This is a genomic window from Bacillus sp. EB106-08-02-XG196 (assembly GCF_013396335.1).
Lineage (GTDB): Bacteria > Bacillota > Bacilli > Bacillales > Cytobacillaceae > Neobacillus.
Map to the genome: position 1 here is coordinate 57,672 of NZ_JABWSY010000014.1, position 55,875 is coordinate 113,546.

Genomic DNA, 55,875 nt, shown 5'->3' on the forward strand with positions numbered 1-55,875 from the left:
ATTTAAAAGTGAATACGCTTTCAGTCAATATGGAATTATCGGAATTGTTTTTGCTATTCATGGACTTGTCGGAAAAGATGAAACCATTCATTATGTACCACGCTTACGCTGGAAGAATATTAGCCTTAAAACTGACTTAGAAAAACAAATCGACATCAGTGTTTACCTAGAAAACAATGCGAATCTAAGTGCTTTCGCGGAGAGAGTATTTGTGAACCACGAAACAGATAATTTGTTAGCTGCCACTCTTTATTCTGGTATTGGCCTTGGGATGATGATGAACAATGAGTTTTTCCGAGGACATGATGGCTTCGCTGGTGAGATTGGCCACATGATTGTTGTACCAAATGGAATCCAATGCAATTGTGGAAATAAAGGCTGCTGGGAAAGATATGCTTCTGAGAATGTTATTTTCAATACTTTATCAGAGAAACGTAATATCAAACCTATTACCTATGAGCATATTCAACAATGGCTTGACGAAGGCGATGAAGAAGTAGTTCAATTGATGGAACAATTTATCTATTACCTTTCAATTGGCTTAAATAATATGATCAACATGTATAACCCTGATGTACTTGTGCTTGATAGTGAGCTCTTGCGTTTATATCCGAATTCACTCGATAAAATTAGTGGAAATTTGAATTCTTCCATCAGCCATTACCGCGCACTTCAGATTTCTACAATTGGCAGGGATTCTGCCGTTCTAGGTGCTTGCGCGCTTGCAATCAAACATTTCCTGGATGTCCCGATGTTAAATTTAAAATATCAAATTGAAACCAAAAAAAATGCGAGCGTTAACATTTAATTCTATATTTTCTGACAAACCTCCCTTTAGCTTACATGGCTAAAGGGATTATTTTTTCTGCAATAAAAAAGATAGCTAAATTTTCTTAGCTATCTTTTTGTTATATTTTATTATTTGTTAGCTGTTCTTCTTGCAGCTAAATCTGCTGTAAGTTGTTCTGTACGCTTTTTGTTTAATGGATATAGGAATAGAATCATAAGGAATACTACAATCAGTGCAACCGCCGGAACTAAAGTAGCCAGTGTATGAATTCCTGATAGAGTTTCAGCTGTTTGTGCTTCGGCACCTGCAACGTAACCAACTGATGCAATCGCTGCACCGCCAACGCCGCCAGCAACAGCTTGTCCGATTTTACGAGCCATTGAGTAAATGGAGTAAACGGTACCATCCTCACGCAAACCAGTTAAATACTCATGATAATCGATTACGTCTGTAACGAACGCCCAGATAACTAGGTTGAAAATACCATAACCAAACATAGCAACAGTTAAGATTCCAATAAATTGTGTGGCTGTTAAGTTTGGTAGGAAATATAAAACACCGTATACAAGAGCAGCAAGTAATAAACCACCTAAAGCCACTTCTTTTTTACCAAATTTCGCAACTAATGGTTTGACCATAGGCATACCTACAAATACCGCTAATGATTGAAGAAGACCAACCATACTTAATGCTTTAGCGTTTGTAAAGTAATCTTTAAATAAGAATACGTTTACAGTACTAATTAACATAAAACAAATCATGAACAATAATGAAGAAATAAGGAACCAAATGAGTGGTTTGTTTTTACCAAGACCTTTAACTGTTTTGCCAAAGTTAGCTTTTGGTTTATTTGTTTCATCCATGACAATACGTTCAACAGTTAATTTATAGCAAGCCATATAACAAGCAAGCGCAAGAACACCGAAAATGATTGCACCTAATAGGAATCGATTAGCATCTGCTTTATTGTCAACAAACAAAATCATTGGTCCGACAACATTAATGATTAATCCAGCTAAGTTCCCCCCTAATGTTCTCCAGCTAGATAATGCAGTACGTTCAACAGGATCAGCTGTAATTACAGAAGCCATTGAGCCATAAGGAATATTAACAGTGGAATATAATGTTCCCCAAATAATATAGGTTACATATGCATAAGCAAGGTAAAATCCATCAGACATTCCTGGAATATGAACAAACATTAACACACCGGTAATGACAAGTGGAAAAGACATTCTAAAGATCCAAGGTCTGAACTTTCCATTCTTTCCTGCTTTCCTTGAATCGATGAAGCGGCCCCAAGTAATATCAGCAACTGCATCCCATAAACGTGCGATTAAGAATAGGAACCCGACAGCAGCTGGATTAAGATGATAGACATCCGTGTAATAAACCATAAGGAAAGCTGCGACTAGTATAAAGAAGAAATCGTTTCCAAAATCACCAAATAAATAACCTAATTTATCTCTCATGCCGAATGGACGTACCGCTTCCCCGCTATTTTGTGGGGTTCCAACTTTTTGTTGTATTGCTCTAGCCATGATTAACCCTCCTATTAAATCGTTCTAAAATAATCAATGTAAAACCTTTAAATAATTGCTAAGACGATTTGTTACTTATTTTGTGAATCCCTTTACAAAAATACTCAATGTTTATTTTTCAACTTCTCGAGAGTGTTTGAATATCTGAATTAATTTGTTTAATGAACTAACAAATTAACTGTATACATAGAATATCACCGTCGACAAAATTCGTCAACAATATTTTGTAAGCGTAATACAAATTTTTTTCTTCATTTTTTGAACTTTTCAACTTTAAACAAATGCGCTGCAGTGTTTATCGATTTATACAGCTTTAATAATGTGATAGGATAAATTTAGTAATGGAGATATTTCCAAATAAAATATAAGAATTGAGAGGAGTGGAGAATTCAATGCTTCAACGTCCAACAGAAAATGAATATCCAAGTTATTATCAGCCCTATATTCAACTGGTTCCAAATGGTGAAATAGTACAGATTTTGCAGGAAAATCTTTTAGCGGTGGTTACGCTTTTTAATAGTCTTTCCGAGGAGGAGGCTAACTGTCGTTATGCTCCGGGCAAATGGAGTGTGAAAGAAGTGCTTGGACATATCATCGATACGGAAAGAATCATGACCTATCGCCTGCTTCGTGTAAGCCGAGGAGATCAAACCCCTTTAGCCGGCTTTAATGAAACAGATTATGTTGAAGCAGCCCAAACCCATAACCTTTCAATGGAGGCAATCCTTGAAGACTTCAAAGCTACAAGAAACGCCGCCATCACCCTCATCCAAAACATCCCTGCCGGAGCGTGGGCAAACATAGGCAACGCAAACGGAATGGAAATCACCACCAGAGCCATCGCCTACATCATAGTTGGCCATGAAATGCATCACCGAAAAATCGTTGAAGAGAGATATTTAAAAAGGTAATAGGCTGGTGCCGTTATGGTGCCGCCGCCTCGGTACCCTCCTTCCTCGGTGCCTTCCTCGGTGCCTGTCACCGTCCGTGGACACTGTCCACCTCAGGCGGACAGTTACAATCGGTGGGGGGATGTCAAGTTAGATTAAGGACCAGAGCTGATAAATAGACGGAGATATTCCGCTTATTTAGTAATTATTATTAAAAAAGGCCTAAATAGACGGAGGGATTCCGTCTATTTGCTCGAAAAATTCGAAAAGGGGAGATTTTGCTTTGCTTAAGCGGAAAATCTCCCCTTATATACTCCGAAACGAGCTCCATTCTGAATCTAAACGGAAAATCTCCGCTTATTTTCCTAATAAAGAAACTCGCCACTATGGCGAGTTTTACGATTCAATCCGTTTTTTGTGTTTATGAATGGAACAATTATCCCATTTTGGTTCGAGTGGCTGCAGGTTGAGACTTTCTCATCGGTCCATTTTCGAGTACTTCTTGAAGATAGAGATTTCCATTTGGACTTGTTTTTTTAAGCAGATCCATGAGGTATGTAATATCGTCAAGTGCTCTATGTGTTTGGTGGTTTGTAATTTGGTGCGCTTGCAATAGTGTTAATAGTTTACCATTAGGAAAACCGTAGTTCTTCCATTTAACACCCCGCATTGTACAATACCATTTTAAATCATTCACTTCAGGGTACAAATGATAGAGAAAGCTTCGGTCAAAGGAAGCATTGTGAGCGAAGACGGAGTCAGCACGGTGAAAGTAGGTTTTAATCTTAGCATCCGTGAAACTCTTCCCTTCTACTAATTCATAGGGAATCCCATGGATTTGGTATGCACGGTCATAGTTCCTTCTAGCAGAACTGGAAAGTGGTTCTCTTAAAAAGGAATCTTCTTCAATAATTTCTTGGACTTCCCCGGTATCTGTGCGATATGAAAACAATTTCAACGCTAATTCTATTACTTCATCTGTAGTCGGTCCTAACCCGGTCGTTTCAACGTCCACTACTAAACCTAACTTCTCAAATTTACGCATAAAATTCATTCCTTTGATCGAGATATTACTAATATTATAACATCTTATTTAAAAAAGAAGACTTGCCATTTGGCAAGCCTGTTGAATTTAGCGGAAATACGTATTGTTTTCAATATCTTCAAACACATTGGTAACATTTAGCTGATAAATATCCGCCATAACCTAGTTCTCACGCATACCATGAATAAACGCTTTTATAATGATTTCCAAGCTTTCATTTAGATCTAACGCCATTTTAAAACCGCCCCGCCGCTCCAGTGTAGAAAAGCCATGTAAAATGCTTCTCAGTCCTCTTACTGTATGTGCTGCGGTGTCCCCTTCTAATCTATAGGCCTGTAAAACCCGAACAGTAAGGTCGACAATCTTAGAACCTGCATGTTGAACATCTTCATCATCCATATCCGGTGCCATTAAAGTTGCCTCATACATTCCAGGATGTTTCCGTGTAAACTCAACATAGGCTTTACTAATAGTGAGCACGGCCTCATCTCCAGACACCCCAATAGCAGATTGGGCTAAATCCTCATATAATTGGTCCAGCCCATAAATCGCCATTTTCTTTCTTAACCCGCCCAGCCCATCAAAATGGTTATATAATGATGGAGGTCGGATTCCTAATTTTTTTGCTAGGTTTGCCAAGGTAACTTCCTGCATCCCAAACTCGTCCGCTAACTCCGCTGCTGCTCCCAGAATCTCTGTTAATTCAAGTCCAACCTTTGGTCTTGGCGACATTTTCATAACCCCCCTTTCAACTTCTGCTCTAGTCGATTAATAGCCTGTTCCATTTCCCTAACAGGATTTTCCAGCATTTCACCGTGTCCGACTGCAAGAAGCTTAGGCTGATAGCTCACTAATTTCTTTGCACTAGCTAATGAAGTTTCTTTACTCCAAGTTCCAAAAGCTGGAAACGGAAACCATGTCACGATATCACCCGCTACAGCAATTCCTCCTCTAGTTTGGTAAGCATCCCCTGCTATCAGTGCTTTTGAGCGAGTATCAATGAATGACATTGAACCCGGTGTATGCCCAGGAGTTTCAATTGCTGCCAAGGATCCGATTAAGTCTCCTTCTTTCAATAGTATATTCGCTCTGGTCTTAAGCTTTTTCGGAACCCCGCCCTTAATCGGGGTTTGGTGCTCATGCTCTTCAAGCGATGTGTCACCATGCATTATTCTATTATCTCTGACCGAAATATACACAGGTACATCTGGCAGTGCCTCTTTTATTTTATCAAGCGCCCCGACATGATCCTCATGCGCGTGCGTCAAAATTATTTTTGTAATTGGCTTCCCAATCGCTGCAGCTGCCTTTAATATTCCCTTCATACTATAAGGCAAAGCTGCATCAATTAACGTCAAACCGTCTTCTTCCTCAACTAAATAACAATTAACTGGAAAGACACTTGCCATAAATGATACCTGAAACAAAAATCCCTTTTTGAGCATTCTCACAATACCCAGCCCCTTTAACTAATGTCATTAGTTTTATTTTAACTAATATCATTAGTTTTATCAAGAGCTTTTATAAAAAAATAACTTCCCTTTCTGTATTAGATGGAGGTTTGACAGGGTTTCCGCATTGAAGTTCAGCTTTAAACAGTTTTGAAAGAAATCCTTGTTTACAATTTGTTCAAATCTTTTTTACAGATTTGTGAAATGATGAACAAATTATCCTCATTTCAAGATTCATTTGATATATTAGCAGTGTAGTAAATATATAAAACATATTTAACAAGGAGATGCTTCATAATGTTTATAAACTTTTTAAGAGAAAATAAAATTTCAGCAGCTATTTTAACTTTTATTCGTTTATACCTTGGATACGCTTGGTTCACAGCAGGACTAGGAAAATTACAAAGTGGTGCATTTGATGCAACAGGATTCTTAAAAGGAGCAATTGCAAAACCAGTAACAGGTCCAGACGGCAGCATGGTGTACGGTTGGTATGTTAACTTTTTAGAAAGCTTTGCACTACCTAACATTGATGTCTTCAACTTCATTGTTCCTTGGGGAGAAACATTAATTGGTTTAGGACTTATGCTTGGATGTTTAACAACAGCAGCGATGTTCTTTGGTCTAGTAATGAACTTCAGCTTCTTCTTAGCAGGAACCGTATCTCATAACCCAACAGATATTTTCTTAGGATTTATCATCTTAACAGCAGGCTATAACGCTGGCCGTATCGGTCTTGACCGCTGGGTGGTTCCATTCATGCGCAAAACTGTTTTCAAAGGTAAAGAAACTGCAAAACAACACGCGTAACAAAAAAGTCGCCTCAATCACAAAATGATTGAGGCGTTTTTATTAATATATATTATCTTCTTCTCCACTTTCAAAACCTACACGATCTTGATACCAATTTGTTATTTGGGTGAGTATAGCAAATACTAGGAAGAAATTCATGGCCCACACGTTAATAAAAGGTGCTAAGCCTCCGAACTCGATTCCATGATAACCCTTTAGTTTCATAACAATCAAGCTTTCAATAAAAATTAGAACAAAACCCAAAACACCCGCAACAGCCATTCTAATCATTCCCGTTCCCTCCATATCTCCCCATTAGGTTTACCCTATTTCTATTATTTCAAAAATATAAATTCGACAATTCTGTGAACACTTATAACTCTATTATAGTGCAAATTTCATGGAAACAACAACACAAAACATTTTGTTTTTATAAAGTATTAATTTTTTATCCAGCGGTATAATGATGTGAAGAATGTTAATGAAGAAGCATAAATGAGGAAGGTATAGAAATTAACAAAAATCGTATTTGTGTATTGATTTAACCATGGAAAGTGATAAATTCGAGATGCTTCATTCGTGGGGGGACCACCTAATTTCTGTATCAACTCGTTAAAATAAGATATTTCTAACACACTTACGGCAAGAAGGACAATAAAAGCACAAACTACAACATTTCGCCAAGTAGTCCTTTTAAAGGCTGCATCCTTAAATTTTAGAAATAATTCATATCCAAATAGACCAAACGTTAGCAGGACAAATGGAAATAAAAGAATGACGGGATTTCCGTTACCAGAAAAGGATTCCGGACTAAAGGAAAATTCCCTCACCATTAAAATGGCAACTAAACATAGCAGAAAGTATACAATTAATTGCCGTGATAACATTTAATCACCCCCTATTAAAAGGTATAAGGTCCTGATGTTTATATATTCAGCAAAAAGAGAGGTATTACAATTGAGAGAACATATCTTAATGGTTCTGGAACAAATTGAAAAAGATTATGATATTAAAATCCTTTATGCCTGTGAATCGGGGAGCAGAGCCTGGGGCTTCCCATCGAAGGAAAGTGATTACGATATCCGGTTTATTTATATTCATAAAAAGGAATGGTATCTCTCAATTGACCAGCGGCGGGATGTGCTCGAGGTACCTAAACATGATAAGCTTTCTATTCCAGTGGACAAATTACTGGACTTAAATGGCTGGGAACTTACGAAAGCGTTGCGATTATTTCGCAAATCTAATCCGCCGCTTTTGGAATGGCTCCATTCGAATATCGTTTATTACCAAGCTTACTCTGCCATCAATAAAATGAAAGAGCTAGAAAGTCAAATTTTTTCGCCCATTTCTGGAATCCATCATTATTTAAAAATGGCAATAGGGAATTACCGCGATTATTTAAAATGCAAGGAAATTAAAATAAAAAGGTATTTCAACATATTCAGACCGCTCTTGGCGGCAAAATGGATTGAAAAGCATAATGAATTTCCTCCTAATGGATTTAATCAGCTGATCGAGGATCTCCTTCCTACGGGAGAGATTAGAAAAATCATAGACAACCTTATCAAACAAAAAATGGCTGGTGAAGTTCTTGCCCTTAATCCTGGGACTGAAGTCATTAACCACTTCCTAGAAAATGAGATTAATCATTTGGAGCAATATGTAAAGGAATTATTAGTCGATAAACCCGACCCTACCGAACTATTAAATCAGTTATTTCGAATGACACTCGATGAAGTTTGGGGATAAAAAAGAGCGCATTGCTCTTTTTTTATTTTAACCTTACCTTCTGCCCCCAAAGATCTATGTTTTGTTTTATTTAAAGAAAGGTTGAAATTCTATCCAAAAACGAATATTATATAAAAGTTAATAAACAACGTTCGTATTTTGGAGGATCCTATGTTTAAACTTAAAGAAAACCAAACAAATACAAAAACAGAACTACTCGCAGGAATTACAACCTTCTTTACAATGGTTTATATTGTTGTTGTGAATCCAGTCATTCTTGCAGACGCAGGTGTACCATTCGAACAAGTATTCACAGCAACGATTATCTCTGCAGTTGTTGGGACACTTTGGATGGCATTATTCGCAAATTATCCAATCGCCATTGCACCTGGAATGGGGCTTAATGCATATTTCGCCTATTCAGTCGTTGGCGGCGGGCAAAATATTAACTATGAAACAGCCTTTGCTGCTGTTTTTATTGCTGGTATTATTTTTGTCATCTTGTCTTTAACACCTTTTAGAGAAAAATTAATTGATGCGATTCCAGAAAACCTCAAACACGGGATTACAGCAGGTATTGGTTTATTTATTGCCTTCATTGGTCTGAGACTTACGCATATTATTACTGCTCATCCTACCAATCTTGTCGGTTTGGGTGATCTTACATCTCCTTCAGCCCTGCTTGCAATCATCGGACTGGCCATAACATTAATTCTGATGGTGCTGCGAATCAATGGAGCTTTATTTTTTGGAATGATTATTACCGGGCTAATTGCCTTTTTTACGAACCAGCTTTCTTTTGATCAAGGGTTTGTATCACTGCCTTCTCTTCCTGAAAGGTTAATTGTAGGGAACCCTATTACAGCCTTAAGTGATGTCATTCAGAACAGTCTATATGCCGTTGTTTTTTCATTTATTTTAGTAACGATTTTTGACACCACCGGCACAATGATTGGTGTTGCACATCAAGCAGGATTAATGAAAAACGGGAAATTTCCGCGTGCACGTCAAGCGTTACTTTCCGACTCTGTTGCAACATCAATTGGTGCCATGTTTGGAACAAGCCCAACAACAGCATATATCGAATCTTCTTCAGGTGTTGCAGCCGGAGGTCGTACTGGATTAACTTCGCTTACTGTTGCTGCCTTGTTTATCCTTTCAGCATTCTTCGGACCTCTTGTTAGTGCTGTGTCAGGGATTTCTGCGATTACCGCACCTGCTCTTATTATTGTGGGCAGCATGATGATGGGAAGTATAGCGAAAATTAAATGGGACGAATTAGATGAAGCTTTTCCTGCATTCCTTGTGATTCTGAGTATGCCGTTAACCTCGAGCATTGCAACTGGAATTGCACTTGGTTTCATCAGCTATCCGCTTCTTAAGATAGCCAAAGGGAAATGGCGTGAGGTTCACCCGCTTCTCTATGTATTCGCCGTATTGTTCTTTTACCAGCTTGCATTTTTACCGCATTAAAAAAATGGAGTCCAATTATTCTGTTGGGCTCCATTTTTTTATCTTCACAAATTCCACATAACTTCTCTATAACTTCTACAAATGTTTATCATATTATAAAGATAACTTATTTGAGACTTAGGTTTTAGGAACCTTATTCTTAAAAACTTCCCATAATTTGATTGGTACTGAGTGTACCAATCCTTTTTTTTGTCTATTTTTGCTCAAATTTATCTTCACAAATTCCACATAACTTCTCTATAACTTCTACAAATGTTTATCTTATTATAAAGATAACTTATTTGAGTCTTAAGGTTAAAGGAACCTTATTCTTAAAACTTCCCATAATTTAGCTTGGTACAAGTGTACCGGGCTCTTTTTTTGCCCTTTTTCTATTTTTAAGAACAAAACGATACCAAAAGGTGTAATTTTACACTATAATGGAAATAAAGTGAGATTAAGGGGTGTATCTTATTTATGAAGGCAAAAGCTATTTTTTTATCAATTATTGTTATTGTGCTGCTCTTGTCTGGTTTCATCTATTTCTTTTTTAATGGAAACCCTGTCACAAAGGAAAATAGCAGAGAGATCGTCTCTGCCTACCTTAAGGAAAATTATCCTGAAGAGTCCTTTAAGATTACAAACATCGCCTACTATCCCGGTGAAGGAACCTATATCGTCCATGTTATTTCTAAGGATGGAAAAATAGAAGGAAATATTGATGTTAGGGATGGAAGAATTATTACGGAAGGTGCAGAGTTTCCCTTTGGACAATAAAGTAATTAAAATGGGTTGGTGCCTTAATATGGCACCAACCCTTTATTTGATATAACTAACTTGATTTCTTCCGCTGTATTTACACGCGTATAAACCTTTATCAGCCCGATTCAATAAAGAATCAATACTGTCACCTGGTTTAGCATTGGTAACTCCAAAACTTGCTGTAAGGTTTCCCGCTCCTTTGAAACCGTGTTCAGAAACAACCTTCCTTAAATGTTCGGCAAGCTTAACGGTATCTTCACCAACTGTATTTGAGATAATGATGAACTCTTCCCCGCCCCAGCGTCCAAACAGCTCTCGATTGGTAAGCTGATGGTGGATGAGTTCCGCTAACTCTATCAGAACTTCATCACCAATTTTATGCCCATAGTTATCATTAACCAACTTAAAATGATCAATGTCAAAGAAAATAACGGAAAATCCTTCTTTTTTCTCTGCAAAAACCTTGAGCTTCTTTTCCAGCCATTCATCTATCCGCAGGCGATTAGCAATTCTTGTTAATGAATCATAATATGCGTGCTTTTTAAACATTTCAAGATCAGCATAAGACTTAAACACATGCTGAGCATAATAGAGAACAATAATGTAAACAAGATTGGCAAAGTAATATTGACCTAACGAATCAATTGATTCAGAGGAAAGATTATTTAAATACATAATCCCCATAACAAAGGTGGTAAGAAATATGACAATAGAATAGTATAACCCTCGTTTCGTTCCTAAAGTTAAGAAAAAGAACAAGGTAATGACCGGCATCCAGATAATAAAATCCCCAAGAGACCCGCCTAATACTACCATGTAGTTGCGGACAGCATCAAAAAACGTCGTAACATGATAAAAACTGACTAAAGCCAGATTGGAGTATTCAGTAAATTGGACAAAAAGTCTTTTGTATAGTAAAAACCAACTGATGATAAACCATATTGAGAGAGTATTATTAATAGTAAAATTAAATTTATAAATCGCATCAATATTTTGTAGAAGTGTATTAGAGATGAGAGCAATAATAATACATGGGACAACCCAGAGATAAATACGTATCTTAAGCTCATTTAGTGATCCGAATTTTATTAACATTGGCATTTGTTCATCTCCCAACTAAGAAAAAGTAGTGACCTTCCAAGGACACTACTTCTTTAAACTATTATATCAAACATATTATTAGGAAAACTATATAGGATTCATGGTAAAAATTTATATTTATATGTTATCTAAATGCTTATTTTCCTTTGATAGTACCAAAAGCCTACCAATAATAATTTTGTCTAGCATCTGTTATGATGGCCACATGTGAAACCGGTTTTTAGTTTCATGAATTTATACATGACATTTGCGTGTCTGCCCTTTTTTGTATGAGGATTGATTTTGGAATGAAGGCATTCCATAAATCGTTTATCACAGTAACAAGGGGAGTTTCCACGTTTCAGACATAAATCATGTTTGTAGCAGCAGGAATCCACATCATTGATTGGTGCTCCTGGACCGCTGCATCCCGGACCGCACCACCTATACCCTGGAAAAATACAAAGCGAAAACGGTCTTTTTCTACAACTCATATTTTTCATCTCCTTTTATATAAAATATGAAATTGTAGGATAAAAGGGACACGCTCGTATCACGGGTTGATGAAAAAATTAGGTAGTGGCGGGGTTATGTGCATTTCTGATTGAACAAAAAAAGGAAATCGTTACGATTCCCTGAAAAGTCTATCAACTTCGTTTCTTAATTCTGTCAATAAATCAAAGGTGGACTGCAGAGCCAAACTCTCCACCACATTGGTATAGTACCACTTTTGTTGTTCCTTCCCTGCATTAAACCTGCCCCAAACCTCTTCGCCAACTTGTTCATAATCCCTTATGATGGACCGAATATTATGTAGCTTATCTGCACAAACCACTGCACGGATATCCTCTGAGGCTGTTTTTAAAAAATCAATCGTATGCTCTTTCCTTTCCTTCCATGACAATGATTTATCAGGTTCTGAACTGCCTTCCACTATCTTAGCAATATTTTCTCCAAATTCCTTTTTGATTTCTTCAAGTGTTATGGTTGTGTCCTCTACAGTATCATGTAAGATTCCAGCTGCAACGATTTCCTCATGATACCCGCACTTTAATAACAACATTCCAACCGCAACTGGGTGTGTAATGTAAGGAATATCTGTATTTTTCCGATATTGTCCTTCATGACTTTTACTTGCAATCTGTAGTGCCTTCTCGACTATATCCATCTTCGACCTTCCTTTCATCCATTCAAACATTAATCTATTTTCACCTTATTTCAACATATTAAAACAAATCTCCTTCTTCATCTATCCGGTAAGTGATTTTTAAAAAAATATGTATTTTGTCCAATCACATATTTTTGAACAAGCATATTTTATAGTACAAGCATGAAAGGGGGGATATGGAATGTCTAATGAAAGAAGACGTCGTGATGATGATGATCGCGGAAAAGTAAGAAGAGTCTTTATTGATGCAGAAGAAGTTATTATCCGTGCTGATAGAGTAAGAGTTCTTGGCGATGAAGACAGAAGAGATGACGACAGAAGAGATGACGACAGAAGATGTAAAAGAGACCGATTCTGGTGGGTTTAATTGATTCTTTAAAGGGATAATTACAATTCCCGCAGGCTGGTGAGACAAATCGATCTCACCAGCCTGTTTTTATTTCACCGCTTTTCTTACTAATATGGTAAATTAATGAAATAGAATATACAGAATAGTAGGTGTGCTGATGGTAGAAAAATTTCATGTTTATATGTCCTCATTCAATCAAGAAAGAATGATTCGAGTGTATCTGCCTTTGAGTTATCATGAATCAAACAAGCGTTACCCAGTCTTGTATATGCATGATGGGCAAAATGTTTTTGAAGATGAAGAAGCAATTAAAGGAGTATCATTAAGTTTAAAGGATTACTTAGATAAAAATAGAGTTGAACTAATCGTAGTAGCAATCGATTTAAATCCTGAAGGAGAAGAACGCATTAACGAATACTGTCCATGGGTAAATGGAGCAATCGCTGAGAAAATAATTGGTCACCCCAGCTCTTCTGGTGGAAAAGGTGAACAATACTTGGACTTTATCGTAAATGAATTGAAACCATTAATAGACGATAAATACCGAACTCTTAAGGAACATACTTCGATGGCTGGATTTTCATTAGGAGGTCTTATTTCAACATATGCAGCCTGCACTTATCCACATATTTTCAAGCGTATTGCTGCGATATCACCAGGATATTATCGCAACCAAGAGGAACTCGAGGTATTTGTTAGGAATTCCGACTTATCTGCAGTTGAGAGGTTTTATATGGATTTCGGTACTCACGAAGTCAGCGATGATAAAGAACTGAATATCCAGCTTACAGAAATGATTCAGTCCATCTATGAAATTTTGAACAGCAGAATTGAAGATACCCGCTACCAAACGATTAAAGATGGTGAGCACAATTATACTTCGTTTAAAAAGAGATTCCCTGAAGTACTATCGTATCTATTTTCGGATAGATAACGAATAAAAAGGTATGGCCCGAGATGTGCCATACCTTTGCTCATGATTAAAATGGTTTTAAAATCATTAAAGCTATAATGATAGTAAAAATAACGTTTGCTAGGTGTTCATATCTGAATAGAATCCTTGATAAACGATAATATTCTTCAGGGATTTCCTCTCCCTGATGAGATGCTAATAAGGCCTTTACTGGCTTAGACCTCGGTGATAACAAAAGCGGTCCACTTGCTAGCGCTACTAAATATAGTACGATACTTGTTACATACCAGCCCATCCGAAACAGGCTTGGATTCATGAAGCCCATTATTAATCCAGTGATGAGTAAAAGCGTACCACCTACCATCACATAGATATGCAGTTTATTTCTAACGGCATAGGAATGCCTTAATTCTGTCATGGTCTTTCCCGACTTTACAACTGTCGTAAGGATAAAACCTGGCCCCATTCCAATAATCGCCGAAAAAATATGTATAACTACGATAACTTTATAGAATGTAATCATTTTATAGCAGCCCCCATTCTCTAGACCTCATTATTTTAACATAATGGTGGTTAAAACAGTTTTAATGTACTTAATCTGTCAAAAAACTTTCTTTTTTAAAGTGGTATAATATAGATGTACTTTGATGAACAGGGGACAATGCGATATGAGTAAAATTGTAAAACTTCTATATATAATTATCGGTTTTATTTCCCTCGGCTTAGGGGTTTTGGGTCTTATTTTGCCAGTATTGCCGACAACTCCGTTATTACTACTAGCTTCCTACTGTTTTGTAAAAGGATCTGAACGCTTTGAGATCTGTTTCAAGGGTACCACTCTCTATAAACGCCACTTAGAGACTTTTGTAAAAGAGAGGTCGATGACGTTAAAACAAAAGCTCACAATTTTGTTATTCGCTGATGTGATGATTGCCATTCCTTTTTTCATCCTTGATAGCCTCATGGTCCGCGTCATGCTTGCAGCCGTTATTTTATATAAATATTATTATTTCATCTATAAAATAAAAACAGTACGTAAAGCAACTACAGAAATATAGACAAAAACCTTGCCATTTTCAATGGTTAAACATCTGGTCTGATAAATAGACGGAGAAATTCCGCCTATTGACTCGAAAAACGTGAAAATGGAGGATTTTGCGTTGCATAAGCGGAAAACTTCCGCTTATATACCCCGAAACTAGCTTCATTCTGCGACTAACCGGAAAATCTCCGCTTATTTTCCTTTCGGTGGTTACACAGTTAAGGACAGGATTTTTGGGATTACGCTTTTTTTCTAAAAACCGAACACAGAATTAAGATAATAAGCACCCCTAAACAAACAAGCATGCTAGCTCGATTTTGTTCGCTGAATGCAAATGCCACACAGCTAACACTTAATGCTATGGCAGTAAATGAGGTAACATACGGAAATCCCCAAACTTTAAAACTTGGCAGGTTTGTATAGGTTTTTCGAAGCTTTACTTGTGCTAAACAGATGCTAATCCACACCACCGATACCGTAAAACCAGGTATGGCCATTAAATATCCAAAAACACGGTCAGGCGAAAAATACGCAACAAATGTACCTCCGATAAGGATAATAGCACTAAAGATAACGCTATATAAAGGAACACCGTTCTTAGAGACATATGAAAATAGTTTCGGTGCTTCCCCTTCTGCTGCTAGTGAATACATCATACGTGTACATCCATATATCCCAGAATTAGCTGCAGACAAAACAGCAGTAATAAGGACAAAGTTCATGATATGAGCCGCTCCATCAAAACCGACTGCAGATAGCACTTGCACAAACGGGCTTGCTTGGCTGCCGATTTCATTCCATGGAATTAATCCGCAAATGATGAGAATCGGGAGTGTATAGAATATGACAATTCTCCCAATCACTCCTTTAATCACTTTAGGCAATACCTTGTCTGCATCCTTCGTTTCCGATAAAGTCAATCCAATAAGTTCAGTACCGCCGTATGAGAAAATGACGATTAATAAGGCAGAGAATACTCCAGACCAGCCATTCGGGAAGAAGCCATCGTGTTGTACATAATTTTGTAAATAGTCACTTTCATTGCTCGGGATGATTCCAAATAAAATACCGGATCCTAACACAACAAATAAGACAATCATGGTAATTTTTATTCCAGCAAACCAAAATTCAAACTCACCATAACGTTTCACATTCATAAAATTAATAGCCACAATGAAAACAGCACTTATGAAACTTAAAGACCACAAAGACATAGAAGGAAACCAATATTGCAAAAAGCTTCCCGCAGCGATCACTTCTATCACACATACAACTAACCACATAAAACAGTAAAGCCATCCGATTACAAAGGACACATTTGTTCCAAATGCCTTATGTATAAACCCTTTCATATTTACTCCAGGAAAAGCGATAGCCATCTCAGCAATGGCACTCATCACAATAAGAAGTAATAAGCCTGCAAACAAATAAGAAAAAATAACCGCAGGTCCCGCAATCGAAACTGTTTCAGAAGTCCCCTTAAATATACCAGTCCCTATTGCTCCTCCGAGGGCCATCATACGAATATGACGTGGCAATAAACTTTTTTGTAATTCCATAAATGCACTTCCTATATTTTTTAAAATAATAAAAAAGCCCCTGCTGATTATTTAGCAGGGACAAATAATATAAGTTATATTATAGTAGTATAGTTAATATTCTGTCAATTAAATTCAGCAAAAGAACTCTTTTCCACTGTGTTTCATTCAAAAGTTAGTACATAGGCTTTTACAATGATACCGTCGTCTGCAGGTTGAAAGTCGTATTGTGGTAATCTTTTGAAACCAATTCGCTCATATAGTCTCATCGCATTTTCCATAAATTCGCCGGTATGAAGCCCGACGGAATGGTGCCCTTTCTCTTTTGAAAGCCTTATACATTCAGAAAGCAGGGCTGTAGCTACTCCCTTCCCCCGCGCTTCTGGAGAAACCGCGAGCATACGTATTTCAGGATAATCCACAACTTCAACGTTGCCTTCATAGGCATCTGTCTCTGCCGGGAACAAGGCAACACTTCCTAGAATTATATCATCGACTACCGCTACTAGCAGCTCAACTCCTGGTTGTGTATCACTCTCTGATGAAATTGCCTGTTTCAATGCCCGCCAATGACTCTCAGGGATTATGGCAGCATGCTCTTCGTAAGAGAGTACTCTTTGTTCTCGTATAAATGGTAATTCACTTTCTAAAGCTTTCCGAATCATCATTCCCCCTGCTCCCTCCTTATCGAATGCAAAATTTTTCTTCATTGCCACTTAATTCTTGGCGGTTATGCTGAGATAGAAGCCCTGATAGGTCCGGTCCTTTTGGCAGAATACTATTATGTCCCTTTTGATCATTGCTTGCTATATGATTCGATAGATGATAATGCCTTTTAATTGCATCGAAATCAGTGGTATCACCAAAACCAGGAGTTTGATATAAATCTCGTAAATATCCCCATAGATGTGGAAAATCAACGATTCGATTTCGATTTGTCTTAAATGCGGAGTAATAAGCAGCATCGAACCGGACTAATGTAGCGTATAGCCGTACATCGGAATCGGTAATAAAGTCTCCGAATAAGAAACGTTGTATTGAAAGGCGCTTCTCTAATTCATCTATTCTAGCAAACAAAGTATCATATGCCTGCTCATAAGCTTCCTGAGTTTGAGCAAAACCGCATTTATACACTCCATTGTTCACTTCATGGAAGATGACATCGTTTAAGGCATCAATTTCTTCACGTAACGATTCAGGATATAAATCTGGAGCATTTTCCTTGTGAAAAGGTGCCCAGGCTGTTTCCAGATAGTTTGTTAGTTTAAAATAATCATTGTTCACAACTTTTTGTTCCTTCACATCCACGAAGACAGGAACAGTTGGTCTCCCCGAATAATCCGGAACTGTTTTCTTATAGATTTCACTCATATAGCGAATTCCTAAAACAGGGTCTACCCCGCATTCATCCAAGGAAAATTCCCAGTCTACATGTGGAAGTTTGGGGCGCATCGGACTAGCCGTACCTAAACTGATAACCTCTTCTAATCCAAGTATTCTTCTGACAATCACCGAACGATGTGCCCAGGGGCAGACGGCTGACCATAGTAGTCGATATCTCCCTGCTTCAATAGGCAGTTCACCTTCACCTAATCCAAACGGTGTACTAAATCTATTTTTCTGCCGGTTAAACGAACCATCCGCCTTGATTTCAGCTGCAATACTTCCCTGCTTATTTGCTGTCATTTTATACACCTCATTATTCTTTGTTCATCTTGAACGGTTTCTCGTCTAATGGTAAGTTTGTTCATTTTAAATGCAGCACTCTATGTTCATCATCCAAATAAACGCCATTCAGTTTCATTGCTTTTTCTTCAAGTCCAAATACTTTAAATCCAAGCTTCGTATATAGCTTCTTAGCTGGTTCATTACTCGCAACGACAGATAAATTAATTTTTTCAATAGCTTCAATTGATTTTGCTATAGTAATCGCTTCTGTTAGTAATGCTTTCCCCACACCTGCGCCTTGTTTCTTTGGAGTAACATACATCGCATAAATGTTTGCCCGGTGTTGTATTTTCTCTGCCTTTTCTTGAAGGAGTGTAACAACTCCAATTAGCTCATTACCTTCAAACGCCCCAAAAGTATAATTACCTTCTGTTTTAAAATTACTCTCAACCTGAGCAATCGGATTTTCCCTTTTCATCGCGTCTTCATAACTCGTTAAAAATGCTTCTGGAGCCTGCTGTAATGCTTCTAACCTTAGGTCCCAATATTTTTCTGCATCCGAAGAAGTTAGTTGTCTAATTTCCATGAACATTCTCCTTTTCTTTTAGGGTTATATCAAATATTTTACTAAAATTCAAAAAAGATAGATAACAATACGAGCTAAATCTTTTTTATAGATTATTTATTCCACAGTTTTTGAATAGCTTAACATGTTTATGGGAATTTTAGATAAGTAATAATTTTCTTTAAAGGAGCAGATTTTAGTTTGAAAATCTTACTATTAATTTCTATCCTCTTTTCAATCGGCTCCATAGGTTTCTTCGTCAACACCTTAAACACCTATCTTGGATATATCGAGGTCATATTTTCGTTATTTATTACTGGATTGTAAGTAAATTTAAGGCAGGAGAGAATTTCAATGAAGAATCATTTGAAAGATATTATTGAATGGGACATCCGAAATTGGAGTATATCCCTAAACTATTGGCTAAAAGAAAGCACATTAGATTTAGTAAATAGTACTGCATTAGAAATTGGGAGCCGAAACGGCGGTCTGTCCCTTTGGTTAGCTAATCAAGGATGCAAGGTAACATGCAGTGACGTAACAGGTCCTTCAGATAAAGCTAGACATCTTCATCAAAAACACGGAATTCATCATCTAGTTGAATATAAAGATATTGATGCAACCAATATTCCTTATGAGAATGAAGCGTTTGATATTGTTGTGTTTAAATCAGTATTAGGCGGGATTGGCTACAATAATAATAAGGAGGCACAATGTAAAGCAATCAATGAAATATATCGTGTGCTGAAACCTGGCGGTGAGCTTTTTTTTGCTGAGAATCTAGTTGCCTCCCCTCTGCATGTTATGTTAAGGAAATACTTCACTAACTGGGGAAGTACTTGGAGATATCCCACTATTAATGAAATAGAAGAATTCTTAAATCCGTTTAGTTACCGTAATTACTTCTCAACTGGATTTCTAGCAGCATTAGGTCGAAACGAAAGACAACGAAACATCTTAGGATTAATAGACAATCTATGTGTAAATAAAATAGCTCCGGAAAGATGGAAATACATAGCTGTAGGACTTGCAAAAAAGTAATTGAAACAACCTAAGACAATATCAAAAATAAAAAGAGGCTGTTTCAGCCTCTTTACACACGCAGATTATTTTTCCTTTTTATTATGAGCAGAGCTATTTGTGTTCCCTTCTGTAATAACCCGGTCTATATCAAGATACGGTTTACCACGCAATGCTTCATTTGAAATAATCGTATCATTTTGATTTTCATTATTCATTAAAACTCCCCCCCAATATTTTTCAATAAAGGTAGTTTGTGCAATCTTATCCATTTATATAGAAAAATAGTAAAAGTAATTGGACTCTTTTTTAAATCCTATTTTTTCATACAGTCTCTGTGCGGCTATATTATCTTGACCAGTTTCTAAAGCTAAACCTTTGGCACCTGTCTCTTCTGCAAATTCAATGGCTTTTTGAATTAATTTCTCGCCAAAACCCTTCTTGCGAGCAGATGCATTTACATATAAATCATTCAGGACCCATGATCGTTTCATACTGACTGAGGAAAAGGTCGGATATAGCTGAACAAATCCAATCGGATTACTCTCATCATAGGCAATAAAAACGACTGAATCCTCGTTTAGTAATCTTTCTTTTAAAAAGGATTTTGCAGCTTCAATATCAGAATCTTGTTTATAAAACACCCGATAGGAATCGAATAGCTCTGTTAAAGAATCTAGCTCATTTATTGTTGCCTTCCGAATACTCATGATATTTCCCCCTTTATTTAAACTATGAATAGTGATGTATTAATTTTTTCAAAAGATTATCTAATGAAGAAAAACTGAACCCCATGGACTGAGCAAGACTCGTATTCACCGACCATGATCCAGGCAAATTATAAGGAGATGGGTCACCCTCTACACTTAAAATCGCTTTAGTACCAATTAGTTCCTCAATTAATCCGTTTAATTCGCCCAAACTGATATCTTCCTCAGAACCTGGATTAATCGGACCGTGATAATCGGACTTCGCCATACTTAATAAAAACGCAGCGGCTTTTTCTGAGTCAATAAAACTATATCTAAAGGTAGGATGTTCAATGAACATTGGTTTTCCTTCTTTCACATGCTCTACATGGAATTTCAAACGATTGGTGTAATCGTCTTTTCCAATAATAATCGGAAAACGGACAGCCACTATTGGAAAGTCTGCATTCTGAAAAAGGATTGCTTCCGCCGCTCGTTTTGCTTCCTGATATCCTACATACCCTATGTATTCTCTCCTCGATTTTAATACAGGCTGAAACTCCATTGGATTAAAGCCTTCTTCCGTACTATTCGTCCCAAAATCATAAACGGCCTGGCTAGAAGTAAATATATATTTTTTAACCCTGCCATTCAGTGTTTTTAACGAATCAAGGGCTTCTTGAGAGGAATAGCAGGTTTGATCAAATACAACATCCCATTTCTCATCCTTAAAAGCTTGACCCAAAGACTCTGCATTTTCACGGTTAATAATCAATCTATTAACTTGATGACCAAAGGAATCAGGTGTCAAACCTCTTGTCGCAATGGTCACTTCTACCCCTTCATCTACTAATAATTGCACCAATCTTTTGCCAACAAATTGCGTTCCCCCGAGTATTAAAGCTGACTTCATCAAAATCTCCCCTTTTAATCATCCTATTTCTAGAATATTAACAGTTAAGTGATACTACCAGCATTACCTGATTGTTAGAAAAATTTCAGTATAGAAATAGGGCTTTCCCTACACCTAAATGTAAGTAAAGCCCTGACTTCCATTTCAAGATTAATTAAAAGGCACCTGCCATGATTAACAGCTGTTGTAGACCTGCAAGAGCAAATCGCCCGATAAAGCTGTAGGCCAAAATCGCAACGATTGGTGAAAAGTCAATCATACCTAAAGGCGGGATAAATTTCCTAAAGACAGACAAGTAAGGATTAACAATTCTGCCTATCAAGAGACCGACTTTGCTTGTTTGAAATTGCGGGAACCAAGATCCAAAAATATTAATCAAAATTAACCAATAGTAAATATCATAGATATAATCTGCTACTATCATTATATTTGTGCCCAAATTTATTCTTCCTATCTATAAAAATTTTTTACACTACCTCTACTTGTACATATACGTATTATACTCAATAAGGTTTCAAATATATCTATATTTTTAACTAAAACTGTTTAATTTCAAAAATTTTCGTTAGAACCTAAGTATTATTAAACTATCAGAACTATTTTTATTTCATTTGGGAATAATATCTGTTACAGGGATGCTAAAAATAGCATCCTTTTTTTGGTGTTTTTTGACCGTAAAAGATTGTTTTTGAATTTTTACGATTGATTTTTACCGTTTTTAATTGTAGAATGAAATTAGAAAATAATGAAAGCGTTTTAGGAGGCGGTATCTATGTTAGAACCAGAACGCCATCAAATCATATTAGAAGCATTAAAAGTAAAGAATTCTGTTAAACTTCAGGAACTCGTTGAGCTAACGAATTCCTCAGAATCAACGATCCGAAGAGATCTTATACAGCTAGAAGAAGGAAAACTTCTCAAGCGAGTTCATGGTGGTGCTGCTAGGCTGCAAGGAAAGCTCCAGGAACCAAGTATGACGGAGAAATCCTCCAAAAACCTTCAGGCAAAACGTCAAATCGCTCAGTTTGCCGGAGGTTTAGTGGAAGAAGGTAATTGTATTTATTTGGATGCCGGTTCTACTATTTACGAAATGATTCCTTTTCTTCCAGACAATATTGTGGTTGTTACAAACGGACTATCACATGCAAATGAACTTTTAGAAAAAAACATAAAAACATTTTTAATAGGCGGTTATGCGAAGCCCACTACTAAAGCCTTAATTGGCCGAGGGGCATTAGATAGTCTGGGACATTACAGATTTGACAAGTGCTTTATGGGAGTGAACGGGATTCATTCGCAATTCGGTTATACAACTCCTGATCCTGAAGAAGCAATGATCAAACAACTGGCGATTTCATTATCGAGTGAAGCCTATGTAGTGGCGGATGAATCAAAGTTTTCGGAAGTCGCTTTTGCAAAAATCACCGATCTTCATCAGGCAACGATTATTACAAATGAGTTAGACCTTGATACGAAGGAGCAATATCACAGCAAAACAAAAATTAAGGTGGTTACATCATGATTTATACAGTTACGTTAAACCCATCACTTGATTACATCGTAGAAGTTGATCAGGTAACGCTTGGTGAGTTAAATCGAACAAAAAATGAATCCAAATTTCCAGGTGGAAAAGGAATCAATGTTTCACAAGTATTAAAGAGATTAGATGTAGATAGTTACGCTCTCGGATTTTTAGGTGGTTTTACCGGTGACTATATTGAAGGCTTCTTAACCTCACAAGGAATTCAAACTGACTTTGTGAAAGTCAATGAAGATACGAGAATAAATGTAAAACTCAAGTCAGACAAAGAAACCGAAATAAATGCAAAAGGTCCCAACATTACAGAAGAAAACTTTGAATCCTTAAAAGGAAAAATTAGAGAACTAACAAGCGAAGATACCCTTGTTCTCGCTGGCAGTATTCCATCAACTATGCCGGAGAGTACGTATAAGGAGCTTGTAAAACTATGTAATGCAAATGGAACAAAATTTGTGGTCGATGCAGAAGGAGAATTACTGAAAAAAGTACTTCCCTTACATCCCTTCTTAATCAAACCAAATCATCATGAGCTTGGTGACTTATTCAATACCGTTATCAACTCTTGTGAAGAGGTTATTCCTTTCGGTAGAGAGCTTGTCAAACAAGGTGCCCAAAACGTGATTGTATCTCTTGCCGAAAAAGGAGCTGTCCTAATTAATAAGGACATAGCCTTAATCGCTACTAGCCCAAAAGGTGATGTAAAAAGCTCAGTGGGTGCAGGGGATTCCATGGTGGCCGGTTTTATCGCAGCCTATGAAAAAACAAAATCGCTAGAAGAAGCTTTTCGTTTTAGTGTGGCAGCTGGCAGTGCGACTGCATTTTCGATCGGATTATGCACACGCGAAAAAATGGAAGACTTGCTCCCTCAAGTAAAAATAGAAAAGACAAACCAAAGAGGAGAATGACGATGAGGATTACAGAGCTATTAACCAAAGAAACCATCAACCTTTCATTAACTAGTTCAACAAAAACCGGCGCCATTGAAGAGTTAGTATCAGTTTTAGATCATGCAGGCAAGTTAAATGATCGCACCGAATATAAGAAGGCCATTATGAAAAGAGAAGAACAAAGTACAACAGGTATTGGTGAAGGTATTGCGATCCCCCATGCAAAAACAAACGCTGTTAAACATGCAGCGATTGCGTTCGGGAGATCAAATGCTGGTGTAAACTATGAATCTCTTGATGGACAGCCCTCCCACCTCTTCTTTATGATTGCAGCTACAGAAGGGGCAAACAATACACATTTAGAGGCACTTTCTCGACTTTCAACCATTCTATTAAAAGATGAAGTACGCAAACAACTTTTAGAAGCTAAAAATGCTGATGAGGTCTTAAACATTATTAATTCTCATGATCAAGAAGAAAAAGAAGAAGTACAATCCATGGCAGGCAAGAAACAATTTATTGTTGCTGTAACGGCTTGTCCTACAGGGATTGCCCACACATATATGTCTGCTGATTCGTTAAAAGCAAAAGCAGCGGAAATGGGTGTTGATATTAAAGTTGAAACAAACGGTTCCGGAGGTGCTAAAAATGTGCTAACAGCTGAAGAAATTGAAAATGCTGTTGCCGTTATTGTAGCTGCTGATACAAAGGTTGAAATGAACCGCTTTAATGGCAAGCATGTCATTGAAACGGCTGTTGCCAATGGTATTCGTAAACCAAAGGAACTAATCGAAAGAGCTTTAAAGCAAGATGCACCGATTTATAGCGGCAGTGGAAAATCCAATCAGGAAAGTGAACAAACTGGAAGAGGAGTCGGTTCCACTATTTATAAGCACTTAATGAATGGTGTTTCTAATATGCTTCCATTCGTTGTCGGAGGCGGTATCTTAATCGCCATCAGCTTTATGTTCGGGATTAATTCAGCTAATCCTGATGACCCAACCTATCATCCTATTGCTGAAGCATTAATGACCATTGGCGGCGGAAATGCCTTTGCGTTAATGGTTCCCATTTTAGCAGGATTTATTGCCATGAGCATTGCGGACCGCCCCGGTTTTGCAGCAGGTATGGTCGGCGGAATGCTGGCAACAAGCGGCGGTGCTGGATTCTTAGGCGGGCTTGTTGCAGGTTTCTTAGCAGGTTATTTAGTAGTAGGATTGAAAAAGCTTCTATCTGGCATGCCATCTTCTCTTGAAGGAATTAAAACCATCTTGTTATACCCTTTATTAGGGATTGCTTTAACCGGATTCATTATGTTATTTGTTGTAAACAAGCCTGTTGGTGCATTAAACACCGCTATTTCTGAGTGGTTATCTGGTTTAGGTACAGGAAATGCTGTTTTACTTGGAATTATTTTAGGATTAATGATGTCCTTTGATATGGGCGGTCCAGTTAACAAGGCAGCTTATGTGTTTGGTACAGGGTTATTAGCAAATGGTGTCTATGAACCAATGGCTGCCATTATGGCTGCAGGTATGGTTCCTCCATTAGGAATTGCGATTGCAACTACACTATTTAAGAAAAAGTTCAGCAAGCAAGACCAAGAAGCAGGTAAGGTGAACTATATTATGGGATTATCCTTTATCACTGAAGGAGCTATTCCATTTGCAGCGGCTGATCCGCTTCGTGTCATCCCTTCTGTTATGGCTGGTTCAGCAGTTGCTGGTGCTTTATCAATGATGTTCAGTATTGGACTTCGTGCCCCGCATGGTGGATTATTCGTTATTCCACTCGTTGACGGAAGCTGGATCATGTATTTAGTTGCCGTTGTGATTGGTGCAATTGTTTCTGCATTATTAATGGGATTCTTGAAAAAGCCCGTAACGAATTAAAATAATGACTCTGTTAAACGTGGCTGTTGATTTGTGCTCCAGGCGCTTCGCTTTCCGCAGGCGGTTCGGGAAGCCTCCTCGGCGCTAAAGCGCCTGCGGGGTCTCCCCTGTCCCGTCCTCCTGCAGGAGTCTCGCGCCTTCCGCACAAATCAACAGCGTGCCAATATCAATAATTTGCTTTAACATAGCCAAGAAAAGCCCAATTTCCTATTTAATCGGAAATTAGGCTTTTCTTATTTTACGATTGCTTCTGTATGAAGATTTAGTAAATGACGAACTGCATAAGCAAATCCGTCTTCGTCGTTAGATTTTGTAATAATGTCTGCTTTTCCTTGAACATTTAGTGGAGCATTTGCCATCGCAACAGAAGTAGTTGCTACCTCGAACATTGCAAGGTCATTCCCGCCATCACCAAAAGCAATAATTTCTTCGAAATCAAGATTCATCATTGTCTGGTATCGCAATAATGCTTTTCCTTTATGTGCTTCGTTAGATGTGATTTCTACATTATTGGGGAATGAAGAAGCCATTGAAATATCAAACTTCCCCTCAAGCGCCTTCTTAACCACTTCGACTTTTTCTAATTCATCATGATGGGTTAAAGCGATTAATTTATAGATTTTCAACTGATCTTTATCAAGAACTTCATCATAGTTGAATTCTTTAAAAATAGTATTGAGTTCTTCTTTACTTTTTTTATGGAGCGGCGGTAAAGTGGACGGAAAGCCTCCATAATTGGTATAGACTAAAATGCCAACACCTAATCCCTTTAAGATTGGAAACAGTTCTTTGTACGTTTCAATCGAAATAGTCGCCTCATACAAAAGCTCTTTCGCTGCCGAGAATAATACAGATCCATTGACACAAAAAATAGGAATCTCTAAATTTTGTAATGCTTCTATTTTTATGACATCTGCATAAGCGCGGCCCGTGTTCAAAATAACAGCATGACCTTGTCCACGCAATTCATTGATGGTTTGAAGGTTAGCTTCAGATATATCATGTTCAGAATTTAATAGCGTACCGTCTAAATCGATCGAGAAACATTTCATATAGTAGTCCTCCTATCTATCTCAAAGACTACTATATCAGATATTCGACGATTAAAAAAAGTTTAAATTTTGGAAGGTACATGAAGACTCAGGGGACATTAGTTAGTGGAATGTCCCTGAGTATTTTCATTTTTTCTTTGCTTTAATATATCTTGAATGATTTCCATATGAAAAGCAGCCCAAGCTTTTTCGCGGAAATGGATCATCACACTGACCCCTAACATAAGCAGATATACGATACAAAAGCCTGCCCAAAGCCAGGAGCCATCTTTGAATAGGTAGGAAGCTAATTGCTTCGAAAACAGTAGTAACAACCAAGGAGCAGAAGATACTAAGATTGGAATCATGCCTGATCCGTTATATTCTTTTATCATTCGGTAATGGATTAATTGCAGTGTCTCACTATCTAGAGACAGATATAGAGTTTGAATCTCTTCAATTTCTTTAAATTCCTTTGTTTCCCTGATGATTTCGCCATTATGTATAGTCTTTTTCAATCGCAGAAAAACTTTATGGGCATCGCCTTTTAAAGAAAACATCATCAGCACATCCCCTCCCTATCTTTAAGGTTTCCTAGAGGACTATTCTTTTATTACTAATTTTTTTGAAAGATTGGATTCAATATTACCACTTAATGGCACTATTCTGTTTTCAGAGCATCATGAGAAGGTTCCACTCAAACTAGTTATAAAAAAATTAACGCAATTAGAGCTTTACCTGCGTTAATCGCTGGGATTGGAACGCATTTATATATTGGATATACAGATTTTATTCATTTTCTTCCCGTTTACTTTTTAATCATTTTATATTTGTTAGGATTAGGATTGTCTTATCCTTTTTTAAAAAAGCTGTGTTAAAGCTGAATGTTGATTTTACTGTGTTTGGAAAATAAGCGGAGAATTTCCGTTTAAATTGGGAAATCCCCATATTTCCTTCATAATAAGCGGAGTTTTTCCGCTTATGGTATCCAAATCATTGGATTTTGTCTTATTTAAAGCAGTTAACCGGAAAATTTCCGCTTATATCGGCTTCTTAAGGTTCCTTTATATACAATAGCCGGAAATTCTCCGCTTATGAATGATCAACCCTACACAAAAATCCACAATGAATAATAACACTGCCTTTAAAAAAGAAATAAAAAAGCCGTATCGACAACTCGATACGGCTTTATTTAGGTGTTAGTCAGAAAGGGTTATTACTCTCCCTCATTAACGATAATTTTATAACCCTCTTGTTGCGGTCCATCTTCGTAAACTTCTCTTGAAACGATGTAATAGGTTTCTTCCTTTTCGTCAGTGATCACCATTTCACTTGGGCTCTTATCGACAGCAGCAGCATCTAAGCTGAAATAGCCCATACCCAACATTGAAATATCAAATGGCATGTTCATCCCTCTTTTCTAGTTTTATTGCATTTTACCTTTTTTCATGTAAGGGAACAAGCTAAAATGTGGGATTATATGAAACATTTTGAAATCCAATACGTAAATAAGTGGAAAGGTTTATAACTGGAGGGATAATAATGAGCGAAAAAGGTTGTATAAAATGCGGTTCTAGAGATGCCGGACAAAAGGAAGTTGCCATGACTGGAACGGGATTATCAAAAATATTCGATCTTCAACACAACACGTTTATCGTTATTTTCTGTAAAAAATGCGGGTATTCCGAATTCTATAATAAGAAATCATCCACTTCATCCAATATTCTTGATCTATTTTTCGGGGGCTAAGGTATAAGGAAAGGGGAAATTTTAGATGAGTGAAATATTATTGATATTTGTAGCTGGATACATTCTATTATCTTTAATATTAGTACCTTTTCAATATCGATATATAGAGCAAATGGCAAAGAGGCGCATAGAGAATGAGAAAAAGGGCAAGAGTCAAGGGGAAATGATGGAGGATATGGAATTTGAGGAACAAGTATTGCACGCGAATGTGCAGGGGAACATGCTATTCATTCTCCCTAATATTTTGGCTACAATTGGTTATAAGATAAAACATCGAAAAAAAGCAGTAAGATAACTACCATTTAGAAAAACGGTTTTACTTGTAAAGGGTTCCATTTTGGGGTGCTTTCTAAAAATTCAAGCCAAATTGACATCTGTTTTGGTATAACAATTGGTATATAAAAAAGCAAAACTCACCACTAAGTTGTGGCGAGTCCTGCACGATTATTATCCAACTTCTTCTTATATGATCTTGAACTCTAAAATGTTATATCATCTGTATCAGCTAAAGATAGTCCTATCAAGGAATGCACCCTATTGCCGAGTTATTACTTGAAATTTTAATTTTTATTTTCCTGCTTATTAATGAGAAAAGTGATTGGCACGAATAATAAAAAAGCAAGTAAAAGTAAGCTTCCACCCACGATAAAGAACACCATTACAAAGGCCTCATTAAGATTGAATGGATTTAGATTGTACATCCACATTCCTACGGTCAAACCCAAAGCACCCAGCATTCCTAGTATACTGTGAATGGGTACAAGTTTTTTATATTTAATCGTATATACCTTATAAAAAATCCCCCAGGCAAATACAGATAGCCATCCTACTAATAGAATATGAGCATGAATGGGTCTCAATGAATAATCCATATTTCCTGACATATGTGAGCCAAGAAACGTACCGATTATACCGAATATTGCCGAGAATCGAATTAGCCGTATACTCCAAGTTTGTTCCATGATTTATTCCTCCAATTTTTTCTTCATAATAGGAAGTATAATTGTGAAGGTTGTCCCCTTTGCATCTTTGCTATCAACCTTTACTTCTCCTCCATGCAAGTCAATGATTTGTTTAACGATCGATAAACCAAGTCCAGTACCGTCACTTTTTCTAGATGAATCTACACGGTAAAATCGGTCGAAAATTTGGGTGACGGCTTCCTTGGACATTCCGATCCCTGAATCTCTAACAATGATAGTTAGAAAGGATTCGTTTCTAGATAAGCTAATCCAAATACTGCCTCCATGTGTATTATACTTTATCGCATTTGTTAACAAGTTGTCCCAGACGTTGCTCATAAGTTCCGCATCAACCTTCATCCGAACAGATGGCAGTTTATAAGAAACTTCAATTTCCTTCTCCTGCAGCCGCCATTGATACCTGCGGATAGTTTGTTTAATTTGTTCATCCAATTGGACCTCCGATATCATCATTGGATAAGCTCCTTGATCAAGGGATGTTAATAGCAATAACTGCTTTGTTAGAATCGAAAGCCGCTTTGATTCATGATCAATAACCTGTAAGTATTCTCTGAATTCATGTTCATTTACTTTTTGTGACAATAGAAGTTCTGCATAGCCCTGAATATTCATTAGTGGTGACTGAAAGTCATGTGACACATTATTAATGAAGGATTTTCGGGCTTCATCATTATGTTGTAACTGCTTCTGCATGGTGTTAAAGCTTTCTACTAATTGTCCAATCTCATCATTACGATTAATCGTTAACGGATAATGAAAATTCTCCCGTGTAATCTCTTTAGTCGCTTCCGTTAACTTTGTAATCGGCTGGATCAGATGCTTCGCAAAAAGGATTACCCCACTGATACTGACAACAGTAACCGCTACAAAAAACCATGCTAGAATCATATGAATATCAGAAAAGAGTAGTTTATTATTTGGACGCAGGAACAAGCCGTATTGTTCCCCACTCATTGTGAATGGAATACCTACCGTATTCTCAACATCATTTGAAAAGTGTCCCATCATTAAAAACTTATGGGAAAAGTGGTTCATACCATGGTAGATTTCTTTTTTCGAAAGAACCTTCTTGGCTTCTTTCGGAAGATCCGTCTTGGCAAAAGGCTTGCCAAAATAAGCTTCTTCCCCGGATTCGTTTACTACATATATCTGATATCCAAGATTTCCAATCGATTCCAAGAAAAGCTCGAAGGATGAACGATCAGAATGCATATTCTCAAGGATTAGTGTAACATTTTGTGCAATCTCTACATTTTGCTGATCAATCTTTTGTTTTGTAGATGTCATGTAAATAAAATTTGCTAGTATCATTCCAATCGTAACGCTTATCGTTAGGATCAATAGCGTTGCAACAATGAATTTCCGATATAAAGTTCTCATTTCGTTACCTCTAGCTTATAACCAATTCCTCGAACCGTTTGAATTTCCACCGTTGCATCGTATTTTTTTAAACGTTCTCGGATTCGGTTGATATGAGTATTTAGCGTCTGTTCTCCCCCTTCATAATCAACTCCCCATCCTTGTTCAACTAGGACGGATCTAGGGGTAATCTTATTTACACGTGAAGCTAATAAACTTAATAGTTCAAATTCCTTTAATGGCGGGAGCACGGTTTCTTGATTGATCATTAATTCAAAGTTTTTCCGATCTATCATGAGATTCCCTACTTTTATGACCGTTTCCATGGCACGTTCGACTCGTCGTAACACAACGGCAACACGAAATAGGAGTTCCTTCACCTCAAAAGGCTTAACGATATAGTCCTCTGAACCAGATAAGAAGCCTTTTTCCTTATCATCGATTTGTCCTTTGGCCGTAAGTAGAATAACGGGGATAGAAAAGTCGTTTGATAGGATCTTTGTCAATTCAAATCCATTCATCCCGGGCATCATGACATCAACAATCGCTAAATCAACTGTTTTTTCTTCCAACAAGTCTAATGCTTCTTCGGCATGATTCGCTCTATATACTTGATAGCCTTCTCGGCTTAAGTGGATCGATACAAGCTGTTGAATATAGACATCATCATCGACAACAAGAATCTTCATAATACAAACCTCCTAAAAAATAGAATACAATGGAAGCCCAATGTATTCTATTTTACTGTCTATTTATTATGCGATGCTTGCTTGTCTTTTTCAAATAACAGTATCAAAGCCGGCAGGAGCATCCCACGAACTAGGAAAGTATCAAGTAAAATTCCAACTGCAACGATGAATCCAAATACGAAAAGGTCAGCAATGGGCATCGTGGTCAACGCTGCAAACGTTGCAGCTAGAATAATCCCAGCAGATGATATGACTCCACCAGTATTTCGTATTGCAACTTCAAGAGCATCTTTAACTCGATGAGTCTTCCTTTCTTCTATAAATCTTGAGGCAAGGATGATGTTATAATCGATACCTAATGCTACGAGGAAGATGAAGGCATATACAGGAACTCGAGTACTTAATGCGTCAAAACCAAACAGGATATCGACAAGGAATATACCTAGTCCCAAAGCGGATACATAGGAAAGTAAAATGGTCGCCATCATATAAATTGGCATTTTAATAGAACGAGTTAAGGCAAATAAGAGAACGAGTATGAGTAATGTTTCAAGTGTCACAATTGTAAAGATATCTCTCGTATTCACATCTCGTTCATCTACTAGCTTTGCGGTTACTCCGCTATAGTATGCTTCTCCAGATATTGAAAGATCCTTTAATAGAGTTGGTGTATCTTCACGTAAATCTTTAATAAAATTCATAGATTCCGGAGAGTATGGATTCGATGCTAACACAACACTTAGCTTTAAAGCCTTAGCGTCTTCAGATTGTGCCGTCAAACGGACAGATGCAATATCATCATAATCTTGTAGTTTTTCTGTAAAAGCAGTTACGTCTTTTTGGTCTATCGCTTCATCACTTTCGATTAACAGGGTTGTAGGTGCTAGTTCCCCTTTGTCATATCTTGCCTCTACAATTTCATAACCCACTCGAGAAGGTAAATCCTCAGGAAACTTTTTAACTGTATCAAATTCAAAATCAAGATTAAACATATTAAAAGCAGTAATGAGAAGGAAAATACCAACAATGCCTCCGGAAAAACCTGGCTTATTCACGACAAACTTAGCAATTGGCCCCCAAATTCCATGTTTTACTTCTTTTTCTTGGCCGTACTTTGGAACTTTCGGCCAAAATGCTTTACGGCCAAATAGTGTAAATAAAGCTGGTACCAATGTAATAGATGCTAACATGATGAAGAACATGGCAAGCCCGAATATGGGAGCAAAGTTTTGGTAGTCACGGAAATTAGCGAAGAATAAGATTAACATGGCTGCTAACACAGTTCCTCCTGCAAAAAATACAGGTTCTCCAGTTGCACGCATTGCAACTTTCATCGCTTCATATTTACTTTCTACTTTGTTAAGCTCTTCGCGGTAACGAGAGAATACAAATAGTGAATAGTCAATCACTGCAGCAAAAAGTAAAATACTCATAATGGAGGTGGTTGAGTTATTGATTTCTAAACCGCCTGCTCCCAGTAAGGCAATACTTTGATTCACGACCTGGTAGACAATTACGGTTGCTAGAAGAGGGATAAAGGCAAGTAACGGTGAACGGTAAATCGCTATAAGTAATACTAAAATAATCACGATCGTTGCAAACAATAACACAAAGTCCGCTTGTTCAAACAACTTTAGTGTGTCCCCAGCAATTCCTGCAGGACCCGTGATATAAAAGGACATATTTTCAAACTTATCTGCAATCTTATTCCCTATCTCTGACGCCTTGTCATTGATTTTGGAAAACTCACTATTGCCAAGGCCCTGTTCTAATTCCATCGGAACAATCATCGTTGAACCATCTTCAGAGATAAAGCCTGTTAACGCTTGAGGCGGAAGTCCGCTTATATCAACGATATTCTCAATTCCTTTAATATCTTCTGCTAGTATTCCATTTAGTATTTGTGTGACCTCATCGGTACGGATGTCACCATTTTCATTATGGAATACAAGGATTCCTGGTGTCCCTTGCTCATTTGGAAATATATCTTCTGTCTTTTTCTCAGCTATTATAGATTGTGCTTCATCAGGAAGCGATTGAAAGTTAGATACTTTATAATCTCCAAGCCTCGGTCCCGCACTTAATCCTACCATCAGGACGAGCCAAGCGATAATCGTAATCCACATCCCACGTTTAGTTGAGACCCAATCTGTAATGGGAACTAACAGTTTTCTCAAAATGTAAACCTCCTTTGATATCTTTCAATTATGATCTTACTAATGGAATATAAATTTAATATCAACTTTTGTTTACATTTGTCGAGAAACGGATATTAGTTTAACAATAAATCCCACAAAAAAAGACGTTAATCCTTCCTGGATCAACGCACTCGTAATTAAACTATATATTAACCTTAAATTTTGCATTTAATCAGGAATTTCATCAGAAGCCACTTCGTTTTATGTATTTAAAAACCAATGTAAAAAGGATGATGTTTCTTATCTAAGCAATATTCAATTCTTTGCCTAAAGTTATTCCAGGTGACCATTTCTAAAGCTTCCTCTAGTTTGTAAAAACCAACTTCTAGACTCTCCGGACTGGTTGTTAATTCCCCGCCGATGGGTTTTCCTAAAAATAAGGTATTACAAATCGAATTCTCGATATTTTGAAAGATTCCACAAAACTTAATAACCTCTATGTCTATCCCTGATTCTTCTTTTGTTTCCCTGATTACAGCATCCGTCAAGGATTCCCCTTCCTCCACCTGACCGCCAGGCATTTCCCATCCTCTAAGTGGTCCTTTAATCAGTAATAGTTCATTCTTTTCATTTAATACAATGGCTGCAGCTGAAACAATGTGTTTTGGTGTCACCATTATTTTCCACCCCTCTCTGTCTCTATATTATACTTCTTGAATTTGTCTTTTGCATTTCAACCATACTATTACTTGGAGGTGTATAAAATGCCAAAAAATAATCCTATTGAATATACTGGGAAGGTTCTTAATGAAAGGAATCAACTAACTGGTCCAGATGATTCAGGCAAGGCGTCCTATCCAGAACGACCGAAGAATGTTTCAATTCAAGATTCAAACAGTAAAAAGCGACAATAAGATTCAAGCTGGGCTGCCAATCAATTTTGGCAGCTTTTATTTTTTTTCATTTAAAATACCTCACTTACTTTAATTACAAAACGATTTATAAAGTAATATAAACTATTTTATATGTTCACAAAATTGTAATATATTAATAATTCAACAAATTGAAATCGTTTTCAAAAAAACTTAATTAGGAGGCGTGGATATGAAAATTAATTTTAAGAGTCTCACTACCCAGGTTATTCTGGGGATTTTTCTTGGTATTTTGGTAGGCTTTGTTTTTCCTGAAATTGGCTCGCAGCTAAAGGTGATTGCAGATGTTTTTATAAAACTAGTAAAAATGGTCATTGCTCCAATTATTTTCCTTACAATCGTCATTGGAATCGCAGGTATGGGGGATTTAAAGAAAGTTGGTAAAATCGGCGGGAAGGCATTACTCTATTTTGAAATCGTCTCCACCATCGCTCTTGCCATCGGAATTATTGTGGCCAATGTTTTTAAGGCAGGAAAAGGGATTGATGCAGAAGCTGGAAAAGGAGATATCTCGCAGTACACCGAAAAAGCAGCTGAAACTAGTCATGGGTTTATGGATTTTATCTTATCGATCATTCCTGATAGCTTTATCGGTGCCTTTGCTAATGGTGAACTATTACCTGTACTTCTTTTAGCAATATTATTTGGAGTTTCATTAGCTCACTTAGGTAAAAAAGGAAAACCAATTATCGAGTTTTTTGAAAAAACAGCTGATGTGTTTTTCGGAATTGTTAATATCATTATGAAAGTTTCTCCATTCGCAGCATTTGGCGCGATGGCTTACACAATCGGAGAATTTGGAATTGGATCATTATTGTATCTTGGAAAATTAATGGGCTCCGTTTATCTTACAATGGCTCTATTCATTATCTTGGTTCTCGGCGGAATTGCTAAAATGTTCGGCTTTAGCATTTTCAAATTCATTGCCTATATAAAAGAAGAAATCCTGTTAGTGGTAGGAACTTCATCCTCTGAGGCGGCGTTGCCAAAAATGATGGAAAAGCTTGAAAACTACGGCTGTTCAAAGCCTGTTGTCGGGTTAGTTCTTCCAACAGGATATTCCTTTAACCTTGATGGAACGTCCATTTATCTTTCGATGGCGGCATTGTTCATCGCACAGGCATATGGAGTGGATCTAAGTATTTGGCAGCAAATCACCCTGCTTGCAGTACTGATGTTGACCTCTAAAGGTGCGGCAGGCGTCACAGGATCAGGATTTGTTACACTAGCAGCCACTCTAGCCGTTTTCCCTTCCATACCTGTCGAAGGAATGGCACTGATTCTTGGGGTTGACCGATTCATGTCTGAAGCACGTGCCATCACAAACCTCATCGGAAACGGAGTAGCAACCGTCGTCATCTCCAAAACAGAAGGCGAATTCAACCCCGTACACCAAGTACCAGACAAAAAACAAATTACAGCCTAAACCAAAAAAATGTGAGCCCCTCCGGCTCACATTTTTTTATTCCCTCCTCCCCTTTCAATCACTGTCCGCCTGAGGCGGACAGTGTCCACGGGCGGTGCCTGTCACCTAATTATGTAACCAAATTTCTACAATTTACATTTCTTGCTATTTACCCACACACTCTATTTTGATACCTTTATATATATTGTTAGATTCATAGGTTGAAGGGAGCTTTGATCTCTTTAGATCTTATGGGAAGAAGGATTTATTATGAAAGTGAAGTTCCAATGGAAGTTGCTGCTACAAATTTTTTGGTCTTTTTTTAAGATTAGTCCTGTTACTTTTGGCGGGGGTTTTGCGATGATCCCTTTCATCATAAAAGAAATAGTGGACAAGCGAAAATGGTTATCTCATGAAGACATTACCGATGTGATAGCTTTATCTCAAACGGTTCCAGGAGCGGTTGCGGTGAATTCAGCCACGTTTATTGGTCACCGAATTGGCGGGATTAGAGGAGCACTAGCTGCGATGATTGGCGTTTCCCTGCCTACATTCCTAATTGTTCTGTCTTTAGGCATTTCTTATTTTTTCGTTCAAGATAATCCAAAGCTAGAAGCCGCATTTGTATCAATAAGAGCGACAATTGTAGCCATCATAGTTTATGCAGCTTTTAAAATTGCTAAAACTGCGATTTTCGATAAGACCACTTTCTTTATTATGGCTATCGGTGTCCCTGTACTGTTTTTCATCCATCCAATTGTTGCTATCTTTCTTGGAGCTATCGCCGGATTAGTCGCTATTAAAATTAAACAAAAATTAGGTTACACGATAGACTTGCAAAAAAATAAGGAAGTGGACCCAACCACTGACCCTGACTATTTTATGGGTGCGGGTATTTAGAACGAGGAGGTGCTTATTGATGATATTGTGGGAACTGTTTCACACATTTTTCGTGATGGGATTTGTCTCATTTGGAGGAGGCTATGCCATGATACCTATCATTGAGACAGCCGTTACGGACTACGGATGGATGACTGCGGAACAGTTGACGAATATGATTGCGATTGCTGGAATGTCTCCAGGTCCAGTCGCTGTAAATAGTGCGATTTTAGTAGGATATTCTGCTGCAGGAATCAAGGGGGCTCTCGTCTCTGCGATGGCCATTTTGCTGCCCTCGCTTATCTTAGTCATTCTTGTTGCTGCTCTATTTACCAAACTCCATCATAATCCAGTGGTTGAAAAGATTTTCTATGGTTTAAAGCCTCTCGTAACGAGTTTAATTATCTTTGCTGCGCTTAAATTTGCGCTGGCTAATAACCTGATTACTATCAATATCTCATTCCACTCTATAAGCTTGGTCATCATCTTTGGGCTCTCTTTGTTTGCCTTATTGAAGCTCCGTTGGAATCCTGTCTATGTGATCGTACTTTCTGGGTTGGTAGGTATAGCCCTCTATTCTTAGAAATCTCTTTCATGAAAAAAAAAGTTTTGAAGTACAAAACTCAAAATAGTTGGGGAAATAACAGGTTAATTCGCACAGAAAAAACACCGCAATTAACCCGGTGTTTTTTGTGTATATATAAATTTTTCTTGGTTTTATTAAAACCCCCGTTAGCTCAGCAACAATGTCTAAATTTATTATTCGACTCCTGTACTAAGCTTTCTTCCCGCCCATTTTATGAAAAATAGACATGATGATCCAAATAGCAGTTGGAAGTGCGATTGCTCCAATGATCATAGTCGCTAAAATGTTAACTGCACTGCCCTCGGCATATAACGATATAAAAACAGCTACTAGGAAAAGAAGGACTGGTATAGTTTTAAAAAGATTAACTTATCCTCTTTTTTCTTTTACCTTCCATTTGTTATTGTATGTTGCGATTACAGTCCAGGCTGTTGGAATGGCAATGACAGTGAAAATAACTGCTATATTGTCCTTTATAATCAAAATGAGCCCTTACAATGGGCTCTTCGCTAAATCTTCAATTACATGATGCTCTTTTCAATTATCCTGCTATAAATAAACTGCTCCGGGTACTTTATGGAGCTGCGATGCATTGGATGCAAAATCAAACCTCACAACCAGAAGATTATGTAGAGAACATACTGTATATCATAAAAATGGAAATACATGGATAAATTGGTGTTAATTTTAAACTAAACTCAACCATTTTATTTCTATTCTCAAAATATAAAAGAGCCTGTATTTATATATATAAAAACAGACTCTCTCATATTGTCTTGGCTTCCATCTTTCTTCAACTATTCTGTACTCGAAAACAGAACCCGTTAGGCTGAGCCATTTTTTTAAGGCTGTTTTCGCAAAGATTGTTGTTTTTATTATTGGTTAATAACGTTTTTTGCTTAAGTTGCCACAGGTTCCGACACCATGACTCTTAGATTCATCAAACTTGTCTGAAGTTGCCTCTGGTTCGGACACCATGACTCATAAATTCATCAAGCTTGTCTGAAGTCACCTCTGGTTCGGACACCATGACTCTTAAATTCATCAAGCTTGTCTGAAGTCGCCTCTGGTTCGGACACCATGATTCTTAGATTCATCAAGCTTGTCTGAAGTCACCTCTGGTTCGGACACCATGACTCTAAAGTTCAACAAACTTGTCCGAAGTAACGATTTATTTAGAGTAATTTGTACAGAAAACAACAAAGTTTATGAAAAGAGCCTATTTTAAAGATACATATTTACTTGACTAAGCTTATCCTTCTTCAATGTATAATAATAAACCGGTCTCCCAATCCCATAGGTTAATGATTCTTCAAGAACACCGAGATAGGTTAAATATTTCAAGTATTTCCTGACTGACACTCTTGATATATAGGTACTTTCTGCAATATCATCGGTCGAAAAAAGGGCGCCTTCTTTTGATTTAATCACAATTAAGATATTCTGCAGCGTACTACTGGTTAAACCCTTTGGCAAATCATTGATTGTTTCCCCAGCCGGCCTCTGCTCCGAATGAAGTATTCGATCATCTAATTCTTCCTGGTTAAAAACTTGCTTTTTTTCAAATAAGGCATATTTGTCTTTATATTTCACCAAGGCCTGGTTAAACCTTTCAAACTCAAATGGTTTAATCAAATAATCGACTACGCCCATCCTTATTGCAGTTTGTATTTTTTCTGTGTCTGCCGCAGCGGTAATCAGAATAACATCGACTTCCATCTTTTGTTCCCTAATAAATTGAAGCAGTTCGAGACCATTCGCCCCTGGCATATAGACATCCAGTAAAATGAGGTTCACCTGTTCCTTGTTTAGAAACTCCATTGCATCCTTTACGTTATGAACAATGCCAGATAAACTAAATCCATTCATTTCTTTCAGATACCGCTTATTAAACTCTGCTACCATTGGATCATCTTCGACTATCAGAACCTTAATCATGATTCCACCCCTTTGCCTCGTATGGAATTCGTATATGAATCTCTGTTCCTAGCAATAATTTTGAATCAATCGTCCATTCCCCGCCTAAGTTTTCAATGCTTCTTGTAACGAGGTATAGACCATAGCCACGATTTTCCCCTTTTGTGGAATAACCTTTTTCAAGAACGTTCTTTTGAATCTCATCAGGAATTCCTGGTCCCGAATCCAAAACTTCCATTGTTAATAATTTATCCGAATAATGAAGCGTAATTTCAAGTGTTTTATCGCTGGAATCAGCCATCGCTTCAATCGCATTATCAATTAAATTACCAAGAATGGTGATTAACTCATGGGCAATCCTAGGGTTCGCCGGCTCAGGAATCACAGTATTTACCTCAATGATAAACTCCACATTTTCTTCCCTGGTATAGCTTAATTTTCCCATCAGAAATCCGGCTAGAGCAGGATCTTTAATATGTTGAGTGATGTTTCCTAATTCTTGATTTTGGTGGCCGACTAAAGTGCGAATAAAATCAGATAGTTCATCGTAGTACCTCATTTGGACCATTCCAAGAATAACATGCAGGCGATTCATAAACTCATGAGACTGCGCACGGAGTGCTTCCGCATAGGTTTTCACGCCTGTTAATTGCTCCGCTAATTGCTTGACATCGCTCTTATCCCTGAAGGTTGAAATCGCCCCAACCACCTCGCCATTTACAACTAATGGAGCTCGATTAACGAGGATGGAAACACCGTTAATAGTTTGTTCTTCATCTAGTTCTGGTTTACCTGTCTCAAGAACCTGATTAAGTTTGGTTGATGGCAAATATTCGTGAATTTTCATCCCAATCAGATCTTCAGATAGCCCTGCCTTTTGAAAAATTTGTCGTGCTGATTGATTGACCAGAGTAATGGTTTGTTCTTTATCAACGGCAATGATTCCCTCACGTACGGATTGAAGCATCGTACTCCGCTCTTCAAAAATCTTGGCAATGGCAAAGGGTTCAAGTCCAAATAGGATTCTTTTAATATACCTTGCTAGTAAAATCGCACCAATGACCCCAACAAATAAGCCTAATACCGTAACAGTAAGAATACTCCGATGGCTTCTGCCAAGAGCTTCATCTACACTTGTTAGAGATATGCCGACAGCAGCCACACCTATCTGTTCTCCAGTCTTGTTATAGATAGGTGTAAAGGCACGTAAGGATTCGCCTAATGTCCCCCGGGAGCTTGATACATATTCTTTTCCCTTAAGTGCTTCCTTCTCATCCCCGCCGACAAAATGCTTGCCAATTTGTTTTGGATTAGGGTGCGATTGCCGTATTCCGTTCATATCCATGACAACGATAAACATCATATCAGTGGCAGATTGAATTTCCTTTGTATATTCTTGAATCTCATTTGCCTTCTGGTCGTCCTCCAAGGCGTCTATAATAATCTGAGAGGCTGCAACAGATCTCGAAACCATCCTCGCTTTCTCGTCTTGATGTTTTCTAATATTTTCACTGACGGTATTGCTTATTAATAAATCTGTAATCATTAAAGACATAAGTACTACTAAACAAACAAAGAATATGATGATTGTACTTAACTTAAACTTAAAACGTTGAGTTTGCATCGTAAAACCTCCGCAATTTGAACATTCAGCTTGCTCTATCTACTATTGTAGCAATATTTTTACTAGTAGATTAATTATTTTTAAGATAAGACCACAGAAGTAGAGAGAATTAAGGCTGTGGTTCATTATAAGATTATTTTCTCCCTATTATAATGAATAGTGCATGAAGCGGTAAGGCACATTTTGATAAAAAAATATTTTAAACAATAGGCAGCTTGGGGGTTTGAAAAATGAAGAAAATAGGACCTAAAGGTATGAAATGGCTAAAGATAATCCACGTTTTTCTAGTAGTATTATTTTTCGGAGGAATTTTAAGTTCTTTGGCTTTAAATCTTCATATTGATTTCACAAAATATGATGAGTCCTATCTTGGCTACAAAAACATTATCATCATTAGCGATAATATTGTCAGATGGGGCGCGATTGGAACTTTATTAGTGGGTTTCACTTACGGTTTTTTTACCAACTGGGGGTTTTTCAAGCATAGATGGGTAGGTGTGAAATTTGTTCTATATATGATTCAAACAATCGTTGGGATTTTTGTTGTGGACGAGTTAATGGTAGCTAATATGGAATTATTAGAAACTCAAAAGGAAATGGCCTTAAGTAATCCAATCTTTATTCAAAATCACGAGATTAGACAATATGCGGTCTACTTTCAAGTTCTTGTTACAATTTTCATATTTATTATTTCGTTTTTAAAACCTTGGAAGAAGAAAAAACCTCATTCAAAATAAAATACTTTATCAATCCGATGAAGGACAAAACCCTGTAGGAATCTCCTTCATAAAGCCAATAGCGAACAGTGCCTGTCACTGTTCGCTATTGGCCACAAGCTCTCTGTTATTTTGCATTTTGGTCACTCCAGCCCCTCTTTGTAACTGTAATCTCTTTTCTTTTTTTGATACGCAGCATACATGCACCTACTATTGTTCCGAACCAGATAAGAAATAATAGGCATGCAATAATTGGTAATGGTGATAACACAAAAACTGAGTGCCCCAATGCAGTTTGGATGCCTATCATAACAATCATAAGCAGCCAAGCAACGCAGCCAGCATGAATCAATTTTTGTTTTAAGCTTTCATTTATCACAGCCTTTTCCAAAATCCAAGCAGGCAGAATCAATGTTTGCAGTGCATGAAATCCAATTCCATGTAGAATAATTATATTCCCAGTCACTCCTGTTAGCCGGTCCTGAAGAAGAATCATCCATAGACCAGCAATATTCGCTGCTAAGACCGAGATAAATGCATATCGAATCCCCATTATTAACAAGGGGCGTTGAGAAGACTTCTTCAATCGAAAGAAATGGACTGTAAGGACTACCGCCAAGATTACTAATACTAGTGAAACAACTCCAAATAGGATTCCCGCAGCCATATCAACAACTGTTCCTTCACGAGAAAATCTCGGACTTATTCCTCTAAAGTTTTGAACCGTTTCTATGGTATAAGAATATAAGCTTGTAATAATAAATAACCACCGCACCGCTTTCCTTTTGGCAGTATTCAGTCTAGTTAAGGGCAGAATGGCAGCGATTGATAATATATAAATTCCGATAGCTGCATTAAAAGAAAAGGCATCCTTCACGTTTCCTTCAGGTAAAATAATCGAACCTCGAAAAAACATATAAATGGCAATTCCTGCCGAAAGTATAAATCCGAATATACCTGTAATAACTAGTGCCCTTTCTCCTTCAAAAATCCCAACGGTTGGTTCATTTTCAATTCGACTTGCTTTCGCTAACTTTGACATATAATAACCCTCTTTCTGTAAATTTATTTATCAATCAATAAATTACCAATAAAAAAAATATGCATATTTATTTGTCTGTCAATAAATGATATTTCAAAAAGTAATTCTAGTACTATTTATTTATTAGTCAATAAATAAAACTTTAAAAAAAGAAGAGCCATAAAGCTCCTTTTTTAACAATGATCTTTTCCATGGGTTAATTGGGGTAAATTCAATACTTCAGCTAGAGTAATTAATAAACCAGTACCAATAAAATGGGCCGCTGTTTCTTTTGCATTTGGAATACCTGCATTTTCAAATTTCGAGGTTAAGGATTCGAAAATGGTAAGAAATAATTGACTGACATGTTCTCGAATTCCCGGTTCAGAAATGGCATGTGCCTGCATAACCATCAATACTTCATCACGATGGGTTTGGATAATTTGTTCAAAAGCATGCCCCATGGTTTCGATTAATTGATCGGCAGGTGCATGAACTTCAGCAAAAGTGTCATAGATGCGGCCAAATGCCCGGTCAATAACCGCCTTAAATAGTTCTTCTTTGTTTTCAAAAAAGTGAAACACATAAGGCTGTGTTACTCCAGCTGCCTTTGCAACCATTGCAGTAGTTGCTTTATAATACCCCCTTTCGGCAAAGACTCCTACAGCGTTTTCTATTATGATTTCTTTTTTATCTTCTCTGGCTGCCACGTTTGCTTCAACCCTTTTTAGTTAATTTATTTATCAATAAATAAATCATATTCAAAGCTAAGGTATTTGTCAATCTCAAATGAACTTAAAAATTATACTTGGTCCATTATCTTTGTTTTCATAGCGAACAGTGCTTGTCACTGTTCGCTATTGGGCCATAATCACTAAATATTCAGTGCTTCCTGTTGAACCTTTTGCATGAATTCTTGCACCACAATATTGTTGCTTTTCTCGCTGCCGAGCTTTAACATGGCCCTTCCAACGAAATTAACTCCCTCGTTTTGTCCCTCATAAATAAATTTCGTTTGATTATCATTGATTTTAAGTAAGCTAAAACTTAGAGAAATCTTAAAAGCCTTACCTAAAACAAAACTTATTTGCTTATGCTTTTTATCTGGTTGATCTTCAAATGCTAATGTTTCTACAATATAAGTTTCTACGCGCCTGCCTTCTCGGTATTTTTGCTCGTGCTTTGCCCCCACTTCTACTTCCGTTTTTTCAATAAGGGTATGTTCCTCGACCTTAGGCATGATTTTCTTAATATTTTTATCGAAAAATAAGCTCCAAACTTTTTCAATATTAACCTCTATAATTGTTTCTTCTTTCCATTTGATCATTCCATTTCCTCCCTCCCTGACGCAATAAAATCATCAATTTCTTCAACCTGAAGACGAAGGTCTTCGATTTGCATCTTGATATTATCTCTTTTTTGTAATAATAAATCTTCTAAGTGAGCGAAGGATTCATCCTCCATCACAGAAATCATCTCCTGTATCGTAAAGCCAAATCTCCTTAGCTTCACTAAGAGAATCGCCAAAAAGTAGCTTCCATCATCATAATAGCGGTAATTATTTTCTGGGTTAATGTAGGCAGGTTCTAGCAACTTTACCTCTGCATAATATCGTAACGTTTCTTTACTAAACCCGGTCATCTTCGAAAAATCACTAATCTTGTACAGATATATCCCTCCCCAGCTAAATAATAAACTGTGTGGTGCACCACACAGTCAACCATTACTTTTATTAAATATTTTTCTTCATAAGTTGTGCTATATGTATATCATTTTGATCTGCACTATTTTCTAATTGCTTAATGATTAACTCTTGTCTAGATGCCGGATGATTTTGACTTAGTTTGGCTTTCCCCTCTATTTTGTTTATATTGATTTTAAAACCCACAATACCTTTACCCATGCCCTTAATATAATTTTCATCAACATTTTCTAAGTGATAGGAACTATCTGGCCTTTCATATTTTTTTACCATGTCTGACAATGATTCAAATACTTCCTGCTCATCCTCGACAATCTCCAACTGTCCATAAACATGAATAGTAACATAATTCCAGGTTGGTACTGCTTGATTGGTCTCATACCAGGATGGTGAAATATAGCAGTGGGGACCTTGAAAGATAACGAGCACTTTTTGATTCACAATATCCTTCCATTGCTCGTTTGGGCGGGCAAAATGTCCATACAAAAAGCCTTTTTCTTTATTCAAAAGCAGAGGCAGATGAGTAGCGTACGGTTCACCATTATGCTGAGAAAACAATATAGCAAAGCTATTTTTTTCAATAAAGTCGTACATTACTTCATCATTATCCATTTTAAATTGTTTAGGTATATACATATCTTTCATCTCCACTCTATAGGTATTTGAATTATTTCTCTTTCGGCTAATCAAAACCCTCTTAAGCCATGATAGTTTTAGAAATAGAAAAGGACTGGGGAGGTTAATCGCCAGTCCTTTGGGAATTCTATGCTAAAAATTCAGCTTTCAATATTCAATTCCAACTGTGATTTCAATTCTTCCTGAATACGCTTTTGTTCTGCGAGCGTTACAATTCCATAATAGATATTTTCAATCATTTTTCCCTCTGAGTGCAACACCAGCTGTTCGATGTTTCTTCCCGCATCCTTATAATTCTTTTGGATATCCATCATTTCATCAAAAGTAAGATTCGTTTTGACATTACTCCCAATCGCATGGAAAATATCTGGTGCTTTTGCTAAGCTTGATAGACTTGCGCCCTCTTTGATCACGGCTTGAATCACTTGACGCTGGCGTTCTTGACGGCCGAAGTCCCCATTTGGATCATCGTATCTCATTCTAATAAAAGTTAGTGCTTCCTCCCCATTTAGATGAATCTTTCCAGTGGGAAAATTATATTCACCAACATTAAAAGCAAAATCATTCTCGACATTAATCCCACCCAAGGTATCAACAATATCCTTAAATCCTTCCATATTGATTTTCACATAATAATCAATCGGAAAATCAAGGAATTTCTCCACAGTATCTACCGCCATTGAAACACCGCCAAATGCGTAAGCATGGTTGATCTTATCTTCTTTCCCCTTACCGACAATCTCTGTCATGGTATCCCTTGGAATACTTAGCATCTTTACAGAATTATTATATGGATTTACTGTTAACACAATCATCGTGTCAGAACGTCCACTATCTCCTTCACGCTCATCAACACCAAGCATTAAAACAGAAAATGGTTCTTTCTTTTTTATAGCTTCAGTCTGCTGCTCCTTACTTTGCTTGTCACCGAGCGGTTCATGCATGGTTGCTACTGCTTTATTAAAAGATTTATAGATTGTAAATCCATAGATACCGCCAGCGATTAAGATCATAAATAAAAACAAGCCTATTATATTTCGCCAGTTAAGCCTCCGCCTTTTTCTTCTTCTCATTTCATTGTCTCCTAAATAAAATCAGCATTATTAAAATAGGTTACCAAAGAGTTGTGTCAAAGGAATTACAGGGATATGTCGATTTATTGTTTTTTACTTTACATAGTAACTAAATTATCGACATGAATTGAAGGAAATATTGTTAAACAAACGTTTGATTACAATCATCATCGAACCTATTGTAAAACGAAATTTTATTTATTTCCTAGAAAATTTTTTGTCGATTAGGGAGTTTCACTTTTTGGCTATAAATCTACAAACACTGCGAAATAAATAAAACTTTCTAGATTCACTAAAAAGCTTGAGGAAAAAATTTTCCCCAAGCTATAATGATTAGATCCTATTTACCAATAAACTCCTGTGTCCAATAATTTCCTTGGGAGACGTAACCAACGCCAATATAGTTGAAGTTTGGGCTAAGGATGTTCTTGCGGTGACCTTCACTATTCATCCATGCTTTTACCACTTCTTCAGGAGTTCGCTGCCCCATGGCAATATTTTCACCAGCATAACGATACGAGATTCCGTATTTTTTCATCATATCAAACGGTGAACCGTATGTTGGGCTTGTATGGCTAAAGTAGCCGTTCGCAGACATATCACGAGATTTTTCTCGTGCCATTTTGCTAAGTGTTAAATCTACTTTAAGCGCTGGCAGCCCATTCTTTGCACGTTCTTGATTGGTAAGGTCGACCACTTTTTGTTCATAAGCACTTAAAGTACTTGTATTTTGTGGTGCAGCTGGTTGTGTTGATGTCTCAGATGGCTGCTCTACAGGTTGCTGCTGTACTGGTTTTGGAGTAGTTGTCTGAGCAGGCTGTTGTGTTGGTTGACTTGGTTTTGTCTGGACAGGCTGCTTTACGGTAGTTTTCGGAAGTGTAATTCCAAAGCTAGCAAGATATTCTTCTATTACACTATTAATCTCATTCATATTTGTTCCTAGGGATACATAGACCTTTTCCTGTACTACTGGATTAAAGGCAGCAGCATCTGCTTTATTTAGTGCTGGATTGGCCATTACTACAGCCGCCGCAGCTACTACGGTTAAAAGTGCTTTCTTTTTCAACATTTTTAAATCCTCCTTAAAAATTGCCGTTATTTGCAAATTCATCGTACCATATGATTTCCGTCATATTTTAGGAAGGATTTTACAGGCTGAAACACGAAAAGTTCTCTGTACTGCCGTTATATTTCTTTTACGCTTACAATAGTAGCCTTTGCAAATACTTTGGTAATATAGCTCTTCTACATCTAAATCTACCAGTTCCTTGAAACATTTCCAGTAATTATGGCAAAAAAGGAGATTGACAGCATTCTAAAAACGGAACGTTTTTAACAAATGTTTCAGAAAAATATCAGTATTAACAGAAATATTATTCAGTTATTATTGAAAACACTGTTAGAATAGAGCAGAAAATGACAGGATTTAAAAATAAGGTGTTGTTACGATATACATAAGGAGTGAGCGATATGGGATGGGTAGAATCATTACAACAAGCAATCGACTATATGGAGGAACATTTAGTAGAAGAAATATCGATTGAAGACATTGCTAAGCAAGCAAATGTTTCAGAGTTTCATTTTCAACGTATTTTCTCTGTGCTTACAGATATTACTGTAGGTGAATATCTTCGTCGCAGACGTCTAACACTGGCGGCCCAAGAACTTTCTACAACTGAAAGCAAAATTATTGATATCGCCCTAAAATATGGCTACGACACTCCCGAATCTTTCTCAAAGGCTTTCCGAAGGCAGCATGGCATCACACCCACTCAGGCACGTAATTACAATGGAAAGCTGAAATCTTATAACCGCCTGACCATTCAGGTGAATTTGAAAGGAGCAGAACCTATGAATTACAAAATCGTGGAAAAAGAGAGTTTTAAGGTTGTCGGTGTAAAGAGGGAGTTTTCATGCCAAAATGGGGAGAATTTAGCCGGAATCCCTAAAATGTGGGATGACGTCCATGTGGATGGAACCAATGATTTATTATTTAAATTAAATGATGGTCAAATTAAAGGGGTACTTGGAGTATGTGTCGATAAACGCGCACCTGGTTCTCCGTTAATGGATTACTGGATTGCCACTGCTCATACTGGAAAAACTCCAGAGGGCCTTATGGAACTTGAAATACCTGCTTCAAAATGGGGAGTATTTGAAGTTCACGGTTCAATGCCTGATGCCATGCAAAATGGTTGGAAGCAAATCATCTCAGAATGGTTTCCATCTAGTCATTATGAGCATGCAGGTACGCCAGATTTAGAAGTCTATTCAAATGGAAATCCATCAAGCCCAGATTATTACTCTGAAATTTGGATACCTCTGAAATAATGGCACTTACAAAGTAGAACCCTAAAAACGAGTTGTTTTCAGGGTTCTGCCATTCTAAATTTTTTCTTATGGCTTTAGAAGAACTTTCAAAGCCTTACCTGATTTTATTAATTCAAATCCCTTTTCAAATTCCTCAAGAGGCAATACATCACTGATACATTCTTTAACATCCAGCCCAGCATCCAAAAGTCCCTGCATAATATTCCAAGTTCGATAGAGTTCCCTGCCGGAAATACCATACATATTTACTCCACTGTAGAATATATCTTCAAAGTTTAAACCAATTTCACCGGAAGGCAGACCGGCCACAACAATAGATCCACCTTTCCTGATGTATTTTGTTTCGTCGATTATTGCATGCTTACTTCCAGAAAACTCAAGGATCACTTCAGGACCTAAACCATCTGTCGCATTTCTGACATGCTTGATGGTATCCTCTTTAAGGGGATTCACAGCAACACTTGCTCCCATCCTTATAGCGGTATCCAAACGATATTCATTGGTTTCAACAGCGATTATTTTTCCCGCACCCATTTTTCGTGCTACTGCAACAGCCATAAGACCGATTGGGCCACACCCAACTACGGCAACTTTTTTTCCTGCAAGTTCACACTTCGATGCTGCATGGACCGCAACACCTAATGGCTCAAGAATTGCATTAACTTCCTCAGGAAGATTTGGATCACAAACTATCGCGTTTTCATCTGGGATCACGACATATTCGGCAAAAGCCCCATCAAAATGCAATCCTATACACGTGGTGTTAAGGCACACATTTGCCAGGCCTGCTTTACACATCACGCAATGACCACAGATAACATGACTTTCTGCAGATACAAACTTACCAATTCTTGTAGGATCAACACCAATTCCTATTTCAACAATTTCACCACAGAATTCATGACCAATGGTTACCGGAGGATTTAACCTTTCCGCAGCAAACGGATCCCAATCTTTAATATGTACATCGGTACCACAAATTGCGGCCAATTGTACCTTGATAAGCACTTCACCTGGGCCTGGCTGAGGTATAGGCTTTTCACATAATTCAAGATTGTTCGGGCCCGGTTTCGTTTTTACAACGCATTTCATCGTTCCTCTCACAAACTCCCTCTTTTCCACTTTTACTAGATCCTAGATTCTCATAGAGTTAAAATTGCCCATATTTATTGGACGTCACTTTTGTTATAGAAATTGAAAAGTTTAAACCCTGTTGATTCATCAAATTCCCTGACAGGCTGGGCCTCATCTACTACATAGATGGTATATTCAATGGTGATTGCAACAGTATTGGTTCCTTCTAAAAAATGTCCTCCGTTTATAGTCTTACGGTGGTCAATAAAGACACCATGAAAATGAACATCTAGTTCACCCTTTTCATCATGTCCAATAACTCCATGCCCTGATAGCAATTCAACAGGTGTATTCCAATGTATAGGATGAGAATAAAACATATGATCATCTTCATAATTTAATTGAATGATAGATACATGTGACAATGAACCAATACAGTTCATCGTACCTGCGGTGACTTGATGCTCTTGGCAAACTTTTTTTATCCCTTTAATTAAGTCTTCATCTGGCGCTAAACACCCAATAATGATGCCCCTTTTTTTATCATACACAGACTGAGAACGGCGGTTTACCAACATAACACCTCCGGTTTGATTAGCCAAATGCTGCACCTCCGCATACTATTTATTTTCATGAAACACCTAGAACCATTATTTTACACCTAATAAATTTGGTAAAAATGTTGAAATGGCTGGTATATATGTGATTAGTATTAAAACAACAATCGAAGCAACTACAAATGGGACAATTGCTTTACTAATCTTGTTGAGAGAAATGTTTGAAATTCCACATGCGACATACAGATTGACACCTACTGGTGGAGTAAACAATCCAATTGCAAGGTTAACTGTCATAAATACACCGAACACAGTTGGATCTACACCTAATGCAATCATAATCGGTAATAAAATAGGAACAAAGATATAGTAGGCAGATATTGCATCCATGAACATTCCCGCAATTAACAGGATAATATTGACAAGGATAAGGATTATATATCTATTCTCTGATAGTCCAAGCACTGCATCTGATATTAAGTCAGCGATTCCCTCCGTCGTGATAACGTATGCAAATAAGGAGGCTGAACTAACAATAAGCATAACAGTCGCTGTTTGAACACCAGAATCAATTAATATTCTTTTTATATCTTTAAGCTTAAGTTCTTTATGAATGAATATCCCGACAAATAAGCCATAAAAGACCGCAACTACGGCAGATTCCGTTGGTGTAAAGACTCCCCCGTATATACCGCCTAAAATGATAACTGGAACGAGTATACCCCAAATGGCACCCGTAAAAGCTTGCCATCTTTCCTTCGGACTTGCAACTTCCTTTGTGGCAGCAATTTCAAAGTCGATACCAGCCTTCTTCGCTTCTTGCATCAGTGCCTTTGTATCTTTTTTCTTCACATAGATTGCAGCTAGGTAAAAGCCGACACCCATGAGTAATCCCGGAATAATTCCGGCTATAAACATTCTGCCAATGGAAACACTAATGCTATCACCGGCAACAACAGCAAATACAATCAAAGCAATACTCGGAGGGATAACAATCCCTGTAGCGCCAGTTCCCGACAATAATGCAGCAGCAGATTCCGTTTTGTATCCATTTTTCACCAACGCAGGAATTAGGATACCGCCAATGGCTGCAACAGTCGCGGGGCCTGAACCAGAAATAGCTGCAAAGAATAGCGCAGTAATAACCGTTACAAGGGCCATACCATGCTTTTTATGTCCAACAAATGTGTCAGCAAAATTGATTAGACGCTTTGAGATTCCCGCATAATCCATAATAACGCCGGCTATAATGAAAAATGGAATGGAGAGCAATGTAAACTTCGCAACACTTGTATACATGATATCCGAAATTAACCCCAGTGAACTTGTACCCATTGTAGATATCAGTGAGAGAATGGAAGCAGCACCCAGGGCAATTGCTATAGGCACTCTTAAAAATAATAGAAGAAAAAACACTCCGAATAGAATTATAGCTATCATTTACATCATTCACTTTCCAAGTGTAAATTTTTGTATTCTTTTACTGCAACTTCAATGGAACGGATTATGCATAATATACAGCCTAAAGGAAATGTCGATGAAACCATCCATTGGTGCCAGCCTAAGGCAGGTGTCATTTGGTTAACGGACATTTGATACAGCACCATATCTACTCCGTAATAAGCAAATAGGATAAATACCACTGTGACTAAAAGCCCTGAAAAAATACAGAGGAGTTTTTTTATTGGAAGATTAGCACGATCAAAAAGGAGGGTGAAGCCGAGGTGAGAAGAATTCTTCACCCCGACTGAAGCCCCTGCAAAAACTAACAGAACAAAAATGTTGATCGTTATTTCTTCCGTAAATGCAAATGAATTTCCGGTTAGGTACCTGGATACAACATTCGCAAAGGTAATGATACACATTATGGCTGAACTAAATATGATTAAGCTATTTTCAACCATCGAAAGCAATTTTGACATAATATCACACCCTAATTATTATTTACGGATACTATTTCTCTAAGAATAAATTTAATAGGTCTTCTCCCCATACTTTTTTATAATTGTCATAGATTGGCTGAACTACTTCTTTGAATGAAGCTTTTTCTTCTTCTGTTGGCGTGTAGAATTTCATTCCTGCTGCTTCTAATTCTTTGATTTGTTCTGCCTCTTTTTCTCTAGCTAGTTTAATTTGGTATTGGTTCGCATTGTCTGCAGCTGTTTGAATGATTTTTTTGTCTTCATCGCTTAATGAATCAAATAATTTCTTGTTCATACCTAAAATTAGTGGGTCGTATGAGTAGTTCCACATTGTAACATGCTCCTGAACCTCTTGAAGTTTAGAAGAGTAAATTACATCAATAGGATTCTCCTGTCCATCAACAGTTCCTTGTTGTAACGCAGTGAAAACTTCAGACATAGTCATTGTTGTTGGGTTGGCCCCATACATCGTCCATAAATCTGTATACATTTTAATTCCAGGAATACGGATTTTTAGATCTTCGATATCTTTAGGAGACTTTATTTCTTTTACGCTATTTGTAACTTGTCTAAAACCGTTTTGTCCGAACCCTAAAGGCTCAACACCAAAATCACGAATAATTTGTTTAATTTCTTCTCCGCCCTCACCGGCCAATTTTGCATCTACATCATTTAAATCTTTAAAAAGAAACGGTGCACTTAATACGCCTAATTTATCGTTCAAGATGGAATAAATGATGGTTGAGTTATATGTAAGATCGATTGTTCCCTTTGACAAACTTTCTACAGCTTTCCCAGAATCCCCACCAGATAACTGTTCATTTGGATATACTTTAATATTGATTCTGTCATTGGTTTTGTCTTTTACTTCATTAGCAAATTGTTCTGCAGCCTGATACCAAGTAGATGAATCTGATATAGTAACTGACATTTTTAAATTCAGTTTTTTTCCTTCTGCAGATTTCCCACCTTCGCCACCGGAGCTCTTGCTGCTGCACCCCGCAATTACCAACATAAAGATAGCGCTTACAATTAGTATAAAAGATAACTTACTTTTTCTCATTTTATTATCCCCTCTCCCGATTCACATTTTACATAGCCTAGTAACCCTGATATTTTGTTTGCAATTTGAGTTCCTTCACCGACAATGGAGGATATTTTTTCATCAGTAAACCGGTGGGAAACACCTGAAATACTTAAAGCAGCTACCATTTTATTGGAATAATCATAAATTGGAAAAGCCATACCGCGCAGATACTCTTCCCATTCCTGATTATCAATTGCAAAATTACGACTTCTAATTTTTGTAATTTCATCTTTCATTTTGGCGATACTTGTAATTGTATTACTAGTAAAAGGACTAAGTTTCTGTCTATTAAAATAGTCATCTAGTTGTTCGTCACTAAAATGTGCTAAGTATAATTTACCACTTGCTACACAATATAACGGGGCTGAATTCCCTGGCTCCACAACAATTCTTAGTGTTGAATTCCATTCAATTTTATCTAAGAAATGAACAGCGTCATTAGAAAAAGACGAAATAACTACAGTTTCATTAACTTTATTTACTAGCTGTGATAAAAAAGGTTTGGCAACCTCCAGCAGGTTATACCGCTCAATTTCTTTCTTTCCTAATGAATAGAGTTTTAATGTCAGCTGATAACGCTCATTTTGATTTTTGTAGATATACCCTTGATCCTCCAATGTTGTAATAAACCTATAAATTGTGGCCTTATTACTATTCATTAAATCAATTAGTTCTGAAAAAGAACGGGGTTTTTCAGCAATTAACTCCAGAATTCTCATGGTTTTCTCAACAGTTTTTACACCTTTTGGTTCAATCTCATGATCCCTCCTTTATTTTTATTAAAAATACTGTTTCCACTTTTACTATTTCTTGTAAAAAGTGAAACCTTAGTTTCATTTTTACAAAACTATCATAGTAAAGTCAATAATTTTTCTGTCTTTTCCAAATATTTATTTTAGTTTAACTCTTTAAAATAATTTTCAACCATCTTGTTTCTCCTCTGAAAAGATGCTTTTTTCTATATTATATTTAACTTTAAAATACCGCCCCTTCATATTATTTCAAAATAACTTCCCTGTTTCCAACAAGCATTTCAGTCATTTTAAATTCTTCAGAACATTGTTAATATATTATCGTAGTCCATTCTATAGAGGTTTGGGGAAGGGAGAAAATTTATGAAATTATTAACAGAGTTTCTATCAAAAAGGCTTCCATTGCTAATTCTATTAATTGCTGTCATTACTTACTTTTCACCATATTATTTACAGGCACCGCCCTGGATTCCCAGTCTTCTATTAGGAATCGTTATATTTTTTGCTGGGTTATCAATGGATATAGACGCCTTAAGAGGAATTGGGAGGAAAAAGAGAGAGCTCTTTATCGCTTCGTTACTAAAATGGACTATCACCGTTTTTATTTCTGTAGGTATTGCCTATTTGTTTTTCTCTTCCAATCCAGAATTAGCTGCAGGGATCATTTTATCTGGAACAGTACCAAGTGCTACTGCTGCAACACTCTATACTTTCCTCGCCGGGGGTAATGCCTCTCTTGTTATCGCTGCGTCTTTAATAGATGTTGTTGTAAGTCCTATCGTTACACCACTTTCGTTCATGGGAATATCAGATACTTTAGTAACTATTTCTTTTTTTGATTTATTCAGGTCCTTTTTACTTATTGTTGTTCTCCCGTTGAGTGCTGGAATTATTACGCAAAGGAAATTTCCTAATTCAAAGCATCATTCAAAGGCAGCAACAAAATTTGGATCCTCATTAGCATTACTCATAACTGTCCACATTATTGTCGGCAGTGGCAGGGATGCTATTGAAAAGGAAATTGCTATTCTGCCTATTTTGTTTTTGGCTATTTTTATTCAAGTTGTCTTTCCTATGATTGCCTCTTATTTTATCGCAAAAAAATTATTAATCAGTGAAGCAGATGCACGAGCCATACTATTTCAAGTCGGTTTATGCAATACCGCTTTGGCTGCAATCCTAGCATTTGAATTTATTGGAGAACTTGCAGCTATTGCACCAATTATTAATATGATTATTAATCTATCGACGGGTTCTTGGATTTCCAATTATTTTGCTAGAAAAAGCATACCGGAAGAGTGTGTGTTAACCAAAAGTGCTGATGCACGTTAATTGGACAAAAAAAAACAAAAGGATTCAGAATTATCATATGAATGTGACAATACTGCATTATTCCATTGGCATTTTTGCTATAATAATAGCAGAAATGCCATATTTTTTAAAAAAGAATAGAAACGGAGGGTTTAGATGGAACGTCTTGAACATTTTTTAAAAAATAAGCCAGAATTTTTACTTCGCAAACTCATTGGCAGTTCATTTGATGGTGTTACGATTACCAATTCAAAAGGACAAACAATATGGTATAACCAATCCTTTTTACAAATGTCAGGCTTACTTCCCTCTCAGTTAGATAACTATACAGCGGCAGAATTAGTTAAAAATGGCTGGATGGAGGATTCCGCATCCATTGAAGCGATATCAAAGGGTGTAACCACTACAAAGTCAGTTAAATACTCGACAGGAGTAGAAGCTTTAGTATCCGCTACACCTATTTTTGATGACGATGGAAAACTTATTTATACCTTTCAAAATATTAGAGATATAACAGAACTGAATAAATTAAAAAATCAGCTAGATGAAACATATGCCCTTTCTGAATCTTATCGACAAACCCTGCAGGAAGTTCAACAAACAAAGGTAAATGGCAATCAAGTAGTCTATCAAAGTCCATTAATGGAGAAGATTGTTATACTTGCTCACAAATTTTCAAAAGT

General features: G+C 37.2%; 64 protein-coding genes (2 of these 64 running past the window's edge). 24 read left to right on the forward strand and 40 right to left on the reverse strand.

Annotation, left to right across the window (positions count from 1 at the left end; all coding sequences use genetic code 11):
* A protein-coding gene (locus MLOOGBEN_RS20855; RefSeq protein ID WP_179160204.1) for an ROK family transcriptional regulator crosses the window boundary here: on the forward strand, positions 1-808 show its 3' portion. 386 nt of this gene lie to the left of the window's left edge; 808 of the gene's 1,194 nt are visible here — the last part of the coding sequence; the start codon falls outside the window, past its left edge; it ends in the stop codon at positions 806-808.
* 110 nt (positions 809-918) lie between these two features.
* On the opposite strand, the gene MLOOGBEN_RS20860 is transcribed toward MLOOGBEN_RS20855, so the two are convergent.
* Positions 919-2,331, reverse strand: a complete 1,413-nt coding sequence (locus MLOOGBEN_RS20860) for an MFS transporter (protein WP_179160205.1) — start codon at positions 2,329-2,331, stop codon at positions 919-921.
* 392 nt (positions 2,332-2,723) lie between these two features.
* Between MLOOGBEN_RS20860 and MLOOGBEN_RS20865 the strand changes: the two genes are divergently transcribed.
* Positions 2,724-3,242: a DinB family protein gene (locus MLOOGBEN_RS20865; protein ID WP_179160206.1), complete on the forward strand. Its 519-nt coding sequence runs from the start codon at positions 2,724-2,726 to the stop codon at positions 3,240-3,242.
* 415 nt (positions 3,243-3,657) lie between these two features.
* Here the strand turns inward: MLOOGBEN_RS20865 and MLOOGBEN_RS20870 are convergent, their stop codons facing one another.
* The 3 genes from MLOOGBEN_RS20870 to MLOOGBEN_RS20880 form a co-directional block, all read right to left on the reverse strand.
* Positions 3,658-4,266, reverse strand: a complete 609-nt coding sequence (locus tag MLOOGBEN_RS20870; protein WP_179160207.1) for an exonuclease domain-containing protein — start codon at positions 4,264-4,266, stop codon at positions 3,658-3,660.
* A 162-nt stretch (positions 4,267-4,428) separates the two neighbouring features.
* A complete protein-coding gene (locus MLOOGBEN_RS20875) occupies positions 4,429-4,998 on the reverse strand; it encodes a TetR/AcrR family transcriptional regulator (RefSeq protein WP_179160208.1) in 570 nt (189 codons plus the stop codon).
* Positions 4,999-5,000: 2 nt separating this feature from the next.
* On the reverse strand, positions 5,001-5,717 hold the full coding sequence (locus MLOOGBEN_RS20880) for an MBL fold metallo-hydrolase (protein ID WP_179160209.1): 717 nt from the start codon (positions 5,715-5,717) through the stop codon (positions 5,001-5,003).
* A 297-nt stretch (positions 5,718-6,014) separates the two neighbouring features.
* Here MLOOGBEN_RS20880 and MLOOGBEN_RS20885 point away from each other — a divergent pair, with 297 nt between their 5' ends.
* A complete protein-coding gene (locus MLOOGBEN_RS20885) occupies positions 6,015-6,527 on the forward strand; it encodes a DoxX family membrane protein (RefSeq protein ID WP_179160210.1) in 513 nt (170 codons plus the stop codon).
* A gap of 42 nt (positions 6,528-6,569) precedes the next feature.
* On the opposite strand, the gene MLOOGBEN_RS20890 is transcribed toward MLOOGBEN_RS20885, so the two are convergent.
* Positions 6,570-6,800 carry a hypothetical protein gene (locus MLOOGBEN_RS20890; protein ID WP_179160211.1) on the reverse strand — a complete coding sequence of 77 codons (231 nt, stop codon included), beginning with the start codon at positions 6,798-6,800 and terminating at the stop codon, positions 6,570-6,572.
* Positions 6,801-6,949: 149 nt separating this feature from the next.
* Entirely contained in the window at positions 6,950-7,396 is a 447-nt protein-coding gene (locus tag MLOOGBEN_RS20895; RefSeq protein ID WP_179160212.1) for a hypothetical protein, read from the reverse strand.
* 70 nt (positions 7,397-7,466) lie between these two features.
* Here MLOOGBEN_RS20895 and MLOOGBEN_RS20900 point away from each other — a divergent pair, with 70 nt between their 5' ends.
* The 3 genes from MLOOGBEN_RS20900 (at position 7,467) to MLOOGBEN_RS20910 (ending at position 10,469) form a co-directional block, all read left to right on the forward strand.
* Positions 7,467-8,261 (forward strand): nucleotidyltransferase domain-containing protein, encoded by a 795-nt coding sequence (locus MLOOGBEN_RS20900; RefSeq protein ID WP_179160213.1) that lies wholly within the window; start codon positions 7,467-7,469, stop codon positions 8,259-8,261.
* 150 nt (positions 8,262-8,411) lie between these two features.
* Positions 8,412-9,713: an NCS2 family permease gene (locus MLOOGBEN_RS20905; RefSeq protein ID WP_179160214.1), complete on the forward strand. Its 1,302-nt coding sequence runs from the start codon at positions 8,412-8,414 to the stop codon at positions 9,711-9,713.
* Between the two features lie 456 nt (positions 9,714-10,169).
* On the forward strand, positions 10,170-10,469 hold the full coding sequence (locus MLOOGBEN_RS20910; protein WP_179160215.1) for a YfjL-like protein: 300 nt from the start codon (positions 10,170-10,172) through the stop codon (positions 10,467-10,469).
* Between the two features lie 42 nt (positions 10,470-10,511).
* Here the strand turns inward: MLOOGBEN_RS20910 and MLOOGBEN_RS20915 are convergent, their stop codons facing one another.
* Both MLOOGBEN_RS20915 and MLOOGBEN_RS20920 read right to left on the reverse strand, forming a co-directional pair.
* Positions 10,512-11,555, reverse strand: coding sequence for a GGDEF domain-containing protein (locus MLOOGBEN_RS20915; RefSeq protein ID WP_179160216.1), 1,044 nt, complete (start codon positions 11,553-11,555; stop codon positions 10,512-10,514).
* A 604-nt stretch (positions 11,556-12,159) separates the two neighbouring features.
* Entirely contained in the window at positions 12,160-12,732 is a 573-nt protein-coding gene (locus MLOOGBEN_RS20920; RefSeq protein WP_306430755.1) for an HD domain-containing protein, read from the reverse strand.
* A gap of 151 nt (positions 12,733-12,883) precedes the next feature.
* On the opposite strand from MLOOGBEN_RS20920, the gene MLOOGBEN_RS20925 reads away from it, so the two are divergent.
* Both MLOOGBEN_RS20925 and MLOOGBEN_RS20930 read left to right on the forward strand, forming a co-directional pair.
* Positions 12,884-13,069 (forward strand): hypothetical protein, encoded by a 186-nt coding sequence (locus MLOOGBEN_RS20925; protein ID WP_179160217.1) that lies wholly within the window; start codon positions 12,884-12,886, stop codon positions 13,067-13,069.
* A 139-nt stretch (positions 13,070-13,208) separates the two neighbouring features.
* Positions 13,209-13,985 (forward strand): alpha/beta hydrolase, encoded by a 777-nt coding sequence (locus MLOOGBEN_RS20930; RefSeq protein ID WP_179160218.1) that lies wholly within the window; start codon positions 13,209-13,211, stop codon positions 13,983-13,985.
* A gap of 46 nt (positions 13,986-14,031) precedes the next feature.
* Here the strand turns inward: MLOOGBEN_RS20930 and MLOOGBEN_RS20935 are convergent, their stop codons facing one another.
* Positions 14,032-14,487 carry a DUF2269 family protein gene (locus MLOOGBEN_RS20935; RefSeq protein WP_179160219.1) on the reverse strand — a complete coding sequence of 152 codons (456 nt, stop codon included), beginning with the start codon at positions 14,485-14,487 and terminating at the stop codon, positions 14,032-14,034.
* A gap of 145 nt (positions 14,488-14,632) precedes the next feature.
* Here MLOOGBEN_RS20935 and MLOOGBEN_RS20940 point away from each other — a divergent pair, with 145 nt between their 5' ends.
* Positions 14,633-15,022, forward strand: a complete 390-nt coding sequence (locus tag MLOOGBEN_RS20940; RefSeq protein WP_179160220.1) for a DUF454 family protein — start codon at positions 14,633-14,635, stop codon at positions 15,020-15,022.
* A gap of 223 nt (positions 15,023-15,245) precedes the next feature.
* Here the strand turns inward: MLOOGBEN_RS20940 and MLOOGBEN_RS20945 are convergent, their stop codons facing one another.
* The 4 genes from MLOOGBEN_RS20945 to MLOOGBEN_RS20960 form a co-directional block, all read right to left on the reverse strand.
* A complete protein-coding gene (locus MLOOGBEN_RS20945) occupies positions 15,246-16,565 on the reverse strand; it encodes an amino acid permease (RefSeq protein WP_179160221.1) in 1,320 nt (439 codons plus the stop codon).
* Between the two features lie 143 nt (positions 16,566-16,708).
* Positions 16,709-17,212 carry a GNAT family N-acetyltransferase gene (locus tag MLOOGBEN_RS20950; RefSeq protein ID WP_179160222.1) on the reverse strand — a complete coding sequence of 168 codons (504 nt, stop codon included), beginning with the start codon at positions 17,210-17,212 and terminating at the stop codon, positions 16,709-16,711.
* 16 nt (positions 17,213-17,228) lie between these two features.
* Complete coding sequence (locus tag MLOOGBEN_RS20955) at positions 17,229-18,230, reverse strand: glutathione S-transferase family protein (RefSeq protein ID WP_179160223.1); 1,002 nt, start codon at positions 18,228-18,230, stop codon at positions 17,229-17,231.
* A gap of 61 nt (positions 18,231-18,291) precedes the next feature.
* The gene (locus MLOOGBEN_RS20960; protein ID WP_179160224.1) at positions 18,292-18,798 is read right to left on the reverse strand and encodes a GNAT family N-acetyltransferase; all 507 of its coding nucleotides are present in this window, start codon (positions 18,796-18,798) and stop codon (positions 18,292-18,294) included.
* Between the two features lie 333 nt (positions 18,799-19,131).
* Here MLOOGBEN_RS20960 and MLOOGBEN_RS20965 point away from each other — a divergent pair, with 333 nt between their 5' ends.
* Complete coding sequence (locus MLOOGBEN_RS20965) at positions 19,132-19,818, forward strand: class I SAM-dependent methyltransferase (RefSeq protein ID WP_179160225.1); 687 nt, start codon at positions 19,132-19,134, stop codon at positions 19,816-19,818.
* A gap of 65 nt (positions 19,819-19,883) precedes the next feature.
* On the opposite strand, the gene MLOOGBEN_RS29415 is transcribed toward MLOOGBEN_RS20965, so the two are convergent.
* From MLOOGBEN_RS29415 to MLOOGBEN_RS20980, 4 genes are all read right to left on the reverse strand, one after another.
* Complete coding sequence (locus MLOOGBEN_RS29415; RefSeq protein ID WP_256989202.1) at positions 19,884-20,015, reverse strand: hypothetical protein; 132 nt, start codon at positions 20,013-20,015, stop codon at positions 19,884-19,886.
* Positions 20,016-20,069: 54 nt separating this feature from the next.
* Entirely contained in the window at positions 20,070-20,507 is a 438-nt protein-coding gene (locus MLOOGBEN_RS20970; RefSeq protein WP_179160226.1) for a GNAT family N-acetyltransferase, read from the reverse strand.
* Positions 20,508-20,529: 22 nt separating this feature from the next.
* A complete protein-coding gene (locus tag MLOOGBEN_RS20975; protein WP_179160227.1) occupies positions 20,530-21,399 on the reverse strand; it encodes an NAD-dependent epimerase/dehydratase family protein in 870 nt (289 codons plus the stop codon).
* Between the two features lie 154 nt (positions 21,400-21,553).
* Positions 21,554-21,823 (reverse strand): YggT family protein, encoded by a 270-nt coding sequence (locus MLOOGBEN_RS20980; protein ID WP_179160338.1) that lies wholly within the window; start codon positions 21,821-21,823, stop codon positions 21,554-21,556.
* A gap of 348 nt (positions 21,824-22,171) precedes the next feature.
* Here MLOOGBEN_RS20980 and MLOOGBEN_RS20985 point away from each other — a divergent pair, with 348 nt between their 5' ends.
* Genes MLOOGBEN_RS20985 through MLOOGBEN_RS20995 form a run of 3 tightly spaced genes read left to right on the forward strand, consistent with a single transcriptional unit; the run spans position 22,172 to position 25,718 of the window.
* The gene (locus tag MLOOGBEN_RS20985; protein WP_179160228.1) at positions 22,172-22,921 is read left to right on the forward strand and encodes a DeoR/GlpR family DNA-binding transcription regulator; all 750 of its coding nucleotides are present in this window, start codon (positions 22,172-22,174) and stop codon (positions 22,919-22,921) included.
* Positions 22,918-23,844: a 1-phosphofructokinase gene (gene pfkB, locus MLOOGBEN_RS20990; RefSeq protein ID WP_179160229.1), complete on the forward strand. Its 927-nt coding sequence runs from the start codon at positions 22,918-22,920 to the stop codon at positions 23,842-23,844. The genes MLOOGBEN_RS20985 and pfkB overlap by 4 nt, the downstream gene beginning before the upstream one ends.
* Before the next feature lie 2 nt (positions 23,845-23,846).
* Positions 23,847-25,718, forward strand: a complete 1,872-nt coding sequence (locus tag MLOOGBEN_RS20995) for a PTS fructose transporter subunit IIABC (RefSeq protein WP_179160230.1) — start codon at positions 23,847-23,849, stop codon at positions 25,716-25,718.
* A gap of 233 nt (positions 25,719-25,951) precedes the next feature.
* On the opposite strand, the gene MLOOGBEN_RS21000 is transcribed toward MLOOGBEN_RS20995, so the two are convergent.
* From MLOOGBEN_RS21000 to MLOOGBEN_RS21010, 3 genes are all read right to left on the reverse strand, one after another.
* Positions 25,952-26,770 (reverse strand): HAD family hydrolase, encoded by an 819-nt coding sequence (locus tag MLOOGBEN_RS21000; RefSeq protein WP_179160231.1) that lies wholly within the window; start codon positions 26,768-26,770, stop codon positions 25,952-25,954.
* A gap of 98 nt (positions 26,771-26,868) precedes the next feature.
* Positions 26,869-27,312 (reverse strand): hypothetical protein, encoded by a 444-nt coding sequence (locus MLOOGBEN_RS21005; protein WP_256989203.1) that lies wholly within the window; start codon positions 27,310-27,312, stop codon positions 26,869-26,871.
* A gap of 653 nt (positions 27,313-27,965) precedes the next feature.
* On the reverse strand, positions 27,966-28,160 hold the full coding sequence (locus tag MLOOGBEN_RS21010; protein WP_218781270.1) for a hypothetical protein: 195 nt from the start codon (positions 28,158-28,160) through the stop codon (positions 27,966-27,968).
* Positions 28,161-28,291: 131 nt separating this feature from the next.
* Between MLOOGBEN_RS21010 and MLOOGBEN_RS21015 the strand changes: the two genes are divergently transcribed.
* Together MLOOGBEN_RS21015 and MLOOGBEN_RS21020 are read left to right on the forward strand one after the other, a co-directional pair.
* On the forward strand, positions 28,292-28,498 hold the full coding sequence (locus tag MLOOGBEN_RS21015) for a zinc ribbon domain-containing protein (RefSeq protein WP_179160232.1): 207 nt from the start codon (positions 28,292-28,294) through the stop codon (positions 28,496-28,498).
* A 25-nt stretch (positions 28,499-28,523) separates the two neighbouring features.
* A complete protein-coding gene (locus tag MLOOGBEN_RS21020) occupies positions 28,524-28,793 on the forward strand; it encodes a DUF3949 domain-containing protein (RefSeq protein ID WP_179160233.1) in 270 nt (89 codons plus the stop codon).
* A 265-nt stretch (positions 28,794-29,058) separates the two neighbouring features.
* On the opposite strand, the gene MLOOGBEN_RS21025 is transcribed toward MLOOGBEN_RS21020, so the two are convergent.
* The 5 genes from MLOOGBEN_RS21025 to MLOOGBEN_RS21045 form a co-directional block, all read right to left on the reverse strand.
* Entirely contained in the window at positions 29,059-29,460 is a 402-nt protein-coding gene (locus tag MLOOGBEN_RS21025; RefSeq protein WP_179160234.1) for a hypothetical protein, read from the reverse strand.
* 3 nt (positions 29,461-29,463) lie between these two features.
* On the reverse strand, positions 29,464-30,861 hold the full coding sequence (locus tag MLOOGBEN_RS21030; protein ID WP_179160235.1) for a sensor histidine kinase: 1,398 nt from the start codon (positions 30,859-30,861) through the stop codon (positions 29,464-29,466).
* Positions 30,858-31,529: a response regulator transcription factor gene (locus MLOOGBEN_RS21035; RefSeq protein WP_179160236.1), complete on the reverse strand. Its 672-nt coding sequence runs from the start codon at positions 31,527-31,529 to the stop codon at positions 30,858-30,860. The genes MLOOGBEN_RS21030 and MLOOGBEN_RS21035 overlap by 4 nt, the downstream gene beginning before the upstream one ends.
* Before the next feature lie 59 nt (positions 31,530-31,588).
* Positions 31,589-33,706 (reverse strand): MMPL family transporter, encoded by a 2,118-nt coding sequence (locus MLOOGBEN_RS21040; RefSeq protein ID WP_179160237.1) that lies wholly within the window; start codon positions 33,704-33,706, stop codon positions 31,589-31,591.
* A gap of 230 nt (positions 33,707-33,936) precedes the next feature.
* On the reverse strand, positions 33,937-34,344 hold the full coding sequence (locus MLOOGBEN_RS21045; protein WP_179160238.1) for an NUDIX hydrolase: 408 nt from the start codon (positions 34,342-34,344) through the stop codon (positions 33,937-33,939).
* Between the two features lie 87 nt (positions 34,345-34,431).
* Between MLOOGBEN_RS21045 and MLOOGBEN_RS21050 the strand changes: the two genes are divergently transcribed.
* From MLOOGBEN_RS21050 to MLOOGBEN_RS21070, 5 genes are all read left to right on the forward strand, one after another.
* Positions 34,432-34,581: a hypothetical protein gene (locus tag MLOOGBEN_RS21050; protein ID WP_179160239.1), complete on the forward strand. Its 150-nt coding sequence runs from the start codon at positions 34,432-34,434 to the stop codon at positions 34,579-34,581.
* Between the two features lie 190 nt (positions 34,582-34,771).
* Positions 34,772-36,025, forward strand: coding sequence for a dicarboxylate/amino acid:cation symporter (locus MLOOGBEN_RS21055; RefSeq protein WP_179160240.1), 1,254 nt, complete (start codon positions 34,772-34,774; stop codon positions 36,023-36,025).
* A gap of 249 nt (positions 36,026-36,274) precedes the next feature.
* On the forward strand, positions 36,275-36,904 hold the full coding sequence (locus MLOOGBEN_RS21060; protein WP_179160241.1) for a chromate transporter: 630 nt from the start codon (positions 36,275-36,277) through the stop codon (positions 36,902-36,904).
* Between the two features lie 19 nt (positions 36,905-36,923).
* Positions 36,924-37,466: a chromate transporter gene (locus tag MLOOGBEN_RS21065; RefSeq protein ID WP_179160340.1), complete on the forward strand. Its 543-nt coding sequence runs from the start codon at positions 36,924-36,926 to the stop codon at positions 37,464-37,466.
* A 229-nt stretch (positions 37,467-37,695) separates the two neighbouring features.
* The gene (locus MLOOGBEN_RS21070) at positions 37,696-37,998 is read left to right on the forward strand and encodes a hypothetical protein (protein ID WP_179160242.1); all 303 of its coding nucleotides are present in this window, start codon (positions 37,696-37,698) and stop codon (positions 37,996-37,998) included.
* Positions 37,999-38,693: 695 nt separating this feature from the next.
* On the opposite strand, the gene MLOOGBEN_RS21075 is transcribed toward MLOOGBEN_RS21070, so the two are convergent.
* On the reverse strand, positions 38,694-39,407 hold the full coding sequence (locus tag MLOOGBEN_RS21075; RefSeq protein ID WP_179160243.1) for a response regulator: 714 nt from the start codon (positions 39,405-39,407) through the stop codon (positions 38,694-38,696).
* A complete protein-coding gene (dcuS, locus tag MLOOGBEN_RS21080) occupies positions 39,400-41,010 on the reverse strand; it encodes a DcuS/MalK family sensor histidine kinase (protein ID WP_179160244.1) in 1,611 nt (536 codons plus the stop codon). Before dcuS ends, MLOOGBEN_RS21075 begins: the two co-directional genes overlap by 8 nt.
* A 230-nt stretch (positions 41,011-41,240) precedes the next feature.
* On the opposite strand from dcuS, the gene MLOOGBEN_RS21085 reads away from it, so the two are divergent.
* Positions 41,241-41,747 carry a DUF2269 family protein gene (locus MLOOGBEN_RS21085; protein ID WP_179160245.1) on the forward strand — a complete coding sequence of 169 codons (507 nt, stop codon included), beginning with the start codon at positions 41,241-41,243 and terminating at the stop codon, positions 41,745-41,747.
* A 106-nt stretch (positions 41,748-41,853) separates the two neighbouring features.
* Here the strand turns inward: MLOOGBEN_RS21085 and MLOOGBEN_RS21090 are convergent, their stop codons facing one another.
* The 7 genes from MLOOGBEN_RS21090 to MLOOGBEN_RS21120 all read right to left on the reverse strand — a co-directional run bounded on the left by MLOOGBEN_RS21090 (position 41,854) and on the right by MLOOGBEN_RS21120 (position 47,224).
* On the reverse strand, positions 41,854-42,768 hold the full coding sequence (locus MLOOGBEN_RS21090) for a hypothetical protein (RefSeq protein WP_179160246.1): 915 nt from the start codon (positions 42,766-42,768) through the stop codon (positions 41,854-41,856).
* A gap of 173 nt (positions 42,769-42,941) precedes the next feature.
* Positions 42,942-43,457 (reverse strand): TetR/AcrR family transcriptional regulator, encoded by a 516-nt coding sequence (locus MLOOGBEN_RS21095; RefSeq protein WP_179160247.1) that lies wholly within the window; start codon positions 43,455-43,457, stop codon positions 42,942-42,944.
* Between the two features lie 164 nt (positions 43,458-43,621).
* Positions 43,622-44,074 carry an SRPBCC family protein gene (locus MLOOGBEN_RS21100; RefSeq protein WP_179160248.1) on the reverse strand — a complete coding sequence of 151 codons (453 nt, stop codon included), beginning with the start codon at positions 44,072-44,074 and terminating at the stop codon, positions 43,622-43,624.
* Complete coding sequence (locus MLOOGBEN_RS21105) at positions 44,071-44,463, reverse strand: MerR family transcriptional regulator (protein WP_306430758.1); 393 nt, start codon at positions 44,461-44,463, stop codon at positions 44,071-44,073. Before MLOOGBEN_RS21105 ends, MLOOGBEN_RS21100 begins: the two co-directional genes overlap by 4 nt.
* A 16-nt stretch (positions 44,464-44,479) precedes the next feature.
* Positions 44,480-45,085 carry an FMN-binding negative transcriptional regulator gene (locus MLOOGBEN_RS21110; protein ID WP_179160249.1) on the reverse strand — a complete coding sequence of 202 codons (606 nt, stop codon included), beginning with the start codon at positions 45,083-45,085 and terminating at the stop codon, positions 44,480-44,482.
* Between the two features lie 140 nt (positions 45,086-45,225).
* On the reverse strand, positions 45,226-46,158 hold the full coding sequence (locus MLOOGBEN_RS21115; protein WP_179160250.1) for an LCP family glycopolymer transferase: 933 nt from the start codon (positions 46,156-46,158) through the stop codon (positions 45,226-45,228).
* A gap of 340 nt (positions 46,159-46,498) precedes the next feature.
* Positions 46,499-47,224: a CAP domain-containing protein gene (locus tag MLOOGBEN_RS21120; protein ID WP_179160342.1), complete on the reverse strand. Its 726-nt coding sequence runs from the start codon at positions 47,222-47,224 to the stop codon at positions 46,499-46,501.
* A gap of 404 nt (positions 47,225-47,628) precedes the next feature.
* On the opposite strand from MLOOGBEN_RS21120, the gene MLOOGBEN_RS21125 reads away from it, so the two are divergent.
* Positions 47,629-48,489 carry an AraC family transcriptional regulator gene (locus MLOOGBEN_RS21125; protein ID WP_179160251.1) on the forward strand — a complete coding sequence of 287 codons (861 nt, stop codon included), beginning with the start codon at positions 47,629-47,631 and terminating at the stop codon, positions 48,487-48,489.
* Positions 48,490-48,555: 66 nt separating this feature from the next.
* On the opposite strand, the gene tdh is transcribed toward MLOOGBEN_RS21125, so the two are convergent.
* From tdh to MLOOGBEN_RS21155, 6 genes are all read right to left on the reverse strand, one after another.
* Positions 48,556-49,581 carry an L-threonine 3-dehydrogenase gene (gene tdh, locus MLOOGBEN_RS21130; RefSeq protein ID WP_218781271.1) on the reverse strand — a complete coding sequence of 342 codons (1,026 nt, stop codon included), beginning with the start codon at positions 49,579-49,581 and terminating at the stop codon, positions 48,556-48,558.
* Between the two features lie 74 nt (positions 49,582-49,655).
* The gene (locus MLOOGBEN_RS21135) at positions 49,656-50,165 is read right to left on the reverse strand and encodes a PPC domain-containing DNA-binding protein (protein ID WP_179160253.1); all 510 of its coding nucleotides are present in this window, start codon (positions 50,163-50,165) and stop codon (positions 49,656-49,658) included.
* Positions 50,166-50,213: 48 nt separating this feature from the next.
* A complete protein-coding gene (locus MLOOGBEN_RS21140) occupies positions 50,214-51,560 on the reverse strand; it encodes a TRAP transporter large permease (protein ID WP_179160254.1) in 1,347 nt (448 codons plus the stop codon).
* 5 nt (positions 51,561-51,565) lie between these two features.
* Positions 51,566-52,042: a TRAP transporter small permease gene (locus MLOOGBEN_RS21145; RefSeq protein WP_179160255.1), complete on the reverse strand. Its 477-nt coding sequence runs from the start codon at positions 52,040-52,042 to the stop codon at positions 51,566-51,568.
* A 31-nt stretch (positions 52,043-52,073) separates the two neighbouring features.
* Positions 52,074-53,105, reverse strand: coding sequence for a DctP family TRAP transporter solute-binding subunit (locus MLOOGBEN_RS21150; RefSeq protein WP_179160256.1), 1,032 nt, complete (start codon positions 53,103-53,105; stop codon positions 52,074-52,076).
* Positions 53,102-53,884 carry an IclR family transcriptional regulator gene (locus MLOOGBEN_RS21155; protein WP_368737812.1) on the reverse strand — a complete coding sequence of 261 codons (783 nt, stop codon included), beginning with the start codon at positions 53,882-53,884 and terminating at the stop codon, positions 53,102-53,104. The genes MLOOGBEN_RS21150 and MLOOGBEN_RS21155 overlap by 4 nt, the downstream gene beginning before the upstream one ends.
* A 360-nt stretch (positions 53,885-54,244) precedes the next feature.
* On the opposite strand from MLOOGBEN_RS21155, the gene MLOOGBEN_RS21160 reads away from it, so the two are divergent.
* Positions 54,245-55,213 (forward strand): bile acid:sodium symporter family protein, encoded by a 969-nt coding sequence (locus MLOOGBEN_RS21160; protein ID WP_179160258.1) that lies wholly within the window; start codon positions 54,245-54,247, stop codon positions 55,211-55,213.
* Positions 55,214-55,348: 135 nt separating this feature from the next.
* Positions 55,349-55,875: the 5' portion of a sigma-54 interaction domain-containing protein gene (locus MLOOGBEN_RS21165; protein ID WP_179160259.1), read on the forward strand. 889 nt of this gene lie beyond the right edge of the window; 527 of the gene's 1,416 nt are visible here — the first part of the coding sequence; its start codon is at positions 55,349-55,351; its stop codon lies off the right edge, out of view.

What these genes read in the sequence shown, in the direction of transcription:
- MLOOGBEN_RS20865 (WP_179160206.1), top strand. Translation starts at nt 2,724, where the DNA reads ATGCTTCAACGTCCAACAGAAAATGAATATCCAAGTTATTATCAGCCC.
- MLOOGBEN_RS20960 (WP_179160224.1), bottom strand. Translation starts at nt 18,798, where the DNA reads ATGGAAATTAGACAACTAACTTCTTCGGATGCAGAAAAATATTGGGAC.
- MLOOGBEN_RS21060 (WP_179160241.1), top strand. Translation starts at nt 36,275, where the DNA reads ATGAAAGTGAAGTTCCAATGGAAGTTGCTGCTACAAATTTTTTGGTCT.
- MLOOGBEN_RS21125 (WP_179160251.1), top strand. Translation starts at nt 47,629, where the DNA reads ATGGGATGGGTAGAATCATTACAACAAGCAATCGACTATATGGAGGAA.
- MLOOGBEN_RS20955 (WP_179160223.1), bottom strand. Translation starts at nt 18,230, where the DNA reads ATGACAGCAAATAAGCAGGGAAGTATTGCAGCTGAAATCAAGGCGGAT.
- MLOOGBEN_RS20905 (WP_179160214.1), top strand. Translation starts at nt 8,412, where the DNA reads ATGTTTAAACTTAAAGAAAACCAAACAAATACAAAAACAGAACTACTC.
- MLOOGBEN_RS21075 (WP_179160243.1), bottom strand. Translation starts at nt 39,407, where the DNA reads ATGATTAAGGTTCTGATAGTCGAAGATGATCCAATGGTAGCAGAGTTT.
- MLOOGBEN_RS21025 (WP_179160234.1), bottom strand. Translation starts at nt 29,460, where the DNA reads ATGGAACAAACTTGGAGTATACGGCTAATTCGATTCTCGGCAATATTC.
- MLOOGBEN_RS21085 (WP_179160245.1), top strand. Translation starts at nt 41,241, where the DNA reads ATGAAGAAAATAGGACCTAAAGGTATGAAATGGCTAAAGATAATCCAC.
- MLOOGBEN_RS21090 (WP_179160246.1), bottom strand. Translation starts at nt 42,768, where the DNA reads ATGTCAAAGTTAGCGAAAGCAAGTCGAATTGAAAATGAACCAACCGTT.
- MLOOGBEN_RS21010 (WP_218781270.1), bottom strand. Translation starts at nt 28,160, where the DNA reads ATGAACATGCCATTTGATATTTCAATGTTGGGTATGGGCTATTTCAGC.
- MLOOGBEN_RS21065 (WP_179160340.1), top strand. Translation starts at nt 36,924, where the DNA reads ATGATATTGTGGGAACTGTTTCACACATTTTTCGTGATGGGATTTGTC.
- MLOOGBEN_RS21005 (WP_256989203.1), bottom strand. Translation starts at nt 27,312, where the DNA reads ATGATGTTTTCTTTAAAAGGCGATGCCCATAAAGTTTTTCTGCGATTG.
- MLOOGBEN_RS20910 (WP_179160215.1), top strand. Translation starts at nt 10,170, where the DNA reads ATGAAGGCAAAAGCTATTTTTTTATCAATTATTGTTATTGTGCTGCTC.
- MLOOGBEN_RS21000 (WP_179160231.1), bottom strand. Translation starts at nt 26,770, where the DNA reads ATGAAATGTTTCTCGATCGATTTAGACGGTACGCTATTAAATTCTGAA.
- MLOOGBEN_RS20920 (WP_306430755.1), bottom strand. Translation starts at nt 12,732, where the DNA reads ATGTTTGAATGGATGAAAGGAAGGTCGAAGATGGATATAGTCGAGAAG.
- dcuS (WP_179160244.1), bottom strand. Translation starts at nt 41,010, where the DNA reads ATGCAAACTCAACGTTTTAAGTTTAAGTTAAGTACAATCATCATATTC.
- MLOOGBEN_RS21150 (WP_179160256.1), bottom strand. Translation starts at nt 53,105, where the DNA reads ATGAGAAAAAGTAAGTTATCTTTTATACTAATTGTAAGCGCTATCTTT.
- MLOOGBEN_RS21160 (WP_179160258.1), top strand. Translation starts at nt 54,245, where the DNA reads ATGAAATTATTAACAGAGTTTCTATCAAAAAGGCTTCCATTGCTAATT.
- MLOOGBEN_RS20860 (WP_179160205.1), bottom strand. Translation starts at nt 2,331, where the DNA reads ATGGCTAGAGCAATACAACAAAAAGTTGGAACCCCACAAAATAGCGGG.
- MLOOGBEN_RS20935 (WP_179160219.1), bottom strand. Translation starts at nt 14,487, where the DNA reads ATGATTACATTCTATAAAGTTATCGTAGTTATACATATTTTTTCGGCG.
- MLOOGBEN_RS21045 (WP_179160238.1), bottom strand. Translation starts at nt 34,344, where the DNA reads ATGGTGACACCAAAACACATTGTTTCAGCTGCAGCCATTGTATTAAAT.
- MLOOGBEN_RS21030 (WP_179160235.1), bottom strand. Translation starts at nt 30,861, where the DNA reads ATGAGAACTTTATATCGGAAATTCATTGTTGCAACGCTATTGATCCTA.
- MLOOGBEN_RS21070 (WP_179160242.1), top strand. Translation starts at nt 37,696, where the DNA reads ATGATGATCCAAATAGCAGTTGGAAGTGCGATTGCTCCAATGATCATA.
- MLOOGBEN_RS29415 (WP_256989202.1), bottom strand. Translation starts at nt 20,015, where the DNA reads ATGAATAATGAAAATCAAAATGATACGATTATTTCAAATGAAGCATTG.
- MLOOGBEN_RS20975 (WP_179160227.1), bottom strand. Translation starts at nt 21,399, where the DNA reads ATGAAGTCAGCTTTAATACTCGGGGGAACGCAATTTGTTGGCAAAAGA.
- MLOOGBEN_RS20925 (WP_179160217.1), top strand. Translation starts at nt 12,884, where the DNA reads ATGTCTAATGAAAGAAGACGTCGTGATGATGATGATCGCGGAAAAGTA.
- MLOOGBEN_RS20885 (WP_179160210.1), top strand. Translation starts at nt 6,015, where the DNA reads ATGTTTATAAACTTTTTAAGAGAAAATAAAATTTCAGCAGCTATTTTA.
- MLOOGBEN_RS21035 (WP_179160236.1), bottom strand. Translation starts at nt 31,529, where the DNA reads ATGAAGATTCTTGTTGTCGATGATGATGTCTATATTCAACAGCTTGTA.
- MLOOGBEN_RS21055 (WP_179160240.1), top strand. Translation starts at nt 34,772, where the DNA reads ATGAAAATTAATTTTAAGAGTCTCACTACCCAGGTTATTCTGGGGATT.
- MLOOGBEN_RS20985 (WP_179160228.1), top strand. Translation starts at nt 22,172, where the DNA reads ATGTTAGAACCAGAACGCCATCAAATCATATTAGAAGCATTAAAAGTA.
- MLOOGBEN_RS21015 (WP_179160232.1), top strand. Translation starts at nt 28,292, where the DNA reads ATGAGCGAAAAAGGTTGTATAAAATGCGGTTCTAGAGATGCCGGACAA.
- MLOOGBEN_RS20970 (WP_179160226.1), bottom strand. Translation starts at nt 20,507, where the DNA reads ATGAGTATTCGGAAGGCAACAATAAATGAGCTAGATTCTTTAACAGAG.
- MLOOGBEN_RS20995 (WP_179160230.1), top strand. Translation starts at nt 23,847, where the DNA reads ATGAGGATTACAGAGCTATTAACCAAAGAAACCATCAACCTTTCATTA.
- MLOOGBEN_RS21115 (WP_179160250.1), bottom strand. Translation starts at nt 46,158, where the DNA reads ATGAGAAGAAGAAAAAGGCGGAGGCTTAACTGGCGAAATATAATAGGC.
- MLOOGBEN_RS20890 (WP_179160211.1), bottom strand. Translation starts at nt 6,800, where the DNA reads ATGATTAGAATGGCTGTTGCGGGTGTTTTGGGTTTTGTTCTAATTTTT.
- MLOOGBEN_RS20930 (WP_179160218.1), top strand. Translation starts at nt 13,209, where the DNA reads ATGGTAGAAAAATTTCATGTTTATATGTCCTCATTCAATCAAGAAAGA.
- MLOOGBEN_RS21145 (WP_179160255.1), bottom strand. Translation starts at nt 52,042, where the DNA reads ATGTCAAAATTGCTTTCGATGGTTGAAAATAGCTTAATCATATTTAGT.
- MLOOGBEN_RS21140 (WP_179160254.1), bottom strand. Translation starts at nt 51,560, where the DNA reads ATGATAGCTATAATTCTATTCGGAGTGTTTTTTCTTCTATTATTTTTA.
- MLOOGBEN_RS20870 (WP_179160207.1), bottom strand. Translation starts at nt 4,266, where the DNA reads ATGCGTAAATTTGAGAAGTTAGGTTTAGTAGTGGACGTTGAAACGACC.
- MLOOGBEN_RS21020 (WP_179160233.1), top strand. Translation starts at nt 28,524, where the DNA reads ATGAGTGAAATATTATTGATATTTGTAGCTGGATACATTCTATTATCT.
- tdh (WP_218781271.1), bottom strand. Translation starts at nt 49,581, where the DNA reads ATGAAATGCGTTGTAAAAACGAAACCGGGCCCGAACAATCTTGAATTA.
- MLOOGBEN_RS20945 (WP_179160221.1), bottom strand. Translation starts at nt 16,565, where the DNA reads ATGGAATTACAAAAAAGTTTATTGCCACGTCATATTCGTATGATGGCC.
- MLOOGBEN_RS21050 (WP_179160239.1), top strand. Translation starts at nt 34,432, where the DNA reads ATGCCAAAAAATAATCCTATTGAATATACTGGGAAGGTTCTTAATGAA.
- MLOOGBEN_RS20915 (WP_179160216.1), bottom strand. Translation starts at nt 11,555, where the DNA reads ATGCCAATGTTAATAAAATTCGGATCACTAAATGAGCTTAAGATACGT.
- MLOOGBEN_RS20965 (WP_179160225.1), top strand. Translation starts at nt 19,132, where the DNA reads ATGAAGAATCATTTGAAAGATATTATTGAATGGGACATCCGAAATTGG.
- MLOOGBEN_RS20980 (WP_179160338.1), bottom strand. Translation starts at nt 21,823, where the DNA reads ATGATAGTAGCAGATTATATCTATGATATTTACTATTGGTTAATTTTG.
- MLOOGBEN_RS20950 (WP_179160222.1), bottom strand. Translation starts at nt 17,212, where the DNA reads ATGATGATTCGGAAAGCTTTAGAAAGTGAATTACCATTTATACGAGAA.
- MLOOGBEN_RS20940 (WP_179160220.1), top strand. Translation starts at nt 14,633, where the DNA reads ATGAGTAAAATTGTAAAACTTCTATATATAATTATCGGTTTTATTTCC.
- MLOOGBEN_RS20875 (WP_179160208.1), bottom strand. Translation starts at nt 4,998, where the DNA reads ATGTCGCCAAGACCAAAGGTTGGACTTGAATTAACAGAGATTCTGGGA.
- pfkB (WP_179160229.1), top strand. Translation starts at nt 22,918, where the DNA reads ATGATTTATACAGTTACGTTAAACCCATCACTTGATTACATCGTAGAA.
- MLOOGBEN_RS21110 (WP_179160249.1), bottom strand. Translation starts at nt 45,085, where the DNA reads ATGTATATACCTAAACAATTTAAAATGGATAATGATGAAGTAATGTAC.
- MLOOGBEN_RS21100 (WP_179160248.1), bottom strand. Translation starts at nt 44,074, where the DNA reads ATGATCAAATGGAAAGAAGAAACAATTATAGAGGTTAATATTGAAAAA.
- MLOOGBEN_RS20895 (WP_179160212.1), bottom strand. Translation starts at nt 7,396, where the DNA reads ATGTTATCACGGCAATTAATTGTATACTTTCTGCTATGTTTAGTTGCC.